General features: G+C 55.1%; 60 protein-coding genes and 2 tRNA genes (2 of these 62 cut by a window edge). 35 read left to right on the top strand and 27 right to left on the bottom strand.

What is annotated here, in order from left to right:
* On the top strand, positions 1-17 hold the final stretch of the coding sequence (locus tag BFG58_RS06300) for a DUF3574 domain-containing protein (RefSeq protein ID WP_045908303.1). The gene continues 403 nt to the left of window position 1, outside the view; only the last 17 of its 420 coding nucleotides appear in the window; its start codon lies off the left edge, out of view; its stop codon occupies positions 15-17.
* A 70-nt stretch (positions 18-87) separates the two neighbouring features.
* On the opposite strand, the gene BFG58_RS06295 is transcribed toward BFG58_RS06300, so the two are convergent.
* Complete coding sequence (locus BFG58_RS06295) at positions 88-1,272, bottom strand: NupC/NupG family nucleoside CNT transporter (RefSeq protein WP_048222484.1); 1,185 nt, start codon at positions 1,270-1,272, stop codon at positions 88-90.
* A gap of 251 nt (positions 1,273-1,523) precedes the next feature.
* Here BFG58_RS06295 and efeU point away from each other — a divergent pair, with 251 nt between their 5' ends.
* The 4 genes from efeU (at position 1,524) to phoH (ending at position 6,103) form a co-directional block, all read left to right on the top strand.
* A complete protein-coding gene (gene efeU, locus BFG58_RS06290; RefSeq protein ID WP_045908301.1) occupies positions 1,524-2,357 on the top strand; it encodes an iron uptake transporter permease EfeU in 834 nt (277 codons plus the stop codon).
* A gap of 40 nt (positions 2,358-2,397) precedes the next feature.
* Positions 2,398-3,525: an iron uptake system protein EfeO gene (efeO, locus tag BFG58_RS06285; protein ID WP_045908300.1), complete on the top strand. Its 1,128-nt coding sequence runs from the start codon at positions 2,398-2,400 to the stop codon at positions 3,523-3,525.
* 5 nt (positions 3,526-3,530) lie between these two features.
* On the top strand, positions 3,531-4,814 hold the full coding sequence (gene efeB / locus BFG58_RS06280) for an iron uptake transporter deferrochelatase/peroxidase subunit (protein ID WP_047747495.1): 1,284 nt from the start codon (positions 3,531-3,533) through the stop codon (positions 4,812-4,814).
* Between the two features lie 500 nt (positions 4,815-5,314).
* The gene (gene phoH / locus BFG58_RS06275; protein WP_008503509.1) at positions 5,315-6,103 is read left to right on the top strand and encodes a phosphate starvation-inducible protein PhoH; all 789 of its coding nucleotides are present in this window, start codon (positions 5,315-5,317) and stop codon (positions 6,101-6,103) included.
* Between the two features lie 221 nt (positions 6,104-6,324).
* On the opposite strand, the gene BFG58_RS06270 is transcribed toward phoH, so the two are convergent.
* The 3 genes from BFG58_RS06270 to BFG58_RS06260 form a co-directional block, all read right to left on the bottom strand.
* Positions 6,325-6,412: transfer RNA gene (locus BFG58_RS06270), tRNA-Ser, on the bottom strand.
* 147 nt (positions 6,413-6,559) lie between these two features.
* Positions 6,560-7,237, bottom strand: coding sequence for an isochorismatase family protein (locus BFG58_RS06265; protein ID WP_048027360.1), 678 nt, complete (start codon positions 7,235-7,237; stop codon positions 6,560-6,562).
* 20 nt (positions 7,238-7,257) lie between these two features.
* A complete protein-coding gene (locus tag BFG58_RS06260) occupies positions 7,258-8,118 on the bottom strand; it encodes a pirin family protein (protein ID WP_069719459.1) in 861 nt (286 codons plus the stop codon).
* 109 nt (positions 8,119-8,227) lie between these two features.
* Between BFG58_RS06260 and BFG58_RS06255 the strand changes: the two genes are divergently transcribed.
* Positions 8,228-9,133, top strand: a complete 906-nt coding sequence (locus tag BFG58_RS06255; RefSeq protein WP_032651284.1) for a LysR family transcriptional regulator — start codon at positions 8,228-8,230, stop codon at positions 9,131-9,133.
* 132 nt (positions 9,134-9,265) lie between these two features.
* On the opposite strand, the gene BFG58_RS06250 is transcribed toward BFG58_RS06255, so the two are convergent.
* Positions 9,266-9,353: transfer RNA gene (locus BFG58_RS06250), tRNA-Ser, on the bottom strand.
* Positions 9,354-9,585: 232 nt separating this feature from the next.
* On the opposite strand from BFG58_RS06250, the gene ghrA reads away from it, so the two are divergent.
* From ghrA to BFG58_RS06230, 4 genes are all read left to right on the top strand, one after another.
* Positions 9,586-10,524, top strand: a complete 939-nt coding sequence (ghrA, locus tag BFG58_RS06245; protein WP_069719458.1) for a glyoxylate/hydroxypyruvate reductase GhrA — start codon at positions 9,586-9,588, stop codon at positions 10,522-10,524.
* Positions 10,525-10,608: 84 nt separating this feature from the next.
* Positions 10,609-11,346 (top strand): phosphatase, encoded by a 738-nt coding sequence (locus BFG58_RS06240; protein WP_008500850.1) that lies wholly within the window; start codon positions 10,609-10,611, stop codon positions 11,344-11,346.
* 21 nt (positions 11,347-11,367) lie between these two features.
* The gene (locus tag BFG58_RS06235) at positions 11,368-11,922 is read left to right on the top strand and encodes a molecular chaperone (protein WP_069719457.1); all 555 of its coding nucleotides are present in this window, start codon (positions 11,368-11,370) and stop codon (positions 11,920-11,922) included.
* A 96-nt stretch (positions 11,923-12,018) separates the two neighbouring features.
* Positions 12,019-12,501, top strand: coding sequence for a DUF1097 domain-containing protein (locus tag BFG58_RS06230; RefSeq protein WP_139125294.1), 483 nt, complete (start codon positions 12,019-12,021; stop codon positions 12,499-12,501).
* Between the two features lie 43 nt (positions 12,502-12,544).
* On the opposite strand, the gene csgG is transcribed toward BFG58_RS06230, so the two are convergent.
* Genes csgG through csgD form a run of 4 tightly spaced genes read right to left on the bottom strand, consistent with a single transcriptional unit; the run spans position 12,545 to position 14,886 of the window.
* Positions 12,545-13,378 carry a curli production assembly/transport protein CsgG gene (csgG, locus tag BFG58_RS06225; protein WP_045357119.1) on the bottom strand — a complete coding sequence of 278 codons (834 nt, stop codon included), beginning with the start codon at positions 13,376-13,378 and terminating at the stop codon, positions 12,545-12,547.
* 26 nt (positions 13,379-13,404) lie between these two features.
* Positions 13,405-13,818 carry a curli production assembly/transport protein CsgF gene (gene csgF / locus BFG58_RS06220; RefSeq protein WP_023311106.1) on the bottom strand — a complete coding sequence of 138 codons (414 nt, stop codon included), beginning with the start codon at positions 13,816-13,818 and terminating at the stop codon, positions 13,405-13,407.
* A 23-nt stretch (positions 13,819-13,841) separates the two neighbouring features.
* The gene (gene csgE / locus BFG58_RS06215; RefSeq protein ID WP_008500845.1) at positions 13,842-14,231 is read right to left on the bottom strand and encodes a curli production assembly/transport protein CsgE; all 390 of its coding nucleotides are present in this window, start codon (positions 14,229-14,231) and stop codon (positions 13,842-13,844) included.
* Between the two features lie 4 nt (positions 14,232-14,235).
* Positions 14,236-14,886 carry a biofilm master transcriptional regulator CsgD gene (csgD, locus tag BFG58_RS06210; protein WP_021240790.1) on the bottom strand — a complete coding sequence of 217 codons (651 nt, stop codon included), beginning with the start codon at positions 14,884-14,886 and terminating at the stop codon, positions 14,236-14,238.
* A 764-nt stretch (positions 14,887-15,650) separates the two neighbouring features.
* Here csgD and csgB point away from each other — a divergent pair.
* From csgB to ymdB, 5 genes are all read left to right on the top strand, one after another.
* Complete coding sequence (gene csgB / locus BFG58_RS06205; RefSeq protein ID WP_063621359.1) at positions 15,651-16,106, top strand: curli minor subunit CsgB; 456 nt, start codon at positions 15,651-15,653, stop codon at positions 16,104-16,106.
* Between the two features lie 41 nt (positions 16,107-16,147).
* Positions 16,148-16,600, top strand: coding sequence for a curli major subunit CsgA (csgA, locus tag BFG58_RS06200; RefSeq protein WP_063621360.1), 453 nt, complete (start codon positions 16,148-16,150; stop codon positions 16,598-16,600).
* A 61-nt stretch (positions 16,601-16,661) separates the two neighbouring features.
* Positions 16,662-16,994: a curli assembly chaperone CsgC gene (csgC, locus tag BFG58_RS06195; RefSeq protein WP_048222497.1), complete on the top strand. Its 333-nt coding sequence runs from the start codon at positions 16,662-16,664 to the stop codon at positions 16,992-16,994.
* Positions 16,995-17,154: 160 nt separating this feature from the next.
* Positions 17,155-17,475, top strand: coding sequence for a type 1 fimbrial protein (locus tag BFG58_RS06190; protein WP_045908291.1), 321 nt, complete (start codon positions 17,155-17,157; stop codon positions 17,473-17,475).
* Between the two features lie 105 nt (positions 17,476-17,580).
* The gene (ymdB, locus tag BFG58_RS06185) at positions 17,581-18,123 is read left to right on the top strand and encodes an O-acetyl-ADP-ribose deacetylase (protein WP_069719456.1); all 543 of its coding nucleotides are present in this window, start codon (positions 17,581-17,583) and stop codon (positions 18,121-18,123) included.
* Positions 18,124-18,157: 34 nt separating this feature from the next.
* On the opposite strand, the gene mdoC is transcribed toward ymdB, so the two are convergent.
* Positions 18,158-19,297, bottom strand: coding sequence for a glucans biosynthesis protein MdoC (gene mdoC / locus BFG58_RS06180; RefSeq protein ID WP_045908289.1), 1,140 nt, complete (start codon positions 19,295-19,297; stop codon positions 18,158-18,160).
* A 254-nt stretch (positions 19,298-19,551) separates the two neighbouring features.
* Between mdoC and mdoG the strand changes: the two genes are divergently transcribed.
* The 3 genes from mdoG (at position 19,552) to BFG58_RS06165 (ending at position 23,938) form a co-directional block, all read left to right on the top strand.
* Positions 19,552-21,105, top strand: a complete 1,554-nt coding sequence (gene mdoG, locus BFG58_RS06175) for a glucans biosynthesis protein MdoG (protein WP_021240787.1) — start codon at positions 19,552-19,554, stop codon at positions 21,103-21,105.
* Positions 21,098-23,626, top strand: coding sequence for a glucans biosynthesis glucosyltransferase MdoH (gene mdoH, locus BFG58_RS06170; RefSeq protein ID WP_045908288.1), 2,529 nt, complete (start codon positions 21,098-21,100; stop codon positions 23,624-23,626). The genes mdoG and mdoH overlap by 8 nt, the downstream gene beginning before the upstream one ends.
* 84 nt (positions 23,627-23,710) lie before the next feature.
* Entirely contained in the window at positions 23,711-23,938 is a 228-nt protein-coding gene (locus BFG58_RS06165; RefSeq protein WP_008500835.1) for a YceK/YidQ family lipoprotein, read from the top strand.
* Positions 23,939-23,944: 6 nt separating this feature from the next.
* Here the strand turns inward: BFG58_RS06165 and BFG58_RS06160 are convergent, their stop codons facing one another.
* From BFG58_RS06160 to BFG58_RS06150, 3 genes are all read right to left on the bottom strand, one after another.
* On the bottom strand, positions 23,945-24,319 hold the full coding sequence (locus tag BFG58_RS06160; RefSeq protein WP_008500834.1) for a MysB family protein: 375 nt from the start codon (positions 24,317-24,319) through the stop codon (positions 23,945-23,947).
* 96 nt (positions 24,320-24,415) lie between these two features.
* Positions 24,416-25,633 (bottom strand): multidrug efflux MFS transporter MdtG, encoded by a 1,218-nt coding sequence (gene mdtG / locus BFG58_RS06155; RefSeq protein ID WP_069719455.1) that lies wholly within the window; start codon positions 25,631-25,633, stop codon positions 24,416-24,418.
* Between the two features lie 143 nt (positions 25,634-25,776).
* Positions 25,777-26,703, bottom strand: a complete 927-nt coding sequence (locus BFG58_RS06150) for a Kdo(2)-lipid IV(A) acyltransferase (RefSeq protein WP_045910183.1) — start codon at positions 26,701-26,703, stop codon at positions 25,777-25,779.
* A 221-nt stretch (positions 26,704-26,924) separates the two neighbouring features.
* Here BFG58_RS06150 and BFG58_RS06145 point away from each other — a divergent pair, with 221 nt between their 5' ends.
* Positions 26,925-27,974, top strand: coding sequence for a rhodanese-related sulfurtransferase (locus BFG58_RS06145; protein WP_008500831.1), 1,050 nt, complete (start codon positions 26,925-26,927; stop codon positions 27,972-27,974).
* A gap of 41 nt (positions 27,975-28,015) precedes the next feature.
* On the opposite strand, the gene BFG58_RS06140 is transcribed toward BFG58_RS06145, so the two are convergent.
* The 9 genes from BFG58_RS06140 to mdtH all read right to left on the bottom strand — a co-directional run bounded on the left by BFG58_RS06140 (position 28,016) and on the right by mdtH (position 34,691).
* A complete protein-coding gene (locus tag BFG58_RS06140; RefSeq protein ID WP_069719454.1) occupies positions 28,016-28,594 on the bottom strand; it encodes a YceI family protein in 579 nt (192 codons plus the stop codon).
* 1 nt (position 28,595) lies between these two features.
* Positions 28,596-29,162 (bottom strand): cytochrome b, encoded by a 567-nt coding sequence (locus BFG58_RS06135; protein WP_069719671.1) that lies wholly within the window; start codon positions 29,160-29,162, stop codon positions 28,596-28,598.
* A gap of 207 nt (positions 29,163-29,369) precedes the next feature.
* On the bottom strand, positions 29,370-29,483 hold the full coding sequence (locus BFG58_RS06125; RefSeq protein WP_032645429.1) for a DUF2770 family protein: 114 nt from the start codon (positions 29,481-29,483) through the stop codon (positions 29,370-29,372).
* A 60-nt stretch (positions 29,484-29,543) separates the two neighbouring features.
* Positions 29,544-30,662: an N-methyl-L-tryptophan oxidase gene (solA, locus tag BFG58_RS06120; protein ID WP_069719670.1), complete on the bottom strand. Its 1,119-nt coding sequence runs from the start codon at positions 30,660-30,662 to the stop codon at positions 29,544-29,546.
* A 116-nt stretch (positions 30,663-30,778) separates the two neighbouring features.
* Entirely contained in the window at positions 30,779-31,033 is a 255-nt protein-coding gene (bssS, locus tag BFG58_RS06115; protein ID WP_008500827.1) for a biofilm formation regulator BssS, read from the bottom strand.
* Between the two features lie 272 nt (positions 31,034-31,305).
* Complete coding sequence (gene dinI / locus BFG58_RS06110; protein WP_008500826.1) at positions 31,306-31,551, bottom strand: DNA damage-inducible protein I; 246 nt, start codon at positions 31,549-31,551, stop codon at positions 31,306-31,308.
* Between the two features lie 74 nt (positions 31,552-31,625).
* A complete protein-coding gene (gene pyrC / locus BFG58_RS06105; protein WP_045334677.1) occupies positions 31,626-32,672 on the bottom strand; it encodes a dihydroorotase in 1,047 nt (348 codons plus the stop codon).
* Between the two features lie 126 nt (positions 32,673-32,798).
* Entirely contained in the window at positions 32,799-33,359 is a 561-nt protein-coding gene (locus BFG58_RS06100) for a lipoprotein (RefSeq protein WP_045910186.1), read from the bottom strand.
* A 123-nt stretch (positions 33,360-33,482) separates the two neighbouring features.
* Positions 33,483-34,691: a multidrug efflux MFS transporter MdtH gene (mdtH, locus tag BFG58_RS06095; RefSeq protein WP_063621367.1), complete on the bottom strand. Its 1,209-nt coding sequence runs from the start codon at positions 34,689-34,691 to the stop codon at positions 33,483-33,485.
* A gap of 236 nt (positions 34,692-34,927) precedes the next feature.
* Here mdtH and rimJ point away from each other — a divergent pair, with 236 nt between their 5' ends.
* From rimJ to murJ, 4 genes are all read left to right on the top strand, one after another.
* Positions 34,928-35,512, top strand: coding sequence for a ribosomal protein S5-alanine N-acetyltransferase (gene rimJ / locus BFG58_RS06090; RefSeq protein ID WP_008500822.1), 585 nt, complete (start codon positions 34,928-34,930; stop codon positions 35,510-35,512).
* Positions 35,513-35,521: 9 nt separating this feature from the next.
* Positions 35,522-36,172, top strand: coding sequence for a YceH family protein (locus BFG58_RS06085; protein ID WP_069719453.1), 651 nt, complete (start codon positions 35,522-35,524; stop codon positions 36,170-36,172).
* A 2-nt stretch (positions 36,173-36,174) separates the two neighbouring features.
* Positions 36,175-37,098 (top strand): Gfo/Idh/MocA family protein, encoded by a 924-nt coding sequence (locus tag BFG58_RS06080; RefSeq protein WP_045910189.1) that lies wholly within the window; start codon positions 36,175-36,177, stop codon positions 37,096-37,098.
* A gap of 129 nt (positions 37,099-37,227) precedes the next feature.
* On the top strand, positions 37,228-38,763 hold the full coding sequence (gene murJ / locus BFG58_RS06075; protein ID WP_048975864.1) for a murein biosynthesis integral membrane protein MurJ: 1,536 nt from the start codon (positions 37,228-37,230) through the stop codon (positions 38,761-38,763).
* 59 nt (positions 38,764-38,822) lie between these two features.
* On the opposite strand, the gene flgN is transcribed toward murJ, so the two are convergent.
* The 3 genes from flgN to flgA form a co-directional block, all read right to left on the bottom strand.
* Complete coding sequence (gene flgN / locus BFG58_RS06070) at positions 38,823-39,248, bottom strand: flagella biosynthesis chaperone FlgN (protein ID WP_008500818.1); 426 nt, start codon at positions 39,246-39,248, stop codon at positions 38,823-38,825.
* A 4-nt stretch (positions 39,249-39,252) separates the two neighbouring features.
* Entirely contained in the window at positions 39,253-39,546 is a 294-nt protein-coding gene (gene flgM / locus BFG58_RS06065; protein ID WP_008500817.1) for a flagellar biosynthesis anti-sigma factor FlgM, read from the bottom strand.
* A 93-nt stretch (positions 39,547-39,639) separates the two neighbouring features.
* Positions 39,640-40,299: a flagellar basal body P-ring formation chaperone FlgA gene (gene flgA / locus BFG58_RS06060; protein ID WP_023327100.1), complete on the bottom strand. Its 660-nt coding sequence runs from the start codon at positions 40,297-40,299 to the stop codon at positions 39,640-39,642.
* 157 nt (positions 40,300-40,456) lie between these two features.
* On the opposite strand from flgA, the gene flgB reads away from it, so the two are divergent.
* The 11 genes from flgB to flgL all read left to right on the top strand — a co-directional run bounded on the left by flgB (position 40,457) and on the right by flgL (position 50,353).
* Positions 40,457-40,873 (top strand): flagellar basal body rod protein FlgB, encoded by a 417-nt coding sequence (gene flgB / locus BFG58_RS06055; RefSeq protein WP_008500815.1) that lies wholly within the window; start codon positions 40,457-40,459, stop codon positions 40,871-40,873.
* Positions 40,874-40,876: 3 nt separating this feature from the next.
* Positions 40,877-41,281: a flagellar basal body rod protein FlgC gene (gene flgC / locus BFG58_RS06050; protein ID WP_008500814.1), complete on the top strand. Its 405-nt coding sequence runs from the start codon at positions 40,877-40,879 to the stop codon at positions 41,279-41,281.
* 11 nt (positions 41,282-41,292) lie between these two features.
* Positions 41,293-42,003: a flagellar hook assembly protein FlgD gene (flgD, locus tag BFG58_RS06045; RefSeq protein ID WP_032650840.1), complete on the top strand. Its 711-nt coding sequence runs from the start codon at positions 41,293-41,295 to the stop codon at positions 42,001-42,003.
* Between the two features lie 26 nt (positions 42,004-42,029).
* Positions 42,030-43,280 (top strand): flagellar hook protein FlgE, encoded by a 1,251-nt coding sequence (gene flgE, locus BFG58_RS06040; RefSeq protein ID WP_032650841.1) that lies wholly within the window; start codon positions 42,030-42,032, stop codon positions 43,278-43,280.
* Positions 43,281-43,300: 20 nt separating this feature from the next.
* Positions 43,301-44,056: a flagellar basal body rod protein FlgF gene (locus BFG58_RS06035; RefSeq protein ID WP_008500811.1), complete on the top strand. Its 756-nt coding sequence runs from the start codon at positions 43,301-43,303 to the stop codon at positions 44,054-44,056.
* 11 nt (positions 44,057-44,067) lie between these two features.
* On the top strand, positions 44,068-44,850 hold the full coding sequence (gene flgG, locus BFG58_RS06030; RefSeq protein ID WP_008500810.1) for a flagellar basal-body rod protein FlgG: 783 nt from the start codon (positions 44,068-44,070) through the stop codon (positions 44,848-44,850).
* Positions 44,851-44,907: 57 nt separating this feature from the next.
* Positions 44,908-45,606 carry a flagellar basal body L-ring protein FlgH gene (gene flgH, locus BFG58_RS06025; protein ID WP_032666985.1) on the top strand — a complete coding sequence of 233 codons (699 nt, stop codon included), beginning with the start codon at positions 44,908-44,910 and terminating at the stop codon, positions 45,604-45,606.
* Between the two features lie 12 nt (positions 45,607-45,618).
* Positions 45,619-46,716, top strand: coding sequence for a flagellar basal body P-ring protein FlgI (locus tag BFG58_RS06020; RefSeq protein ID WP_029740346.1), 1,098 nt, complete (start codon positions 45,619-45,621; stop codon positions 46,714-46,716).
* A complete protein-coding gene (gene flgJ, locus BFG58_RS06015; RefSeq protein ID WP_021240767.1) occupies positions 46,716-47,669 on the top strand; it encodes a flagellar assembly peptidoglycan hydrolase FlgJ in 954 nt (317 codons plus the stop codon). Before BFG58_RS06020 ends, flgJ begins: the two co-directional genes overlap by 1 nt.
* Before the next feature lie 75 nt (positions 47,670-47,744).
* Entirely contained in the window at positions 47,745-49,385 is a 1,641-nt protein-coding gene (flgK, locus tag BFG58_RS06010; RefSeq protein WP_045910192.1) for a flagellar hook-associated protein FlgK, read from the top strand.
* 14 nt (positions 49,386-49,399) lie between these two features.
* Positions 49,400-50,353 (top strand): flagellar hook-associated protein FlgL, encoded by a 954-nt coding sequence (flgL, locus tag BFG58_RS06005; protein ID WP_069719452.1) that lies wholly within the window; start codon positions 49,400-49,402, stop codon positions 50,351-50,353.
* Positions 50,354-50,428: 75 nt separating this feature from the next.
* Here flgL and BFG58_RS06000 read toward each other — a convergent pair whose 3' ends face one another.
* Positions 50,429-51,643 (bottom strand): MFS transporter, encoded by a 1,215-nt coding sequence (locus BFG58_RS06000; protein ID WP_045910194.1) that lies wholly within the window; start codon positions 51,641-51,643, stop codon positions 50,429-50,431.
* 109 nt (positions 51,644-51,752) lie between these two features.
* Between BFG58_RS06000 and BFG58_RS05995 the strand changes: the two genes are divergently transcribed.
* Entirely contained in the window at positions 51,753-52,691 is a 939-nt protein-coding gene (locus tag BFG58_RS05995) for a LysR family transcriptional regulator (protein ID WP_048027425.1), read from the top strand.
* A gap of 48 nt (positions 52,692-52,739) precedes the next feature.
* Here the strand turns inward: BFG58_RS05995 and rne are convergent, their stop codons facing one another.
* On the bottom strand, positions 52,740-55,241 hold the 3' portion of the coding sequence (gene rne, locus BFG58_RS05990; RefSeq protein WP_069719451.1) for a ribonuclease E. It continues 618 nt past the right edge of the window; the window shows 2,502 of its 3,120 coding nt (coding positions 619-3,120); its start codon lies off the right edge, out of view — the gene reads right to left on this strand; it ends in the stop codon at positions 52,740-52,742.

Here is a 55,241-nt window from a genome sequence, read left to right as displayed (position 1 = left end):
TATGCGTACAGTTTTAATGAAAACGGCGGGAATTCCCGCCGTTATTGTTTTGCAGGCCGGGATCGCTGCGCGCCACCCGGCATTGCGTCAGAGCACCAACCCCGCAAAGCTCGCTGACAGCAAACTCACCAGCGTCGCGCCGTAGACCAGACGCAGCCCGAAACGCGATACCACGTTACCCTGTTGTTCGTTCAGGCCCTTAATCGCCCCGGCCACGATGCCGATGGAGGCGAAGTTCGCGAACGAGACGAGGAAGACGGATAAAATCCCCAGCCCGCGCGGGGACATCTGGTGCGCTATTTTCTGCAGCTCAATCATCGCCACAAATTCATTCGCCACCAGCTTGGTCGCCATAATGCTGCCCGCGTTTAAGGCATCGCTCAGCGGAATACCCACCAGCCATGCCAGGGGATAAAATACATAGCCCAGGATCTGCTGGAAGCTCATGCCAAATACGCTGGAGAAGAGGGCGTTAATGGCACTAATAAGGGCGATAAAGCCAATCAGCATCGCCAGAATAATCATCGCCACCTTAAAACCGGCCAGAATATACTCGCCGAGCATCTCGAAGAAGCTCTGCGATTCATGCAGCTTTTCAAGCTTGATATCCGGCTCCGCTTCCGGGCGCGCCGGGTTGATGACGGAGAGAATAATAAAGGTGCTGAACATGTTCAGAATCAGCGCCGCGACGACAAATTTGGCATCGAGCATGGTCATATACGCCCCGACAATCGACAGGGAGACCGTCGACATGGCCGTGGCCGCCATGGTGAACAGACGACGCGAGGAGAGATCGCCCAGCACGCCTTTGTAGGCAATAAAGTTTTCCGACTGGCCGAGGATCAGCGAGCTCACCGCATTAAAGGATTCCAGCTTGCCCATGCCGTTCAGTTTGGACAGCAGCGTACCGATCACCCGAATAAAAATCGGCAGGATCCGCCAGTGCTGAAGAATACCAATCAGCGCGGAAATAAAAATAATCGGGCAAAGTACGCCGAGGAAAATGAACGCCAGCCCTTTTTCTCCCATACCGCCAAAGACGAAATTAGTCCCTTCGCCAGCAAATTTGAGCAGTGACTCAAAAAATCCTGAGACGTATTTAATCAGGAATAACCCGCTTTCGGCGTGCAGGAAAAAGAACGCCAGCGCAATTTCAATAACAATCAGCTGTAAAACAAAACGAACCCGAATTTTCCGGCGGTCAAAACTCGTAAGCCAGGCCAGCGCAAGAATAATCACCAGCGCCAGCAGGAAATGGACAATTTTAAACATGGTTTATTTTCAGTTAGGTTGTGAGGCGGATATTTAGCCACAGCCCTGAATCAGCGTAAATGGGCATTTTCGTTATAACTTATAAACTTGACCGTTACGTATGTAACTATTATCAGGCTCTGCGTTTACAACTCGTCATCAAAACACCGCACATTTCGCTTGTGTTTCTTTCTGCCGTAATGATAATCACTATCACAAGAATTTACCTTTCTTTGCATCAGTTGACCGCGATAAACATTTAAGGTGTCGGCATGTTTGTTCCATTTCTCATTATGTTACGTGAAGGGCTCGAAGCCGCCCTTATCGTGAGCCTCATCGCCAGTTATCTGAAGCGAACCCAGCGCGGGCGCTGGATTGGCGTCATGTGGATCGGGGTCTTCCTTGCCGCGGCGCTCTGCCTGGGCTTAGGTGTCCTCATCAACGAAACCACCGGCGAGTTTCCGCAGAAAGAGCAGGAGCTGTTTGAAGGTATCGTCGCCGTGATTGCGGTGGTGATCCTCACCTGGATGGTGTTCTGGATGCGTAAAGTCTCCCGTAACGTGAAGGTGCAGCTGGAGCAGGCGGTGGATAACGCCCTACAGAAGGGGAACAACCACGGCTGGGCGCTCATTATGATGGTCTTTTTCGCCGTGGCGCGCGAAGGGCTGGAGTCTGTTTTCTTCCTGCTGGCGGCGTTTCAGCAGGATGTGGGGATTTGGCCGCCGCTGGGGGCCATGCTGGGCCTTGCCACGGCCGTGGTGCTCGGTTTCCTGCTCTACTGGGGCGGTATCCGCCTGAACCTGGGCGCCTTCTTCAAGTGGACCAGCCTGTTTATTCTGCTGGTAGCCGCGGGTCTGGCGGCAGGGGCGATTCGCGCCTTCCATGAAGCGGGCCTGTGGAACCATTTCCAGGACGTGGCGTTCGACCTCAGCAACGTTCTCTCCACGCACTCTCTGACCGGCACCCTGCTCGAAGGTATCTTCGGCTATCAGGAAACGCCGAGCGTCAGCGAAGTGGCGATGTACTTTATTTATCTGGTTCCGGCGCTGGTGCTGTTCGCAATGCCACCGCGTACCGGCACGCAGGCGTCGCGCGTTGCGCCGTAATCTTTGATTGAGTAACAACATACTTTTAAAGGGAAGAGTCATGGCAATTCAGTTCCGTCGTAGTGCGTTATGCGCAGGCATTGCCGCGCTGTTCGCTTCTGCATTCTCCGCCTGGGGCGCGGATGTTCCACAGGTTAAGGTCACCGTCAACGACAAGCAGTGTGAGCCGATGACCCTCACGGTGAACAGCGGAAAAACCCAGTTTATTATTCAGAACCACAGCCAGAAGGCGCTGGAGTGGGAGATCCTGAAAGGCGTTCTGGTGGTGGAAGAGCGTGAAAATATCGCCCCTGGCTTCAGCCAGAAGATGACCGCCAACCTGCAGCCGGGCGAGTATGAGATGACCTGCGGTCTGCTGACCAACCCGAAAGGGAAGCTTATCGTCAAAGGTGAAGCGACGGCCGATGCGGCGAAAGGCGCTGCGGTACTGAGCCTGGGCGATGCGATTACCGCGTATAAAGCGTACGTCACGAAAGAGACGGCGGATCTGGCAGCGGCAACCAAAGCCTTTACCGATGCGGTGAAGGCCGGTGATATCGAAAAAGCGAAATCCCTCTACGCGCCAACCCGTCAGCATTACGAGCGCATTGAGCCGATCGCCGAGCTGTTCTCTGACCTTGATGGCAGCATTGACGCTCGTGAAGATGATTTCGAGCAGAAAGCGGCCGATCCGAAATTCACCGGTTTCCACCGTCTGGAGAAAGCCCTGTTTGGCGATAATTCTGCCAAAGGGATGGAGAAGTATGCCGACCAGCTGAACAGCGACGTGCTGGAGCTGCAAAAGCGCATCAGCGAGCTGGCCTTCCCGCCATCAAAAGTGGTGGGCGGTGCGGCCGGGCTGATTGAAGAAGTGGCCGCGAGCAAAATCAGCGGCGAAGAAGATCGCTACAGCCATACCGACCTGTGGGACTTCCAGGCTAACGTCGACGGCGCGCAGAAAATTGTTAACCTGCTGCGTCCTCAGCTGCAGAAAGAGAACGGCGAGCTGCTGGCCAAAGTGGATGCCAACTTCAAAAAAGTCGACACCATCCTGGCGAAGTACCGCACCAAAGACGGGTTTGAGACCTACGACAAGCTGACCGATGCCGACCGTAATGCGCTGAAAGGCCCGATTACCGCCCTGGCGGAAGATCTCTCCCTGCTGCGTGGCGTACTGGGTCTGGACTAAGCACGATGAATAAGCATAACGAGAGCGACGTGGCTGAGCCTTCCCGTCGCCGGTTGTTAAAAGGGGTAGGGGCGCTGGGGGGCGCGCTTGCTCTGGCTGGCGGGTGTCCGGTGGCGCACGCGGCGAAACCGCAAAGCGCGCCCGGCACGCTGTCACCTAATGCCCGCATGGAGACGCAGCCGTTTTATGGCGAGCATCAGGCCGGTATCCTGACGCCGCAGCAGGCGTCGATGATGCTGGTGGCCTTTGATTCGCTGGCCAGTGATAAAGCCGATCTGGAACGTTTGTTCCGCCTGCTGACGACGCGCATCGCGTTTCTTACCGCCGGTGGACCGGCGCCCGATACGCCGAACCCGCGTCTGCCGCCAATGGACTCCGGCATTCTGGGGCCATTCATTGCCCCGGATAACCTGACCATAACCGTTTCGCTGGGAGAATCGCTGTTTGACGCGCGCTACGGGCTGGCAAAACAGAAGCCGAAAGCGCTGCAAAAAATGACGCGCTTCCCGAATGATTCCCTGGATGCCGCCCTTTGTCACGGCGACCTGCTCCTGCAGATCTGCGCCAACACCCAGGACACGGTGATCCACGCCCTGCGCGACATCATCAAGCACACGCCGGATCTGCTGAGCGTGCGCTGGAAGCGGGAAGGTTTTATCTCTGATCACGCCGCCCGCAGCAAGGGAAAAGAGACCCCGGTGAACCTGCTGGGCTTCAAGGACGGCACGGCCAACCCGGACAGCCACGATAGCGCGCTCATGAAGGAGGTGGTGTGGGTCACTGCCGACCAGAATGAACCGGCATGGGCGGTGGGCGGCAGCTATCAGGCGGTGCGGATTATTCAGTTCCACGTGGAGTTCTGGGACCGCACGCCGCTGAAAGAGCAGCAGACGATCTTCGGTCGTGACAAGCAAAGCGGGGCTCCGCTCGGCATGAAGAACGAGCATGATGTGCCCGACTACGCCAGCGATCCGAATGGCGATGTAATTGCGCTGGACAGCCATATTCGTCTGGCCAATCCGCGCACCAAAGAGACGCAGTCGAGCCTGATGATGCGTCGGGGATACAGCTACTCGCTCGGCGTCACCAATTCCGGTCAGCTCGATATGGGGCTGCTGTTCGTCTGCTATCAGCACGATCTGGAAAAAGGCTTCCTGACCGTGCAGAAGCGGCTCAACGGCGAAGCGCTGGAAGAGTACATTAAACCCATCGGCGGCGGTTATTTCTTTGCCCTGCCAGGCGTGCGCGACAGCAACGCGTATCTCGCTCAAGGTCTTATTGAAGCCTGATAATTGTCCCTGCGACGATTCGCAGGGACATTATTTTTTCATATGACTATCCTGCTGTTATATTTCTGTAATATTTCTATATGAGACTGATTTCAACTGTAGGGACAGTCTTAAAAGTTGCATTCAGGTAAAATAAATGTTGCATTTATGATAACTCCTGATGTACTTAAGATAAGACAGCGGTAGTTCCCGGCAGTGATGCTGAATCACTATGGAGATCGCGAATGGTTGCGTCCTGTACTGGACAAGGTAAACATAACAACCGCAGCACCCGGCGCGGAGGCTCAGACTCCGGCAGCGATTTCCTCACCACTAAATTTTCCCCCCTCCCTCAAGAATCTGATTCGACCGACGTGCAGAACGGTGCGCGTAGCTGTTCCGTATCGTCATCCGATAGTGCAAGCAATGGCTTACAAGGAAGCCAACCCTCTGATGTTCGTGCGCATAATCGTGCCGACGCTGGCGCGTGTGATGAATACCAACAACTCAAGGTGCTATCCATGGGAAGACAAAAAGCAGTGATCAAAGCTCGTCGCGAAGCAAAACGTGTGCTGAGACGGGATTCACGTAGCCATAAACAGCGTGAAGAAGAATCGGTCACCTCGCTTGTGCAGATGAGTGGCGTAGAAGCAATTGGCATGGCCCGTGACAGCCGTGATAATTCTCCAATTGTGGCGCGCAATGAGGCTCAGGCGCACTACCTGAATGCTATCGAGAGTAAACAGCTCATCTTTGCAACCGGTGAAGCCGGATGCGGGAAAACCTGGATCAGTGCAGCCAAAGCGGCGGAAGCGCTGATCCATAAGGACGTGGAGAGAATCATTGTTACCCGTCCGGTACTGCAGGCTGATGAAGATCTCGGCTTCTTGCCCGGTGATATTTCGGAGAAGTTTGCCCCGTACTTCAGGCCCGTCTATGACGTGCTGGTGAAGCGGCTGGGTGCATCCTTTATGCAGTACTGCCTGCGGCCAGAGATTGGCAAGGTGGAAATCGCGCCGTTCGCCTATATGCGCGGACGTACATTTGAAAATGCGGTCGTCATTCTTGACGAGGCTCAGAACGTGACCGCTGCGCAAATGAAGATGTTTTTAACGCGCCTCGGGGAGAACGTGACGGTTATCGTTAACGGCGATATTACCCAGTGTGACCTGCCGTCCGGCGTGAAATCCGGACTGAGCGACGCCATGTCACGTTTTGAGGAAGATGAGATGATTGGGGTGGTACGCTTCACCAAAGATGACTGCGTGCGCTCGGCGCTCTGCCAGCGCACGCTGCAAGCGTATTACTGAGTTTGCTGTTGCGTTCAAGGCCCGGGAAACCGGGCTTTGTTTTTTGTGCGGGCATGTCGTCGGGTGGCGCTGCGCTTACCCGACCTACAATACCCGTATGCCTGGTAAGCGCAGCGCCACCAGGCATAAAGAGCGCAGGGAGTTTCAAGGTTCGAATCCCCCCTTTCGGAGAAGATAAAAGAAAAAAGCCCGTACTTTCGTACGAGCTCTTATCTTGAAGATGGCGGTGAGGGGGGGATTCGAACCCCCGATACGTTGCCGTATACACACTTTCCAGGCGTGCTCCTTCAGCCACTCGGACACCTCACCATATTGTTTTGCTGCCTGACCGCTTGGGGGGCAACGGGGCGCTACTATAGGGAGTTGCGCTGACACGGTCAAGCAGATTTTCAGCTTTAGTGCCTGTTCGGTTAAGCAATAATCAGCTCCACGGTTTTTACGCCGTGGAGCAGGGGATTAACGCTGTGAATCGAGCACTTCGCTGTTTTTAACCACTTCCTGCGCTTTGCTGTAGCTTTCGATCAGAAGCTGATAAGCCGGGAAGATGTGTGTGTACACTTCCGCCCACTCCGCGGCATCTTCACGGTTCCATGTACGCTGGATCTCAGAGGCCACCGCCGCCGTATCCATCGGGACCACACCGGCCTGTACAACGCGCGCCAGCGTGATCTCCTGCGCCATTTTGCTGTAGGTGCCGGAGGCATCAATCACCGCAAACACTTTATACCCGTCCGCCACCGCGCTGATTGACGGGAAGGCCATGCAGACGCTGGTGATGGTGCCCGCAATGATCAACGTCTTACGCCCGGTGGCTTTTACCGCCGCCACGAACTCCGGGTTATCCCAGGCGTTGATTTCGCCTTTACGGGCAACATATTGCGCATGCGGCGCGTTGGCGTGGATCTCCGGGATAAGCGGTCCGTTTGGTCCTTGTGGGACGGACGCGGTGGTGATCACCGGGATTTTCGCCAGGGTTGCGATTTTTGCCAGCGCTGCCGCACGGGCACGCAGTTCCGGCATTGGCATATCCCCGACGGTCTGGAACAGACCGCTCTGGTGATCGATAAGCAACATCACCGCATCGTTTACATCGATGGCCGGACGGGTTCCGTTAAAATTCGCAGGTGTAGACATCTTCTTCTCCTTTATTACGTTCAGATCTGGCCGAAGCGGCCGGAATTGAAATCACGAATGGCTTCGTTGATTTCGGTTTTACTGTTCATCACAAACGGGCCATAGCCCACGATCGGTTCATTCAGCGGCTCACCGGCCATCAGCAGCACTTTTGCGTCGCTGTTCGCTTCCAGGTGCAGTTTGTCGCCTTCCTGACTTAACACGACCAGCTGGGCTTCACCCGCCTGAGCGGTACCGTTTACCGTGATGCTGCCTTCAAGCACGACCAGCGCGGTGCTCCAGCCTTCCGGCTGAGCGAGCGTCAGATGGCTTCCCTGGTTCAGCGCGATGTCCCAGACGTTGAGCGGCGAGAAGGTGTGCGCCGGGCCGGTCACCGTGTCATAGCGACCGGCAATAACCCGCAGCGTTCCACCATTGTCAGGCAGCGTCACCACCGGGATGTCGGCTTTCGTGATGCTCTGGTAGCCCGGTGCGGCCATCTTGTCTTTCGCCGGCAGGTTGACCCAAAGCTGCATCATTTTGAGTTCCCCGCCTTTCTGCGAGAACGCGCTGGAGTGGAACTCCTCGTGCAAAATGCCTGCGCCTGCGGTCATCCACTGCACGTCGCCGGGCCCAATCACACCGCCTTTCCCCGTGGAGTCGCGATGCTCCACTTCACCGGCATAGACGATAGTGACCGTCTCAAAACCCCGGTGAGGATGCTGGCCTACGCCGCGTTTCGCACCATCTGCCGGAAAGGTGTATGGACCCGCATAGTCCAACAGCAGGAACGGGCTGAGCGGCTCGCCGTGGGTTTGATAAGAGAACATTGAACGGACCGGGAAACCATCGCCAACCCAGTGCTGACGAGGAGCGGTATAAACGCCAGTGATGTTTTTCATGATTAACTCCTGATGTTCTGTTGATGTAATTAGCTTATATTCAGGGTTAATATCCCGGTAGATAGTGAAAATGGCATTCACTGTTCTGAAAATAGAACGATGAGGATTTATGCAGGATCTCAATGACTTCGTCTGGTTTGTGAAGGTTGTGGAGTACGGGGGGTTTGCGGCGGCGGGAAGGGCGCTTGATTTGCCGAAGTCCAGGCTAAGCCGCCGGATTGCGCAGCTGGAAGAGCGGCTTGGCGTACGGTTGATACAGCGCACGACGCGGCAGTTTACGGTGACGGAAGTGGGGCACACTTTCTATCAGCACTGTAAGGCAATGCTGATAGAAGCAGAAGCGGCAGAGGAGGCCGTTGCTGCGCTGCAGGCTGAGCCGCGCGGCGTCGTCAGGATCACCTGTCCCGTCACGTTACTGCACGTCCACGTGGGACCGATGCTGGCGCGGTTTATGGCGCGCTACCCCGGGATTAATCTCCAGCTTGAGGCCACCAATCGTCGGGTCGATCTTGTTGGCGAAGGTATTGATGTGGCTATCCGCGTGCGTCCGCGTCCGTTTGATGACAGCGACCTGGTGTTAAGGGTGCTGGCTGACCGGGGGCATTGCCTGGTGGCAAGTCCGCAGTTGATTGAACGTATGGGTAAACCGCGAATGCCTTCCGAACTCAGTGAATGGCCTGGATTAAGTATGGGGGCCGGTAAACAGGTGCATAAATGGGAGCTCAGTGGTCCAGAAGGGGCGAAAGCGGAGATCCACTACGCACCGCGCTTTATTACCACCGACATGCTGGCACTGCGGGAAGCAGCGATGGCGGGCGTGGGCGTTGTACAGTTGCCGATTTTGATGGTGAAGGATCAGCTTGCGTCAGGGGAACTGGTACGGGTGCTGGACGCGTGGGAACCCCGACGGGAAGTAATTCACGCGGTTTATCCTTCGCGGCGCGGCATGCTGCCGTCGGTCAGGACGCTGGTGGATTTTCTGACTGAAGAGTATGCGAAGATGGTGGAGGAGTAGCTTTTTGTAGGTCGGGTAAGCGCAGCGCCACCCGACATAAAGAGCGCAGGGAGTTTCAAGGTTCGAATCCCCCTTTTCGGAGAATATAAAAGAAAAAAGCCCGTACTTTCGTACGAGCTCTCATCTCAAATATGGCGGTGAGGGGGGGATTCGAACCCCCGATACGTTGCCGTATACACACTTTCCAGGCGTGCTCCTTCAGCCACTCGGACACCTCACCATATTGTCATCCCGTTGTTGACGGGACGGGCGCTAATGTAAGGAAAAGCCGAACTGCCGTCAACTCACTTTTTCAGTAATTTAGCGCGTTTAGACAAACTTCAGACAACATGATTCTTAAATGTGCTGAAAGCGTCTTTTTTATCAACAACACAGCCGTGCAATAAATTTGTTATGCTGACAACCTCGTTAAAAAACAAAATAAATCAGCGCAATAAAAGGCAGGAATGACTATGGATATACTTTTCTATCACCCTACGTTTGATACGGCCTACTGGATCGAGGCGCTCACGGCGGCACTACCCGGCGCACGCGTTCGCGAGTGGAAGCGTGGAGATAACGAACATGCTGACTATGCGCTGGTCTGGCATCCGCCGGTAGAAATGCTCCAGGGTCGTAAGCTAAAGGCCGTTTTTGCCCTTGGGGCGGGCGTGGATTCCATTCTGAGCAAGCTGAAGGCGCACCCTGACATGCTGCCGGAAGCGATTCCCCTGTTCCGCCTGGAAGATACCGGAATGGGGCAGCAGATGCAGGAATATGCGGTCAGCCAGGTGTTGCACTGGTTCCGCCGCTTTGATGACTATCAGGCATTTAAACAGCAGGCCCATTGGGAGCCGCTGCCGGATTACCGTCGTGAAGACTTTACCATCGGCATCCTCGGTGCGGGCGTGCTGGGCTCAAAGGTGGCTGAAGCCCTCGCACCGTGGGGCTTTCCGCTGCGCTGCTGGAGCCGCAGCCGCAAAGATTACCCGGGCATCGAGAGCTTTGCCGGCACGGATGAACTCCCGGCCTTTCTGAACGGCACGCGCGTGCTGATCAACCTGCTGCCCAATACGGCGGAAACGGTCGGTATCATCAATGAAGACTTGCTCAACCAGTTAGCCGATCAGAGCTACCTGATGAACCTGGCGCGCGGGGTGCATCTGGTCGAGACCGATCTGCTGAAGGCGCTGGACAGCGGAAAGCTAAAAGGCGCCATGCTGGATGTCTATAGCCGTGAGCCGCTGCCGGTGGAAAGCCCGCTGTGGGCACATCCGCGCGTGGCGATGACCCCGCACGTGGCCGCCGTGACGCGTCCGGCAGAAGCGGTGGCGTACATATCCCATACCATCAGCGAAATGGAGAAGGGTAACGCGGTCACCGGCCAGGTCGACAGACAGCGCGGCTACTGAGAGAAACCCGGCGTTCGCCGGGTTTTTGCTAATATTCGCCGCTGATAACTGCTATCCTTTGGAAAAACCGCAGAGGAGAGAGAGATGTATCCCGTTGACCTGCATATGCACACCGTCGCCAGTACCCACGCGTATAGCAACCTCCATGATTATATCGCCCAGGCGAAGCTTAAGGGGATTAAGCTGTTCGCGATCACCGATCATGGCCCGGACATGGCGGATGCGCCGCACTACTGGCATTTTGTGAATATGCGGATCTGGCCACGTCTGGTGGACGGCATTGGGATACTGCGCGGCATCGAGGCGAATATCAAAAATACCGACGGTGAGATCGACTGCACCGGCCCGATGCTGACGTCGCTGGACCTCATCCTCGCCGGTTTCCACGAGCCGGTTTTTGCACCTCAGGATAAAGAGACCAACACCGCGGCGATGATTGCCACCATTGCCAGCGGCAATGTGCACATTATCAGCCACCCCGGCAACCCGAAGTACCCGATTGATATTCAGGCTGTCGCGCAGGCGGCAGCGAAGCACCGCGTGGCGCTGGAGATTAACAACTCCTCCTTTGTTCACTCGCGTAAGGGCAGTGAAGCCAACTGCCGCGAAGTGGCGGCCGCCGTCCGCGATGCGGGCGGCATGGTGGCGCTGGGTTCGGATTCCCATACCGCCTTCACGCTGGGCGATTTCAGCGAGTGCCTGAAGGTGCTGAATGACGTTAACTTCCCGGAAGCGCAAATCCTGAACGTCACCCCGCGCCGCATGCTCGATTTCCTCGAATCGCGCGGCATGGAGCCGATTGCCGAATTTGCCGATCTTTAATTGTGTAATGGAATAATAAAAATGAACGAGTTTTCCATCCTTTGCCGCGTGCTGGGTACGCTCTATTATCGCCAGCCGCAAGACCCGCTGTTGGTTCCGCTTTTTACGTTAATTCGTGAAGGTAAACTGGCGGAGAACTGGCCGCTGGAACAGGATGATTTATTGGCGCGTCTGCAAAAAAGCTGCGACATGCAGCAGATTGCGACCGATTACAATGCGCTGTTCGTCGGTGAAGAGTGCCGCGTTTCGCCATACCGTTCTGCCTGGCAGGAAGGGGCGACGGAAGCGGAAGTCCGAGCTTTCCTCTCCACCCGCGGTATGCCGCTAAGCGATACGCCAGCCGATCATATCGGTACGCTGCTGCTTGCTGCCTCCTGGATCGAAGACAACGCCGGGGATGATGAGAACGAAGCCATCGAAACCTTGTTCGAAACGTACCTGCTGCCGTGGGTCGGCACATTCCTGGGTAAAGTCGAAGCCCATGCCACCTCGCCATTCTGGAGAACGCTGGCACCGCTGACCCGCGACGCGATCGCGGCGATGTGGGATGAGCTGCAAGAAGAGAATGTAGGGTGATTTAGATCACATAAATTCTGCAACTCCACATTTCAATTTGCACAAAATGTGCTTCTGATCGCATTTCTATGGTGCGCTTCTGCTAAGATGCGCGCCATGAACATATTACTTTGTATCGCAATAACGACGGGCATTCTCTCCGGACTTTGGGGATGGGTGGCCGTGTCTCTCGGATTGCTCAGCTGGGCCGGATTCCTTGGCTGTACGGCCTATTTCGCCTGTCCGCAGGGGGGCGTCAAAGGGCTCTTCATCTCAGGCTGCACGCTGATGAGCGGGGTTATCTGGGCGCTGGTGATCATGAAAGGCAGCGCGCTGGCACCGCATCTGGAGATACTGGGGTACGTCATGACGGGCGTGGTTGCCTTCCTGATGTGCGTTCAGGCTAAGCATCTGCTGCTTTCGTTTGTGCCGGGAACCTTCATGGGAGCGTGCGCGACCTTTGCAGGGCAGGGTGACTGGAAGCTGGTGGTGCCTTCCCTGGCGCTGGGGTTGCTGTTTGGCTATGCCATGAAAAACAGCGGTCTTTGGCTGGCGTCGCGGCGGGAAAAAGCGCAAAACATCACGGCGGTGAGCGAATAAAAAAAGGCGAGATAATCATCTCGCCTTTTTTATGCGCTTCCTGTCAGGATTCCGGAGGGACTGACATATCGCGGTATTTCACCAGTATCGGGTTCTGCACGTCTGCTTTGTTTTGCAGATCCCACAGCCCGCGGTCAATACCGTCGTTGATTAAGAAGATCACGCCGGTTTCAATGGCTGACATCAGACACATCATGACCGGCTCGTTAGAGGTGTAACCAATTTCACCCTCAAGCAAACGCTGGTAATCGATGAAGCGGAATACCCCTGCCTGAACTTCATAGGACAGTATGGTTTTGCTGGTGGTCACCGAAGAGAGCACTTCGCCTGTACTGACGTTGACCACACGCAGGTTAACGGCGATTTGGTCGAGCTGGTACTGGGTATCCGCACCGATACCGAAGTACCGCGCGCCCGCACCACCCGATTTAACGTTACTTTCGTAACCAATAATCGATCCTTCAATCATCACGTTTGCTGCCGCCAGAGATTCCAGAGGCGTGCGGTTATTGGCCGCGACGGTACCATTCTCCTGTGCGGCACGAATGATTTTCCGTTCATTCAACAGGTTCTGAAGACCCTGACGTTCCAGCGGAATAAACCAGTGCGAATCCTTGAGTGCGGTAACCAGCATCGCGGTGGCGCTTTGCGGCACGGCCGTGGAGAAGTTACTTGCCGGGTAAGGTTTGAATTGCCCGGTTTCGTCCTGAATGTTGTATACGGAGACAAATATTTTCCCCGTTGGAGCAGGTAAATGCGTTAAATCACGATAACTCTGGGCCCGAGGCATTAATGTTGGTTTTGCAGCTTCTTTAGGTGGAGCAGTTAAACAACCGCTCAATAAGCACACTGCAACAAATATCAGGAAGCGCTGCATGATCGTTGTCCTTATTTAGCTATTGTTTAAAAGTCAGTTGAATTACTTTGAAGACCGGAAACCTGAATGGTGGATATTCTTCCGGTTTTACGATCGGTCACGTTCAGCTGAAGCTGTCCATCAGTGTTGGCGATATCAACGATAAAGTCGTTGGTCACCATCCGGCCGGGTTTACCGGTATTAATGTTGGTCAATAACCCGCCTAAAATCTGCGACTGGATAGCCTGAGTGAAGTTGTCCAGGGCGGATGGGGTATCAATGCTAAAATCCTTTAAGCTTGGGTCCTTATAGGAGTTTTGCGCCTGAGCCTCATTCAGCAGAAACGCACCGTTGTTAGGGTTACCGCCAAAGTTAGGGTTACGGAACTGAAACGTCATGTTTCCGGCCCAGCTTATGGGGGTGATCAGCATTATCGAAACAACTGCATATGCAATACGCATGACAGCCTCCGCATATCGGTTCGCTAGAACTCGTCTTTTGCTAAATCGCTGGTGCTTAATAGGGCTTTATCTATTTGCAGGCGATTAATAGCGTCTTCTGATTGTGCCAGTGCTAAGGCTACGTTTTTATCGAAGTCCATTTTTGTGGGGAATAAAAACGTTTGATAAATAACGTACTGATTGGCCGTTATTGTTATCCAACTTCCCCATCGTGCACTGGGCCGCTCGTTGATTGTTATATTTCCGGTATAAGTACTGTCCCATTTGTCACTGAAGGCCCGGTAAAAACTGTGCCCGACCGATGAGACAGTGTGGTCTGTTAACAATCCGGGAACTTCGACCTCGACGGCCTTCAGATTCCCTGCAGCGAGCAGGAAACTCGCTGCGGCGATCCAACTCAACGTGCGTTTCATGTGATTAACGCCTGAGGTTATCGTTAGCCCACGAAACCGCCTGAGTTCGGTTTTTCACAGCTATCTTCTTGAAAAGATTATAAAGGTGCGTCTTTACCGTATTTTCGCTGATAAATAACGAACGGGCGATTTCAATATTTGAAGCACCAATGCGTAACTTATTCAGGATCTCTTTCTCACGGTGCGTGAGCAGTGCTGACTCTGAGCTGTTATAGCGATAATTTCCGGAGTGCGTAATGAGATAGCTTGCAAGCTTTTGCGAAAAATAACACTCGCCGCGCAATATACCTTGCAGGCCCTCAACCACCCGGTCTTCTTCTTCCGTGACGTAAAACACGCCATTGATATGCGGCCAGCTTTCAATATCTCTGAAGGGATATTCGTCAGGTGTATTCAACAATAGCACGCGGATATTATTGTTTTTCCTGCTTAAAATATCCTGCCAGTAATGGATAAGCTTTTTATCAGCTTCCATCATATCGAACAGAATGATGCTGCCAGGGGCAATATCATCAAAAGAACGTTGAATATTATGCAATTTCCCGTTCAGTGATAAAGATTGCTTTAAATGTTGTAATAACGCTGTCGCTTGCAAAGAAGGTTTTGTGATCAACAGTAATGTATGACCATGTAAACTATGGACTTCATTATACATGATGAAACCCCACTTTTTTTGGCACCTGGCAGCTGCCCTCCTGTTTATTAGAGGACACCAGAAGTACTGACAGATGTTGCACTGCTGTGTGTAGAATCAGACCATAACCTCCACAGGGAGGTAAATATAAAACCAATTTCGTACATCTAATTTCAATCTAGCTTTTACGAAGTTTAAAGCAAGTGTTAAACATGTAACTGAATGTAAAAATTAATATTAATTTGTGAAATTATCTTGTAATGAATGGCGAGAAATGATGAGAAAGTTGTACATATTAATAGAGGTGCACAGATTTTAAAAATCATACAAATATTTATAATTATTTGATTTATAGGGTTATTTGTTATTTTGATGAAACGATAATTAAGTATGAGTTACAGGTTGGTTCTAAGTCCAGGAATGAGCCGTGGTCTGGCTTAAGAAAAGAGGTGTCGTGTCACGCACTGAGAAAAAATGTTCTTCAGCCGTTACGTTTAAACACCCCGGGAGGACCCGTGGACAGCCTTCGCCTCGCTGTACAACCCTTTCGCAAAACACCTGTAATAAAAAATATAAGCTGGCCTGAATAAAGTGTTTTTTGATGTAAATTACGACTTTGTGGTGATCTGAAAAATAAAAATAAGCCGCGCGGGTGAGATATTTAAAATGTTTCAGCGGACATACTCTTCACCGTAACGACGCGTTAACACAATACGAATCGTTTTTACAATTAACACGGTTATACGGTTATGGCGTGATTCAATAACCAGGTCCAGGGTGACAACATGAAATACACATCGTTATTTATGGTGTTTACATTACTGGGTGCGCCTGGATTTGTAACCGCAGCGAATTCAGATTTAGCCAATCCTGAATATAACTTTGCGGTTAACGAATTAAGTCTTTCATCACTCAATCAGGCAGCCATTATTGGTCAACAGGGTGTTTTCAATGACGCTCAGGTTCGCCAGGAGGGTTCAAAACTCTTGTCCATTGTTTCCCAGGATGGGGCAGGTAACAGAGCGAGAGTTGATCAATCAGGGGGTTACAATATTGCCTGGATCGATCAGAGCGGTAACGCGAATGATGCAGGTATTACGCAAGATGGATACGGTAATAGCGCGAAAATTATCCAGAAAGGGTCGGGTAATAGAGCAAATATTACGCAGTACGGTACGCAGAAAACCGCAGTTGTAGTGCAGAAACAGTCGCAAATGGCGGTTAACGTTATTCAACATTAGCGCCTTCGCGACGACTTTAATCAATCCGATGGGGGTTTACCATGAAATTTCTCAAAGTGGCAGCGCTTGCAGCAATCGTAGTTTCTGGTAGTGCTATGGCGGGTTCTATTAATCAGGGCGGCTGGGGTCATGGACATGGTCATGGCGGATACAGTGGCCCAAATTCAACCCTGAATATTTATCAGGACGGTGGCGGTAACTCCGCGGTTGCTCTGCAGACAGACGCCAGAAATTCTGTGCTGAATATTACCCAGAAAGGTGGCGGTAACGGCGCTGACGTTGGTCAGGGTTCTGATGACAGTAAAATCAACCTGAGCCAGAAAGGATTTGGCAACAGTGCAACACTTGATCAGTGGAACAGTAAAAAATCTGTTATGAACGTTAGCCAGTCCGGCGGCTTTAACGGTGCCCTCGTAGACCAGACTGCTTCTAACTCTACTGTCAACGTTACCCAGATCGGCTTCGGTAACCACGCGACAGCTCATCAGTACTGATACTGAAATCTGTGCTACAAAAAAACAGGGCTGATGCCCTGTTTTTTTTCGGGAGTTCATCATGAATACCTTAATTCTCCTCGCCGCGCTTTCCAGCCAGATAACCTTCAAAACGTCGCAGCAGGAAAATATGACCACCATTATTCCCCAAGTCACTCTGGCGCAGCCGTGTGATTGTCAGGTTCAGATTGTTTCCGTTCGGGAAGGGCAGGGGGGACAAAGTTCGTCCCGACAGCAAAATACCCTTTTTATCCCCGCTAATCAGACGATTGATTTAATGCGCCTGAGTTTAAATATTAACGCAGGAGACACGGTAAAAATCGTTGTCACCGTCTCAGATGGAAAATCGCTTCATTTATCACAACAGTGGTCGCCAGCGGGAAGTGCGATCTAAACATTCATGGAATCAATGGCTTGTGAATGTGGCGGGTCTGTACCGTTGAGCTATGCTGATATCAGGGACCAGGTCATTATGTTCCTTAACGTGAGACTTCGTTTGTCATAATGAAGTGCGTTTACCCCTCAAGGACGATTTTCATTGAGGAGTACCTATAATGAACCACTCTTTCGCTCGACTCGTGACGGGTCTGGGCCTGATCGTTTCTGTTTTTAGCCTCCCGGTTTATTCCGCTACCATTGTGAACGGTGGCGTCATTCATTTTCGCGGTGCCATTGTTGCCGACCCCTGTGAAGTTTCGCCGCATCAGAGACAGTTTGCCTTGTCCTGCCCGGATAATAATCGTATGCAAACGCGCATGGTCAGCTATGAAGAGGCGCTTAATGGCCACGTGTCCGATTCGAACCTGGCATCGCTGCGCATGAAATACCTCAACCCTGAAAAAACGCTCGCGGTTGTCGAAATACAGTATCGATAACGCTCTCTCTTCCGCTTTGTGCGGAAGAGGATTTTTTCTGATAGTTTTTTCTCCCGGGCAGCCCTGCGATACACTTAAGAAAAAGGCGGGTTGCAGAGGGGCTTTATGAAACCGCAAATTGAAGTGATTCATGGCGATATTACGACCATGCATGTCGACGTCATCGTCAATGCGGCCAATCCCTCCCTGATGGGGGGAGGCGGTGTGGACGGGGCTATCCACCGGGCTGCCGGACTGCAGCTGCTGGAAGCCTGCAAAACCGTGCGGCAACAGCAGGGTGAATGTCCTCCCGGCCATGCGGTGATTACGCTTGCGGGGGATCTGCCTGCCAGAGCGGTCATTCACGCCGTAGGGCCTGTCTGGCACGGTGGCGATCGGCATGAGGCGAGTATTCTGGAAGAGGCGTACCGGAACTGTCTGCGGCTGGCTGCCGACAACGGCTATAAAACAATGGCGTTTCCGGCCATCAGTACCGGTGTGTATGGCTATCCTAAGGCGGCTGCCGCGACGATCGCCGTCGAAACCGTTTACCGCTACCTGTCGCTAAAACCGATGCCTGAGAAGGTTATTTTTGTCTGTTTCGACGAAGAAACTACCCACCTTTATCAACGGTTGCTGACCCAGCGCGGGCAGGAACTGGACACCTGAAGAAAGCGCGGCGCACTCAGTGCGCCGCGGTTGTTTATGAGGCTTTTACCTGTGGTTTTCCTGAAAAGAGGAAACGCAGGAGCGGGATCCGCAGATGGATTTCATAGAGCACGATCGCAATCCCCACGACAAACACCAGACCGGTAAAGAACCCCAGCGTGTTGGAGGCGATATGCGGGGTGATATAAGCCCCGAAGAAAAGCGTTAACGGGTGATGCACCAGATAAATAAACAGCGAAGCATTGACGAAGTAGGTCACACGGCTGGACTTAAAGTTCAGCAGGCGGTGGCCGAGCGCGAATACCACGTTCACCATCCACAAACCCAGCAGCATGGTGATCACACTTTCCGTTTCGTACATCCAGGCGTCGCCGCTGCCGTAGCGCTGATTCAGCAGATAGGCTGCGAACGCGAAGGCAGCACCTATCGCGCACCACGGTGACGGAGTGGTAAACAGTGCTTTCAGCTTCGGATAAATAAACGCCAGCGCGCCGATTAAAAAGAACGGAATGTAGAACAGCGACTGCATCACCACGAAATTAAAGAGCCCGTCGCTTAAAATCGGCGAATAGACGATAAGCAAGGTCCGTCGCACGGCAGCATAAGCGATCCCCAACAGCAAGAAGAGCACTGACAGTTTGCCCATCGTAACGTTGGCGAAAAAGGTGTCGGCTGTCGAACTCAGGTGGTGGCGCAGGCGGCTGAAAATGAACAGGCTCACCGTAGTGAGCACCACCAGGACCAGCAGGAACCACAGGTGAGACACCAGCTCCCAGACCAGCGTATTGTACTTTTCATACAGCGACAGATTCGGCCAGTTTTCCGCTTTGCCTTTGACGTACTGCAGCATAATGAACTGAGGCAGCGTCAGCAGCGGAATCGCGGTCAACATGGGGATCCCCACGCGCTCGACGCGCACTTTCCACCAGCGTTTAAGCGGGTATCGCAGAAACAGCATGTAAGAGAAATATCCGGAGATGACAAAAAACACCTGCATACGGAAGGCGTGAATAAAGTCATTAAACAGCGTCAGCCACCAGGACGGCATCTGGCTATTCACATGCCAGGTGTGGCTGGAGTAAATCAGTGATATGTGAAAAGGGATCCCCAATAGCATCAGCCATGCCCGGATCGAGTCGAGGAAATATTCACGTTCTGTTGGTGTTGTGCTCATATAACGTTGTGCATTCTCAGACTTTTCGTCTTATCCCTAAGACTCATAATGGTTACATTCGAAAGCAACCCTACACCAAGACCGACACCCTGTCTCCAGGATAAGCACGCAAAGTGAATAATGGGTTCTTTCATTTGCTTAATCCATGAGCCAGCAGCTGAACAAAGCAGTGATAATGTTGTCGGATTGCCTGAGTTTCCATTAAAATGGATCGGATCGATATAAGCACACAAAGGGGGAAGTGCTTACTTATTATGAAACATAAACCACAGATGATGAAAATGCGTTGGTTAGGTGCTGCAGTGGTGTTATCACTGTATACCTCATCGGCACTGGCCTTTAACATCGACGATGTCGCAAAACAGGCAAAATCGATGGCGGGCAAGAGCTACGAAGCGCCGAAAAGTAACTTGCCCTCCGTTTTCCGCGATATGAAATATGCGGACTATCAGCAGATCCAGTTCAATCACGACAAAGCCTACTGGAGCAACATCAAGACCCCGTTCAAGCTTGAGTTTTATCATCAGGGTATGTATTTCGACACGCCTGTTGCCATCAATGAAGTGACGGCCACAGCGGTACGTAAGATTAAATACAGCCCGGATTACTTCAATTTTGGCAATGTGCAACACGACAAAGATACGGTGAAAGACCTGGGCTTCGCTGGCTTTAAGGTGCTTTACCCGATCAACAGCAAAGATAAAAACGACGAAATCGTCAGCATGCTTGGTGCCAGCTATTTCCGCGTGATTGGCGCGGGGCAGGTATACGGGCTTTCTGCGCGCGGACTGGCTATTGATACCGCGCTGCCATCAGGTGAAGAATTCCCACGTTTCCGTGAGTTCTGGATTGAACGTCCAAAACCAACGGACAAACGTCTGACTATCTATGCGCTGCTGGATTCTCCGCGTGCGACCGGTGCCTATCGCTTTGTGATCATGCCGGGTCGTGACACGGTGGTTGACGTGCAGTCTAAGGTTTACCTGCGTGATAAAGTGGGCAAGCTGGGCGTTGCGCCGCTGACCAGTATGTTCCTGTTTGGGCCGAACCAGCCGTCACCAGCAACCAACTTCCGCCCGGAACTGCACGACTCCAACGGTCTCTCTATTCACGCCGGTAACGGCGAGTGGATCTGGCGTCCGCTGAACAACCCGAAACATCTGGCGGTGAGCAGCTTCGCAATGGAAAACCCACAAGGTTTTGGCCTGCTGCAGCGTGGTCGTCAGTTCTCCCGCTTTGAAGATCTGGACGACCGCTATGACCAGCGCCCAAGCGCCTGGGTCACGCCAAACGGTGACTGGGGTAAAGGTAAGGTCGAGCTGGTAGAAATTCCAACCAACGACGAAACCAACGATAACATCGTGGCTTACTGGACGCCGGATCAACTGCCGGAAGCCGGTAAAGAGATGAACTTCAAGTACACCATCACCTTCAGCCGCGACGAAGATAAGCTGCATGCGCCGGATAACGCGTATGTTATGCAGACTCGCCGCTCAACGGGTGATGTGAAGCAGTCTAATCTTATCCGTCAGCCTGACGGTACCGTGGCCTTTGTCGTGGACTTCACAGGCCAGGATATGAAGAAACTGTCACCGGACACTGCCGTTGCCGCTCAGGCCAGCATCGGTGATAACGGTGAAATCGTTGAGAATACCGTGCGTTACAACCCGGTAACCAAAGGCTGGCGTCTGACCCTGCGCGTGAAAGTGAAAGATCCGAAACAGACCACTGAAATGCGTGCAGCGCTGGTCAGTAACGATCAGCCACTGAGTGAAACCTGGAGCTATCAGCTACCTGCCAATGAATAATACATCTGAATATATTGATGCCATGCCGCTGACGGATATCGAAAAAGCGGCACTGCCTAAGAGCGACATCCGCGCGGTTCACACCGCGCTGGATGGTGAACATCGTCAGTTTTCCCGTGATGATGATACGCCGCTGGGGTCAGTAAAGGCACGTCTGGAGCAGGCCTGGCCGGACTCGCTGGCAGAAGGGCAGTTGATTAAAGACGACGAAGGGCGCGATCAGCTTCAGGCGATGCCGAAGGCCACGCGTTCCTCAATGTTCCCCGACCCATGGCGCACCAACCCGGTGGGCCGCTTCTGGGATCGCCTGCGCGGGCGTGATGTGACGCCCCGCTATCTGTCACGCCTGACGAAAGAAGAGCAGGCTTCCGAACAGAAATGGCGTACCGTGGGGACCATCCGTCGCTACATCCTGCTGCTGCTGACGCTGGCGCAGACGGTCGTCGCGACCTGGTATATGAAAACCATCCTGCCTTATCAGGGCTGGGCGTTTATCAATCCGACGGACATGATGGGCCAGGATCTCTGGGTCTCCTTCATGCAGCTGCTGCCGTACATCCTGCAGAGCGGCATCCTTCTGCTGTTCGCGGTTCTCTTCTGCTGGGTCTCGGCTGGTTTCTGGACCGCGCTGATGGGCTTCCTGCAGCTGCTGATGGGGCGTGACAAATACAGCATTTCGGCGTCAACGGTCGGGGATGAACCCCTCAATCCTGAGCACCGTACCGCGCTGATTATGCCTATCTGCAACGAAGACGTTGACCGCGTGTTTGCGGGTCTGCGTGCCACCTGGGAGTCCGTAAAGGCGACTGGCAACGCGGAGCATTTCGACGTTTACATCCTGAGCGATAGTTACAATCCGGATATCTGCGTGGCGGAACAAAAAGCGTGGATGGAGCTGATTGCGGAAGTGCAGGGCGAAGGGCAGATCTTCTACCGTCGCCGCCGCCGTCGTGTGAAGCGTAAAAGCGGTAACATCGATGACTTCTGCCGTCGCTGGGGTAATCAGTACAGCTATATGGTCGTGCTGGATGCGGACTCCGTCATGAGCGGTGACTGCCTGAGCGGTCTGGTGCGTCTGATGGAAGCCAACCCGAACGCGGGTATCATTCAGTCTTCGCCAAAAGCCTCCGGTATGGACACGCTCTATGCGCGCTGCCAGCAGTTCGCCACCCGTGTTTACGGGCCGCTGTTTACGGCGGGTCTGCACTTCTGGCAACTGGGTGAATCGCACTACTGGGGTCACAACGCGATTATCCGCGTGAAGCCGTTCATTGAACACTGTGCGCTGGCGCCGCTGCCGGGCGAGGGTTCGTTTGCCGGTTCTATTCTGTCGCATGACTTCGTGGAAGCGGCGCTGATGCGTCGTGCTGGCTGGGGCGTCTGGATTGCCTACGACCTGCCGGGATCGTACGAAGAGCTGCCGCCGAACCTGCTGGACGAACTCAAGCGTGACCGCCGCTGGTGTCACGGTAACCTGATGAACTTCCGCCTGTTCCTGGTGAAAGGGATGCACCCGGTTCACCGTGCAGTGTTCCTGACGGGCGTGATGTCTTATCTCTCCGCACCGCTGTGGTTTATGTTCCTTGCGCTCTCTACTGCGCTGCAGGTCGTGCATGCCCTGACGGAGCCGCAATACTTCCTGCAACCGCGGCAGCTGTTCCCGGTGTGGCCACAGTGGCGCCCGGAACTGGCGATTGCGCTGTTTGCCTCCACCATGGTGCTGCTGTTCCTGCCTAAGCTGCTCAGCATCATCCTGATCTGGTGCAAAGGCTCGAAAGAGTACGGCGGTTTCTTCCGCGTGACCCTTTCACTGCTGCTGGAAGTGCTGTTCTCCGTGCTGCTGGCACCGGTGCGTATGCTGTTCCACACCGTGTTCGTGGTCAGTGCGTTCCTGGGCTGGGAAGTGGTCTGGAACTCACCGCAGCGTGATGACGACTCCACGCCGTGGAGCGAAGCCTTTATGCGCCACGGTTCTCAGCTGCTGCTGGGTCTGGTGTGGGCGGCCGGGATGGCGTGGCTGGATCTGCGCTTCCTGTTCTGGCTGGCGCCGATTGTCTTCTCGCTGATCCTGTCGCCGTTTGTCTCCGTGATCTCCAGCCGTTCGACGGTGGGGCTGCGGACCAAACGCTGGAAGCTGTTCCTGATCCCGGAAGAGTATTCCCCGCCACAGGTGCTGGTGGACACCGATCGTTATCTCGAGCAGAACCGCAATCGCACGCTGGATGACGGCTTTATGCACGCCGTGTTTAACCCGTCATTCAACGCCCTGGCAACGGCGATGGCCACTGCGCGCCACCGTGCCAGCCAGGTGCTGGAGATTGCCCGCGATCGTCACGTTGAGCAGGCGCTGAACGAGACCCCGGAAAAACTCAACCGTGACCGTCGTCTGGTCCTGTTGAGCGACCCGGTCACGATGGCGCGTCTTCACTACCGCGTGTGGTCCGCTCCGGAGAGATACTCTTCGTGGGTAAACTACTATAAAGAACTGAAGCTGAACCCGCTGGCGTTGAAGGCGAAGTAAGTGGTTAAGTAGGGCGGGTAAGCGAAGCGCCACCCGCCAGATAAAATACCGGCTTAATCGCCGGTATTTTTTTAGAGGTTACTCATGAGAATAATCATCGTCGTTCTGATGGCATGCCTGCTCAGCGGCTGCGGCAGCATCATCAGCCGCACCATTCCAGGGCAAGGCCACGGGAATCAGTATTACCCGGGCGTGAAATGGGATCTCCGTGACTCCGCATGGCGCTACCTCACCGTGCTGGATCTGCCATTCTCGCTAATTTTCGACACGCTGCTGCTGCCGATCGATGCCAGCCACGGCCCTTACGAGTAGCGTAAATTAACGCTCGTCCCACTCATCGGCTGCGGTTTGACCTTCTTCCGTATCGAGTGGTGGCTCGAGCTGAAATTCGCCCTCATCCCACTCGTGCAGGGTGTTTTCTTCCAGCCATTCCTGACGCAGTTCGATTTCATCATAGTCACCGTCAAAGACGGCCTGCGCACCTTCACCGCTCAGGACCGGCAGGCATTCCCCTTCTTCACCCTCATCGGCAAAGAATTCGGCCTGCCACATAATATCCCCATCCTGCAGAACGTATTTTTGGATATTAAGTTGTTGCACGTCAGCATCTTCTTCTTCAACGCCGGGGTTATCGGCGAGGAACTCTTCACGAGCGGCATCAATAGCTTCTTCCAGCGTGGCGTACATGGTCATTGGTGTCTCCCTGTTTTCCAGAAGGTTTCAGGGAAAGAATAGCTGAATATCTGATTCTGCAAGTATGAATACGAAAATAAGCTTCAGGCGTTCGTCTTATTCCGCCACCGGCCGTAACGCGCGGGATAAACTGAACCACGAATAGATCGCATTAAACAGCACTACGCCTGCCGTCACGATAAAGACGGCGCGAAAACCGAAGCTGGCGGAAATGCCAGCCCCGAGGAGCGGCCCGGTGACATTACCGATGTCGCGAAACGACTGGTTATAGCTGAAAATACGCCCGGCAATCTGGTTTGTGGAGTTGTAGACCAGCAGGGTCTGAACGGCGGGCAGTAACGCGCCGTCGGCGGCGCCCAGTAAAAAGCGCAGAACACCAAGCTGCCAGGGCGAGTGCACCATCGACATGGGGATCAGCAGCAGCACAGAGATCACCAGCGCACAGATCAGAATTTTTTCCGGGCCGACGCGGTCTCCCAGTTTCCCCAGCCTCGGGGCGCTGAGCAATGCCGCCACGCCGGGCACGGAGGCGATCAGCCCGCTAATAAATGCAATATTGCTGACGTTGCCCGCCAGATCGCGAACGTACAGCGTGAGGATAGGAGCAATCGATCCGGTTGCAACCTGAATAATCAGGGTCGTCACGAACAGACTGAGTACCAGTCTGGGATTTTTGAGCGAGGTCAGCACCTCCCTGGCGTGGAGCATCTCTTTCTTCGCAACGGGCGTGAAGTTTTCCCGAATACAGAGCAGGGTGACGATAAAGCACAGGAACAGCACGCTGGCGGTGATGAAGAACACCGGGCGCAGGCCATAGCTGTCGGCCAGGAGTCCGCCGGCCAGTGGCCCCAGCAGGGCACCGCTCACGCCGCCGGTTGAGAGCGTGCCCAGCGCCCAGCCGCTCTTATGGCGAGGAATTTGTGTGGCAATCAGGGCATTGGCATTGGGAATAAAGCCTCCCAGTAGGCCCAGCAACGCGCGCAAAATCAGGAACTGCCAGACGTTTTGCGCCACGCCCATCAGCGCCATGATAATGGCCATCCCCAGCGCCGAGCGGAGCAGCATGATTTTTCGCCCCTTGCGGTCGGCAAGGCCACCCCAGAAGGGCGAGGCCATCGCGGAAAACAGGAACGTGATGCTGAATACCAGGCCGGACCACATATTGAGCGCGCTGTGGCCCGTCACGCCCAGCTGTTCGACGTAAAGCGGCAGGAAAGGCATGACCAGGCTAAACGCTGCACCGGTGAGAAAACAGCCAAGCCACGCAACCGTGAGGTTACGCTTCCAGCTTATGGGGGCATCTGAGGGTGACATAACAATCCGCATAATGAGGTGCTTAGCACCTGAAGCATGAAGTAATAAGCCTGCTAATTATGCGCCTGGGTTATGATTGCCGCAATGAGGGGGAGCTTTTAAAGCTAAAACAGCATGCGGCCCTGAGGGCCGCACGTTGAAAATCAATAGCGGGACGGCGTGCCTTTTGGCCGGGTTTTAAAGCGACGGTGCAGCCACATATACTGCTCCGGGGCGAGCATGATGCACTTCTCCACCACGCTGTTCATCCAGCGTGCGGTGGTTTCTGCATCGTCAAGCGGCGGTGCGAGTTCCGGCTCCAGCATCATCAGCTCGTAGCCCGAACCGTCTGGCTTACGGCGGGGAACAAAAGGCACGATGGCGGCTTTGGACATCCGCGCCAGCATCCAGGTACCGGTGGTTGTCGCGGCCTCTTCAACGGCGAAGAAGGGGACAAAAACGCTGGCCTGTGGGCCATAGTCGTGGTCGGGGGCATACCAGACCACTTCACCGGATTTCAGCGCGCGGATCATTCCCTTCAGATCTTTACGGTCGATCATGCTTTTGTTAGAGCGCATGCGGCCGTTGGTCTGGATTAAATCGATGACCGGGTTATCGTTAGGGCGATAAACGCCAATGCCGGGCGCCTGCATGCCGAACATACGCGCCCCGATTTCCAGCGTCAGAAAATGGACGCCGATCAGCAGAACGCCCGTCTGGTTGGCCTGAAGCGTATGCACCGGATCCATGCCGGTTCCCGTCACCTCACTCCAGCGAGCCATGCGTTTGTCCGGCCAGAACCACGCCATGCCGGTTTCCATAAGCCCCATCCCGACGGATTCAAAATTCTTCGCGACCATGTCGTGACGCTCTGATTCGCTCATCTGCGGAAAACACAGCTCAAGGTTGCGGTACGCGATTCTAGCGCGACGCTTCATAAACAGCTGTGCGAAACGGCCCAGAAATTTACCCAACCGAAAAATAACAGGGTAGGGAAGCTGTACCAGAAGCCATAAAAAGCCGATGCCAAGCCAGGTCAACCAATAACGGGGATGCAAAAGGGCGGCAGTAAATGTTGGTAACTGGGTCATGTCTTTCCTGTGTTCAAACGTCCTGTTTTGCTAGTGTCTCATTTTTTGAGGCGTAGCCAAAATATCTGCTTTCGAAGCGTGCACGAATACAGCAATTGTTAAGCCTGATTAATCAGGGTGTGTGAAATGTAGCGTAAATTGTGTGGATGTAAATTGGTTTTGTTTGCTATATGATGCCGACCGAATTTTCATTCTCTCTAACGATTCCAGGACTGTACACCATGCCAGTGTTACACAACCGCGTGTCGAATGAGATGTTAAAAGCGCGTATGTTGGCTGAAACCGAACCGCGCACCACCATCTCATTCTATAAATACTTCACGATCGACGATCCGCAGGCGACCCGTGATGCGCTTTATCAGGCGTTCACAGCGCTGAACGTTTTCGGCCGCGTCTACCTTGCCCGTGAAGGCATTAACGCGCAGATTAGCGTACCGGAAAGCAAAGTCAGCGCCTTCCGTGACGTACTTTATCAGTTTGACCCGGCCCTTAACGGCTTACGCCTGAACATTGCCCTGGATGATGACGGGAAATCCTTCTGGGTGCTGCGCATGAAGGTGCGTGAACGCATCGTGGCGGACGGTATCGACGATCCTGAGTTTAACCCGGCGGACGTCGGTGAATACCTGAAGGCGGCGGAAGTGAATGCGATGCTGGACGATCCGGATGCCGTGTTTATTGATATGCGTAACCACTATGAGTATGAGGTGGGGCATTTCGAGAACGCGATGGAAATCCCGGCCGATACCTTCCGCGAGCAGCTGCCGAAAGCGGTTGAGATGATGCAGGAGCATAAAGATAAAAAGATCGTTATGTACTGCACCGGCGGTATCCGCTGTGAGAAAGCCAGCGCGTGGATGAAGCACAACGGCTTTAATAAGGTCTGGCACATTGAAGGCGGCATTATCGAGTACGCACGTCGCGCCCGTGAGCAGGGGCTGCCGGTACGCTTTATCGGGAAAAACTTTGTCTTTGACGAGCGTATGGGCGAACGTATTTCGGACGACGTCATTGCCCAGTGCCACCAGTGCGGCGCGCCGTGCGATACCCACACCAACTGCAAAAATGACGGTTGCCATCTGCTGTTCATTCAGTGCCCGGCCTGTGCCGAGAAGTTTAACGGCTGCTGTAGCGAGCTGTGCAGCGAAGAGAGCATCCTGCCGGAAGAAGAGCAGCGTCGCCGTCGCGCAGGACGTGAAAACGGCAACAAGATTTTCAATAAATCACGCGGTCGTCTGAATACCAAACTGGGTATCCCTGACCCGGAATGATAATAACGCCCGGCACGGTGAAAGCCTGCCGGGCGACGTTATTACGATTTCTGCTGTACACCTTCAACGGAAATAATCAGCTCCACGTCCTGAGACGCCGGGCCTAAATCTGTTGTGATATTAAAATCTTTCAGGTGAATTTTCCCTGCCGCTTCAAAACCTGCGCGTTTACCTCCCCACGGGTCATCACCCTGACCCAGTAATTTCGCATCAAGCGTGACCGGTTTGGTTACGCCGTTAAGCGTCAGGTTGCCGGTAATATTCAGCTTATCGCCGTCTTTCTTCACCTCAGTAGAAGTGAAGGTCGCCTGCGGGAATTTCGCGACGTTGAGGAACTCCCCACTGCGCAGGTGTTTATCGCGCTCTGCGTGGTTTGTGTCGACGCTGTTCGTATTAATCGTCACATTGACTTTATCGGCCGCGGGATTTTTTTCGTCAAAGGTGAACGTGCCGTCAAAATCCTTAAAGGTACCGTACAGCCAGCTATATCCCAGGTGCTGAATACGGAAATTGACGAAAGCGTGCTGGCCCTCTTTATCAATTTTATAATCCGCCGCCACGGCGGAACCGGCGGTGAATAACAGAGAACCCAGTACGATACCCAGCAGGTGTTTTTTCATTTTATGCTCCAGAGTCAACTGACGAGCGGCCAAGCATGCGCTTTAGCGTATCGTCTTTATCAATAAAATGGTGTTTGAGGGCGGCAAGCCCGTGAAGTACGGACAGGATCACCACGCTCCAGGCAAGCCAGAGGTGAATGACCCCCGCCGTGTCGGCCTGCGCCCCGGCATCGCTCAGTGTTGCCGGAACGTCGAACAGGCCAAAGACGTTAATCGGCTTACCGTCAGCCGTCGAAATGAGATAGCCGCTAATCAGGATGCCAAACAGCAGTGCATAGAGGGCAATATGCGCGGCGACGGCACTGAGGCGGGTAAATTTACTTTGGGTCTTTGGCGCAGCGGGCGGCGGGGAAATATGTCGCCAGATCACGCGGAAAATCAGCCCCAGCATCAGCAGGACACCAATGCTTTTATGCAACTCCGGCGCCTGGTGATACCAGCCATCGTAATAGCTGAGCGTGACCATCCAGAGCCCAAGTCCAAACATACCGTAGACGGCAAGAGCAAATATCCAGTGCAAACCTATGGATATTATTCCGTAGCGCCGGGAGGAGTTACGCAATTGCATCAGAATGTCCATTTTCAAATTAACCGGAAAGTAAAAATGAACGGGAAGGCGGGATATTGCAACTGAAATAATTGTCTATTGATTTTTATTTTATTTATTTCAGCAATTTTGAAAAGGATCGCTAGCGCTAATTCAATCTCTTCGTGCAAGCGAAATGGTGAGTTTCAATAAAGATAAATTAACGTCAATTATTGTCAGTAAGGCTTTTCAGTAAAATACAATGTAAACAAAATCAATAATGGCCAACAGCGCCCACAATAAGAGATAGAGCATAAAATGCTCGCGAATATTATTCATCAGAAAGCTAACGATCCTGCGCATAACGCCCCGTAATGCAGTGTGAATGAAACGGGCCCCGGGATGTCCGGCGCCCGTGGCGAATTATCTGTTAAAACGCGAGAGGGAGAAGGGCGTCAGATCAAACTGCGGTGCAATACCCTGGGCAAACTGCGCGGCGATTTCACCCAGCACGGAAGCAAACTTAAAGCCGTGGCCGCTCAGTCCGGTGATGAGCAGCGTGTTGTCATGCCCCGGCAGCGTATCAATGATAAAGTCTTCATCCGGCGTGTTGTCGTAGGTACAGGCCGCGCCATACAGCAAGCCGCCGACGCCCGGAAGAATAGTGCGCAGGAACGAGAAGGCTTCCGAACCATCCTGAGGAAAGGCGCCGAAAGGCTTACGCTCTTCAGGGGAGGTGATAGCCTGGCCCCCGTTGTGTTTACCGATTTTCAGCGCGTCTTTTTCTGACGGGAAGCCGTAAAACTGGTCGCCGTTGGGTAATTCGCCGGTGAAGGCCGGGAATTTATTCTGGACGCTGTAACGACCATCCGACTGGAACCAGGAGAAGACCTTGCGCACCGGCTGGATCGGCAGATCGGGCAGCAGGCGGGTAACCCAGGTTCCCGCGCTGACCAGCAGGCGATCCGCGGAATATTCACCGTCAAGGGTCGTTACCGTGACGCCATTATCGTCATGGGTGATGGCGTCCACCGGACAGTTGAACAGCTGCGCGCAGCCTGCCTTCTCTGCCAGCTCGATCCAGGTCTTGATCGCCGTTTCACAATGCAGCACACCAGAGTGGGCTTCAAAGAGGCCAATATAATCGTCCGGGACGCTAATTTCGGGCCAGCGCGTGCTAATGCCCGTCGCGTCCAGTTTCTCAACGTCCAGATTAAACGCTTTCGCGCTGCGTTCGACGCCGGCGAGAAATGCAGAATGGGCCGGGCCCAGGTTGATAACGCCGGTACGTTCGAAAATGCGGTCTTCAGTCTGTTTCGCCAGTTCGTCCCACAGCGTCTGGGCGCGAAGCACCAGCGGAACATAGCGCTCGCCTTCGCCATACGCATGGCGGATGAGGCGGGTATCGCCATGATGGCTGCCCTCCGCATGAGGCGGAAGATGGCTATCGATCATCAGGACCTTCAGGCCCGCCTGCGTCGCGTAATAACCGGCGGCAGAACCCACGGATCCGCTGCCAATAATGATTAAGTCGTATCTCATATGCATCTCGTAAACTGATGTTTTGTTAGCAGAGTAATTAACAACGCGGGGTTAGACAAGGGAGAAATAAATAAGGCACCGCGAGGGTGCCTGTTGAGTGAAAAGTGGGCATAAGCTTAGTGCCGTTTATACTCATTTTCCTGATAGTCGCCAGATTCTATTTTTGCAATACCTGCCTCTAAAATAGAAATAAACTGACGGGCGACGTCTGTTGTTAGCCACAGCGTCTGTCCAACTTCCGCTTCTTCACGGTTGAGTTGATTTGGGGTCTGGTAGTGCAAACGCAGCATCAGCGCATCGTAGCTATCTACGGTACTGATATCCCAGCCAACGAGTGGATGGGTCTGGATGACTTCACTATTCTTTTCCATTATAACCCCCTTAATGCGTGTTAGAAGACAACGGCTTTGAGGTTCAATGCATGTTTTTCTGAAAGCAACTTCAGTATACCAAGTAATAAGGGTTCCGAAGGGAAAAATAAACAGGTGGCAACACATTTTTCTGCTTTTTAGGATTGTTCGAACAATAAAACACCATCTCGTTCACGATTTTTAAAGAAGATGCCGAATTAATTTGAACTTACGGGATTTTAGGCAAAAAAAAGCCGGGGCGACCCGGCAAAAAACACAATGAGGGAGCAGTGTTAATCCGTGATGAACCAGTCGTCAGCGCTTTCCCACGTTTCCTGCAGGATTTCGCTGATGCGATCTTTATCTTCTTTTGCGGCACCAATAACGGAAAGGTTGTTTGCCGCGGCGTAACGCACCGTGACGGCACCGGCGTTGTCAGGAAAGGTATTGTTAATACGACGGGATAATTCGCCTGCCAGTGCATCAAGCGCGCCGGCAGGCAGAACGGTAGTTTTGGCTATGGTGACTTCAATACGCATAAATGCCCCCTGTGTAATATACTGTTTATTTATACAGGTATATTATCAGTTTGACAACAAGGGGCATTGATTTTTTAACGTTTTACCGTCCAGCTTACGGTTTCACCCGCCAGGAATGGGATCAGCGTGTCATCCGTCAGGGCAATGGACTCCTCAACGTGGCTCGCTTTACGCTCCAGTTCGATGAAGGTGTCATTGACTGGCAGGCCGTAGAAGCGTGGGCCGTTAAGAGAGCAGAATGCTTCGAAATGTTCCAGCGCGTTCATCTCTTCAAATACAGTTGCGTAACTGGCAAGCGCCGTTGGGGCGTTGAAGCAGCCTGCACAGCCGCAGCTTGCCTCTTTACGATGGCGGGCGTGAGGCGCGGAATCGGTACCGAGGAACGCTCGGGAGAACCCGCTGGCGACCAGCTCACGCAGCGCCTGCTGGTGGATGTTGCGCTTGAGGATAGGCAGACAGTAGAGGTGAGGGCGCACCCCGCCCACCAGCATGTGGTTACGGTTAAACATCAGGTGTTGTGGCGTAATGGTGGCGGCGATGAGATCGTTGCCGTCACGCACGTACTCTGCCGCGTCTTTGGTGGTGATATGCTCAAAGACTACCTTCAGCGCGGGCAGGCGCTGGCGCAGAGGCTCCATCACGGTCTCGATAAAACGGGCTTCACGGTCGAAGATGTCAATGTCAGCATGCGTCACTTCACCGTGAACCAGCAGCGGCATACCCAGTTTCTGCATGCGTTCCAGAACCGGCATAATGGCATCAATGCTGGTGACGCCGTGGCTGGAGTTGGTGGTGGCATTCGCCGGGTAGAGTTTCGCTGCCGTAAACACGCCTTCGTTAAAGCCGCGCTCCACTTCGTTCGGATCCAGTGAATCGGTCAGGTAGCAGGTCATCAACGGGGTAAAATCGTGTCCCGCAGGGACGGCGTCGAGGATGCGCTGGCGATAGGCTATCGCGGCATCGACGGTGGTGACTGGTGGCACCAGGTTAGGCATGACAATCGCGCGGCCATAAATTTCGCTGGTATAAGGCACGACGGTTTTCAGCATATCACCATCACGCAGATGAATATGCCAGTCGTCAGGGCGGCGGATTTTAAGAACCTGGGGTTGTGCAGTCATGGAAGCTCCGGCTTGTCAGGAATCAGTCATTAGGATGGCTGTTTTTGCCGGACACAAATCATAAGCGGAAACGTTTTCGTTTGCACACTTTTCCGTAAAAAAAAGGGCGCCGCAGCGCCCTTCAGATTAATCGGTGAAAGGAATGATAATTTCACCCGGCTTAACCTCTATCCCTTTTGCGTATTTTTTCGCCAGGGCTTCACCCTTGCTTTTGTCTTCACTTAAGACGTACGCGGGCTGCTGGTTAAAGTAATTCCGCAGCGACTGATTCAGATAGGGCATCAGGGTTTGCAGAACCGGCGCCATTTTGTCCGGAGACACCTGCGCATCGACGACTTCCATCTCCTGGAGGAAAATTGCCCCTTTCTCTTTATTGAAAACAGGGAGTGCCTTCAGCTTGAGCTTGATGTTGGCTTTCTGGTTACCAAAGAGGGAGGACATATCGAGGTCCGCATCACCGGCCAGGGTGACTTTGTTTGGCTCTTCACGTCCGATCTGGCTGGTGAGATTTGTGAGCACGATATGCGCATCGGCAAGACCCGGTACGCCAATGTCTTTCGAGAAATTGTTATGTTTTTCCAGCGCCTGATTAATTTCCTGTTCACTGACGGTATATTGTGTGAGCTGGTTACAGCCAACCAGCAGACCGCTGACAACCAATGCCGCGGCTAAAACAATTTTCTTCATAGTGTTCCTCAACGAAAAATCGGCGCTTCTGTCCTGTTACGCCAGTATGTCAGCGTGAATGGGTAGAAACCAGCAGAAAAAACTGAGAAGTGGGGCGGGAGCGGTGCCCGCCCGAGGGAAAAGTTATGCGCCTGGCTCGAGCATGCCGCTCGCGCTGCGTTTCTGGCTGAACTGCCACCACAGGGCGAGTAGCGTCATAAAGCCCACCGCGCCAAGCATCATCCACGGGAGTTCAGGTTGATTTAACGCTTTGCCGGCATCAAACAACCAGCCGCCCCCGGCGTAACCTAATGCCCCGCCGAGTGCCAGCCCCAGGCGGCTGAACCCCATATAGCTGCCGCGCGCACGCGCATCCGCAAGCGAGGCGCTCAGCGTTTCGCGGGCAGGCTCGGCGATGATCGAGCCAATATAGAATGTGCAAATCAGCGTAAACAGCTGCTGGAGCGTGTTCACCAGGCCGATCGGCATCATGCTCAGCGTCATCAGGAACAGTCCGGCCATCAGACGATGTTCCAGACGAAAACGTCGCTCGCTCCAGCGGGCAATCGGATAGAGCAGCGTTAACGACAGGCAGGCTTCGATGGCGTACATCCATTTCACCGCCGCAGGGGTACCTGCAATGTCGTTAACCATGATCGGCAGCATCAGCATGACCTGCACGGCCAGCATGTAATATCCCGTCAGGGTCAACACATAGGTGACAAAGCGCTTGTCATGCAGGACGCGACCAAGCCCTTCCCGGACCGGCGCTTTCACCGTCGACAGTTTCCACGCCGGCAGGAACAGGCCATTAAACAGCGCGCACAGAATAAAGAGTACCGCGCCAGCCGCACAGACCAGACGGAAGTCATACTGCAGCAGCCAGCTTCCCAGCAGGGCGCCGACAACCGCCCCGGCACTGTCCTGCATCATGAGAATCGAGAAGAAGCGGCCGCGGTGCTGCGGGCGAATTAGCTTTACCACCAGCGCGGTGCGGGGCGGATCGAACAGCGTGCCCCCGATACCGGAGAGGAAACAGGAGAACCAGAGCAGCCACGGCTCCTGAGCGACCGCCATCGTGGCAAAGCCTGCCGCGCGAAGCAGCATACCGGTTACGATCATCGGTTTAGCACCAAAGCGGTCGGCGATGGCCCCGCCAAAGACGCCCAGGCCCTGCTGGACAAACTGGCGTAGCCCCAGGGCAATGCCGACCATTAATGCCGCCCAGCCCATCTGATCGACAAAGCGGATCGAAATAAGCGGAAAAACGACAAAAAAGCCGAGCACGACCAGCATGTTATCGACGAGCAGGAAATATTTACCCAGGCTCCTGGCCTGTGATACGCGGGACATTTTCCCTCCAGGGAAAATAAGATGGTGAGCACGCTAACATTCTGCGGTGTCGCCGCGTTTTTTCCCACCCCTGAACGCGACAATATTTTTTTATCAAAAGGGTGCTTTGATAGAGAGTTCTCATCGAAAAGTGTGAAAAGAGGTGAAAATGGTATGTCACTGTTTTCACAGACGGCGCAGGCGCAGGTATAGTAAAGCTAATGGGTAAGCTGAAGTGACGGGAAGGAGTGGTATCGATGTTTGGCTATCGCAGTAATGTGCCAAAAGTGCGTCTGACAACGGACAGGCTGGTCGTTCGTCTGGTGCATGAGCGTGATGCCTGGCGTCTGGCGGATTATTACGCCGAGAATCGCCAGTTTTTAAAGCCCTGGGAACCCGTTCGTGATGAGAGCCATTGTTACCCTTCCGGCTGGCAGGCGCGCCTCAGCATGATTACGGAATTTCACAAGCAGGGCAGCGCGTTTTACTTCGCGCTGCTGGATCCTGAAGAGAAAGAGATTATCGGGATCGCCAATTTTTCAAACGTGGTGCGGGGATCGTTTCACGCCTGCTACCTTGGCTACTCCATCGGTCAGAAATGGCAGGGGCAGGGGCTGATGTACGAGGCGCTGACGGTAGCGATCCGCTATATGCAACGCACACAGCACATCCATCGCATTATGGCGAACTATATGCCGCATAACCAGCGCAGCGGAAATCTGCTGGCGCGTTTAGGGTTCGAGAAAGAGGGTTACGCCAAAGACTATCTGCTGATAGACGGAGAGTGGCGCGACCACGTTCTGACGGCATTAACCACCCGGGACTGGACTGCAGGTCGTTAAGGAGAAAAGATGAAGTATCAGCTAAACGGTACAGAAGCGCGCGTGATTGGGTGCTTACTCGAAAAACAGGTCACCACGCCGGAGCAGTATCCGCTCTCCGTCAACGCCGTGACCATGGCCTGCAACCAGAAAACCAACCGCGAGCCGGTGATGAACCTCAGCGAACATGACGTTCAGGACGTCCTGGACGCCCTGGTAAAACGCCACTATCTGCGCACCGTCAGCGGATTCGGCAACCGCGTGACCAAATATGAACAGCGCTTTTGTAACTCCGAATTTGGCGACCTGAAGCTGAGCAGTGCGGAAGTGGCGGTCATCACCACGCTGTTGCTGCGTGGGGCACAGACGCCGGGGGAACTGCGCATCCGCGCTTCCCGCATGCATGAGTTCAGCGATATGCAGGAGGTCGAGCAAACTCTGGAAGGGCTGGCCGCGCGTGAAGACGGCCCGTACGTGGTGCGTCTCGCGCGCGAGCCGGGCAAGCGTGAAAGCCGCTATATGCATCTGTTCAGCGGTGACGTTGATACTTCAGTGAAATCCAGCGCAACCGATATGAATGCTGGAGATGACGATTTGGTTGCCCGCGTAGAGGCGCTGGAAGACGAGGTCGCCGGGCTGAAACAGCGTCTGGATGCCTTGCTGGCACATTTGGGAGACTGACGGTGAAAAAATTACGCGTAGGCGTGGTGGGGCTGGGCGGTATTGCACAAAAAGCCTGGCTGCCTGTTTTAGGTGCGGCGACGGACTGGACCCTGCAAGGGGCATGGTCACCCACCCGAGAAAAGGCAGAACGTATCTGCGAAACCTGGCGCATGCCGTATGCTGCCTCATTGCAGGATCTGGCCCGCGAGTGCGATGCGGTCTTTGTCCATACCTCAACGGCAACCCATTATCAGGTGGTGAGCGAACTGCTCAATTTGGGGGTTCACGTCTGCGTGGACAAACCGCTGGCTGAAAATGTTCAGGATGCCGAGCGGCTGATTGAACTGGCCGCGCGTAAAAAACTGACGCTGATGGTGGGCTTCAACCGCCGTTTCGCACCGCTTTATCAGCAGCTTAAGGCGCAGTCGGGCACGCTTTCCTCGCTGCGGATGGATAAACACCGCACAGACAGCATCGGGCCGAACGATCTGCGCTTCACGCTGCTGGATGACTATCTGCACGTTGTGGATACGGCGCTGTGGCTCGCCAGCGGCAATGCGCAGTTGCAAAGTGGCACGCTACTGACGAACGAGCAGGGTGAAATGGTCTACGCCGAACATCATTTCTCGATTGATCATCTGCAGGTAACCACCAGTATGCATCGTCGTGCGGGCAGCCAGCGAGAATGCGTCCAGGCCGTCACCGACGGCGCGTTGTACGACATTACCGACATGCGTGAATGGCGTGAGGAGAAGGGCAGCGGCGTGGTGACGCTACCTGCCCCTGGCTGGCAGAGCACGCTTGAACAGCGCGGTTTTGCCGGTTGTGCCCGTCACTTTATCTCCTGCGTGCAAAATCAGACGGTTCCTGAAACGTCCGGCGAGCAGGCCATCATGGCGCAGCGCGTTGTGGAAAGGCTCTGGCGCGAGGCCATGAGTGAATAACTCGCTGTAACATCTGCGGATAGTAATTCGTTGAAATCCGGGTAGACTAAGCGCCGCTTGTAGGCTTTGCCGGGTGGCGCTTACGCTTGCCCGTCCTGGAAATCCGTATGGTTCTGGAAATTCACGTTAATGAACTTATTAAAATCGCTGGCGGCCGTCAGCTCGATGACCATGTTTTCCCGCGTGCTGGGTTTTGCGCGCGACGCCATTGTGGCAAGGGTATTTGGTGCAGGGATGGCCACGGACGCCTTTTTCGTCGCGTTCAAATTACCGAACCTGCTGCGTCGTATTTTTGCGGAAGGGGCGTTTTCTCAGGCATTCGTCCCCATCCTGGCGGAATATAAAAGCAAGCAGGGCGAGGACGCAACGCGCGTCTTTGTGTCTTATGTCTCCGGCCTGCTGACGCTGGCGCTGGCGGTGGTGACCGTCCTCGGGATGCTGGCTGCGCCCTGGGTGATTATGGTGACCGCGCCCGGCTTTGCCGATACGGCCGACAAGTTTGCCCTGACCTCGCAGCTTTTGCGCATCACCTTCCCTTATATTCTGCTGATCTCGCTGGCCTCGCTGGTGGGGGCGATCCTCAACACCTGGAACCGCTTCTCAGTTCCCGCGTTTGCGCCGACGTTCCTTAACGTCAGCATGATCGGCTTTGCCCTGTTCGCCGCGCCGCACTTCAACCCGCCGGTACTGGCGCTGGCCTGGGCGGTCACCGTGGGCGGCGTGCTGCAGCTGGCGTATCAGCTGCCGCATCTCAAAAAAATCGGCATGCTGGTGCTGCCGCGCATCAACCTCAAAGATGCCGGGGCGATGCGCGTCATCAAACAGATGGGACCCGCCATTCTCGGCGTCTCCGTCAGCCAGATCTCGCTGATTATCAACACCATCTTTGCCTCGTTCCTGGTGTCCGGCTCGGTTTCCTGGATGTACTATGCCGACCGCCTGATGGAGTTCCCATCCGGGGTGCTGGGCGTGGCGCTGGGGACCATCCTGCTGCCGTCGCTGTCGAAAAGCTTTGCCAGCGGTAATCATGATGAGTATTGCCGCCTGATGGACTGGGGCCTGCGTCTCTGCTTCCTGCTGGCCCTGCCAAGCGCGGTGGCGCTGGGTATTCTGGCCAAACCGCTGACGGTGTCGCTCTTCCAGTATGGGAAATTCACCGCCTTCGATGCCGCCATGACCCAGCGCGCGCTGATTGCCTACTCGGTGGGACTGATGGGGCTGATCGTGGTGAAAGTGCTGGCGCCGGGCTTTTATTCGCGTCAGGACATCAAAACGCCGGTAAAAATTGCCATCGTGACGCTGATTATGACGCAGCTGATGAACCTGGCGTTTATTGGTCCGCTGAAGCATGCAGGCCTGTCATTATCGATTGGTCTGGCGGCCTGTCTGAATGCCGGGCTGCTGTACTGGCAGCTGCGCAAGCAGGATATTTTCACGCCGCAGCCGGGCTGGGGGAGTTTCCTGGCGCGTCTGATCGTTGCGGTACTGGTGATGTCTGCTGCGCTGCTTGGCATGATGTACGTGATGCCGGAATGGTCCCTGGGTACCATGCCTTATCGTCTGATGCGGCTGATGGCCGTAGTGGGCGTCGGGGTGGTGGCGTACTTTGCCACGCTCGCGGTGCTGGGTTTCAAAGTCAAAGAGTTTGCCCGCCGGACGGCATAAACGCCAAAAGGGGAGTTCACCTTAGGGTGCTCCCCACTGCATAATTTGTCGCTTAAGCGTCAAATTGAAATCTTTTTCACACCCGCAATACGTGCAGTCGCTGTCTGACCATCCGCACCGTACAGTCCGGTTTCCTTATGCGGTTTCAACACCTCAAGCGCCTGCTGATTACGCTCAATCTGACCTTCCAGTAGCCAGCCGTTATGCTGGTTAAGATCGCGCAGGTGCTGGGTTTTTTCGGTAATGGTCTGCCAGCGCTCAATAATATCGTCATTGGCGCTGCGCTTAGGATCCTGCTCAGCGCGTCGCTGCTGCTCCAGATAATCCAGCGTTGCCAGAAGCGAACTTTTGTCTTCAGTAATACGCTGCAGCGCGCTGCCGTTGATGTGACCGGAAGAGAGATGCTGCTGTTCAGCGTCCATTACCGTTTTCAGGTCGTTCAGGACAACCGTCATTTGATCCAGTATTTCTGACAGTCGACTCATACGGTTAGTTACTCTGTAAGAAACTCTGTGCTTCCTGAATCAGGGCGTCAGCGATTTTGCTGGTGTCCATTTTCAGCTCACCGTTACGAATAGCTGTTTTCAGCGCTTCAACACGTTCCATATTGATATCGTTGCTGCCCGGCTGCATCAGTTTTGCCTGCGCGTCGCTCAGGGTCACGCTGGTGCTGTTGGACGTTGACGGTTTTTCCAGACGCGTTTTCTGCGCCGTAGCGTCATTCGTTTCGCGAGGTTGTACAGCGCTTACCGGCTTCAGGGCTGATGTACGATCAATGCTCATAGTGTTGTCCTCATCGAGGGTTCGCGGCGTTTGCGCCTGACATCATCATTAGTGGAATATTTATCGGCACGCGCCGCGAAATCTTTAAAAAGATTATAGGTTAATCAGAATATTCCCATCAGCATCGACGGTTCCGCTCACCACCTGGCCTGAGGACATTCTGACGCGGGCGTTTTGCGCCACCGCGGCATTGTTCAACGCTTTCCCTTCACTGTTGATGCTAAAGCCATCTCCGTTGGCGACCACCATCACCTGCTGGCCTGCTTTTACCCGCCATGCCTGACGCAGCATGGAGATCTGTATCGGCTGGCCTGGCGCGACGTCGCGCAGGCTGACGGCGTCCTGTGCCTGGTTAATATCCAGCATGGTGCGTGGCGGCAGCTGATCCAGACGGCCGCGCTTCAGCGTCACGCTGTTTGTCTGCAGCACGCTGCCGCGCGCAATGGGCACGGCAGCGACAACATAATTGCCCGTCGCCTGAACGGCAACCTGTAAATAGCGTTTTTCGTTGGCGCAGCGTGCCAGCACGTTCACATTCCCCCAAAGCTTTGTGAACCCCACCACGCTGAAGGACGGCTGATCACACGTCGGGTACAGATTCGGTGGCGTGCGCACGGTAACGGTCACGTCATCGCTAAAGCCTGCCAGTTTTTCAGCAAAAAAAGCCGTTAGCCGATCCTGTAACCCTTCAGCCTGCGCCAGAGGGCTTAACAGCAAGAGAGCCGCCACCAGACCACGTTTTAACGTTTGCATCGCAAGTTCCACCGTTTCCAGAGTTGAACGAATTCTACCTGCAGTGGTTTTGCATCAACGGAATAAATAGCGACGCATTTTGCGCTTATTCCGTCGATAGGGGAGACCGGGTGAGATTTAAGCTGTGAACTGAAATTTTGCCATCAGCGGAGGAGACATGCTCGATAAACTCGACGCCGCGTTACGTTTTCAGCAGGAAGCGCTCAACTTACGCGCCCAGCGGCAGGAGATTTTAGCCGCCAATATCGCTAACGCCGATACCCCGGGGTATCAGGCGCGCGATATTGATTTTTCCAGTGAACTCAAAAAGGTGATGGAGCGTGGACGTGCCGAAGGAACGGGTGTTGCACTTGCCATGACATCCTCTCGCCATATTCCTGCTCAGGCGATGACCGCGCCAGCGACTGATTTACTTTATCGCATTCCCGATCAGCCCTCACTCGACGGTAACACCGTGGATATGGACCGGGAGCGTACCCAGTTTGCCGACAACAGCCTGAAATACCAGACGGGCCTGACCGTACTCGGCGGACAAATCAAAGGCATGATGAACGTCCTGCAGGGGGGGAATTGATAGATGGCCTTGCTGAATATTTTTGATATCGCCGGTTCGGCGTTAACCGCACAGTCCAAACGCCTGAACGTGGCCGCCAGTAACCTGGCGAACGCCGACAGCGTCACCGGACCCGACGGCCAGCCCTATCGTGCCAAACAGGTTGTCTTTCAGGTCGATGCTGCGCCAGGCGCGGCGACGGGCGGCGTGAAGGTCTCTGATGTGGTAGAGAGCCAGGCGCCGGACAGGCTGGTGTATGAGCCGGGTAACCCGCTTGCGGATGCCAGCGGATACGTGAAGATGCCAAACGTGGATGTGGTGGGTGAGATGGTGAACTCCATGTCGGCTTCCCGTAGCTACCAGGCCAACGTCGAAGTGCTTAATACCGTGAAGAGCATGATGCTCAAAACACTCACTCTCGGCCAGTAAAGGAGACATGCATGTCCATCGCCGTAAATGTGAATGATCCTACGAACTCGGGTGTTAACAACACAAAGAGTACGACAGGTTCTAACTCCCTGACGGGGAGTAACGCCGCCGACCTTCAGGGCAGCTTTCTGACGCTGCTGGTGGCGCAGCTTAAGAACCAGGATCCCACCAACCCAATGCAGAACAACGAACTGACCACGCAGCTTGCGCAGATCAGTACCGTGAGCGGCATTGAGAAACTGAACACCACCCTCGGTTCCGTCTCTGGGCAGATTAACAGCGCCCAGTCTCTGCAGGCGGCAAGCCTGATTGGCCACGGGGTGATGATCCCGGGAACCACGATTCTGGCAGGCACCAGCACCACCGACGGTAATACCACCACGACGACCACGCCGTTTGGCGTTGAGCTCCAGCAGCCGGCTGAGAAGGTGACGGCAACGATCACGGATGCCAATAACGTGGTGGTTCGCACCATTGATATCGGCGAGCTGAAGGCGGGCGTTCACACCTTTACCTGGGATGGCAGCCTGACCGACGGCACCAAAGCACCAAACGGATCCTACAAAGTGGCAATCAGCGCCAGCAACGGGACGACCCAGCTGGTAGCGCAGCCGCTGCAGTTCGCGCTGGTCCAGGGCGTGATTAAAGGAAGCGACGGCAACAAACTGGATTTGGGAACCTCTGGTTCCACCACACTCGACGAAGTTCGGCAGATTATCTAAGCCTTAACACTTATCAGGAGTAAGTCATGGCCTTTTCTCAAGCGGTCAGCGGCCTGAATGCTGCGGCCACCAACCTGGACGTCATTGGCAACAACATCGCCAACTCCGCGACCTATGGTTTTAAATCCGGTTCTGCTTCCTTTGCAGACATGTTTGCCGGTTCCAAAGTCGGCCTGGGCGTGAAAGTTGCGGGCATCACTCAGGACTTTAGCGACGGCACCACCACCAACACCGGTCGTGGTCTGGACGTTGCCATCAGCCAGAACGGTTTCTTCCGTATGGTCGATTCCAACGGCTCTGTGTTCTACAGCCGTAACGGCCAGTTCAAGCTGGATGAAAACCGTACGCTGGTTAACATGCAGGGCATGCAGCTGACGGGCTACCCGGTAGCGGGAACGCCGCCTACCGTTCAGACCGGTGCGAACCCTCAGGCAATTACCATCCCGAATACCCTGATGGCGGCGAAATCGACCACCACCGCGACGCAGCAGATCAACCTGAACTCAACCGATCCTGTTCAAACCGCTCCCTTCGATGCGACTAACCCGGATACCTACAACAAAAAAGGGACCGTGACCGTATTCGACAGCCAGGGTAACGCCCATAACATGTACGTCTACTACGTTAAGACGGCTGACAATAAATGGGACCTTTACACTCAGGACGGCAGCGTAGCGGGTTCTGCTGCGACGAAAGCGGCGCAGATGAACTTTGATGCGAACGGTAACCTGGCGGGTGTGTATAACTACGACGCGGCGGGTGTGCTGAGCGCAGCGCCAAACGCCACGCCGGCCATTAACATCACCACGGGCTCCGTCAGCGGTGCGACGGCGGCGACTTTCTCCCTGAGCTTCCAGAACTCCATGCAGCAGAACACCGGCGCGAACAGCGTGGTGGCTACCAATCAGAACGGCTACAAGCCAGGCGATCTAGTGAGCTACCAGATCAACGACGATGGCACCGTGGTGGGAAGCTACTCTAACGAACAGTCTCAGGTTCTGGGTCAGATCGTGCTGGCAAACTTCGCCAACAACGAAGGTCTGAAATCAGAAGGCGATAACGTCTGGTCTGCCACCCAGTCCTCTGGCGTGGCGCTGCTGGGTACCGCAGGCACCGGTAACTTTGGCAAGCTGACCAACGGCGCGCTGGAAGCTTCCAACGTGGATATGAGTAAAGAACTGGTGAACATGATCGTCGCGCAGCGTAACTATCAGTCGAACGCGCAGACCATCAAAACCCAGGACCAGATCCTCAACACGCTGGTTAACCTGCGTTAAGCGGCTAACAGGAAAGCGCAATGGATCACGCAATATATACCGCGATGGGCGCGGCAAGTCAGACGCTCAATCAGCAGGCCGTTACCGCCAGCAACCTGGCAAACGCCTCAACGCCGGGTTTTCGCGCGCAGCTTAATGCGCTGCGCGCGGTGCCGGTAGAAGGGCTTTCCCTGCCGACCCGAACGCTGGTGACCGCATCGACCCCAGGCGCCGATATGACGCCAGGGCAGATGGATTACACCTCACGCCCGCTGGACGTGGCTCTGCAGCAGGACGGCTGGCTGGCGGTGCAAACGGCGGACGGCAGTGAAGGCTATACCCGTAACGGGAACATCCAGGTGAGCGCGACGGGCCAGCTGACGATTCAGGGGCATCCGGTGATGGGGGAAGCGGGTCCGCTGACCGTACCGGAAGGCTCTGAGCTGACTATCGCTGCGGACGGCACCATTTCGGCGCTCAACCCGGGCGACCCGGCCAATACCGTTGCGCCCGTCGGTCGTCTGAAGCTGGTCAAAGCGGAAGGCAAAGAGGTGCAGCGTGGCGACGATGGCATGTTCCGTCTGACCCAGGCGGCGCAGGCGACGCGGGGTGCCACCTTACAGGCCGACCCGAGCATCCGCGTGATGTCCGGCGTCCTGGAAGGCAGTAACGTCAAGCCGGTCGAAGCCATGACCGACATGATCGCCAGCGCCCGCCGCTTTGAAATGCAGATGAAGATCATCAGCAGCGTGGATGAAAACGCGGGCAAGGCTAACCAACTTCTGGCTATGAGTTAACAGGATTCCTTATGATCAGTTCTTTATGGATCGCGAAAACTGGCCTGGACGCCCAGCAAACCAATATGGACGTGATTGCCAACAACCTGGCAAACGTAAGCACCAATGGTTTCAAGCGTCAGCGCGCCGTTTTCGAAGATTTGCTTTATCAAACCATCCGCCAGCCGGGGGCGCAGTCTTCTGAACAGACGACGCTGCCATCGGGTCTGCAGATCGGTACCGGTGTTCGTCCGGTGGCCACCGAGCGTCTGCACAGTCAGGGCAACCTGTCTCAGACCAACAACAGCAAAGACGTGGCGATCAAAGGCCAGGGCTTCTTCCAGGTGCAGCTGCCTGACGGTACCTCTGCCTACACCCGCGACGGCTCGTTCCAGGTCGATCAGAACGGCCAGCTGGTGACGGCGGGCGGTTTCCAGGTCCAGCCTGCGATTACCATCCCGGCGAACGCACTGAGCATCACCATCGGACGTGACGGTGTGGTCAGCGTAACCCAGCAGGGGCAGGCCGCGCCGGTTCAGGTTGGGCAGCTCAACCTGACCACCTTCATGAACGATACCGGTCTGGAAAGCATTGGTGAGAACCTCTACACCGAGACGCAATCCTCCGGTACGCCAAATGAAAGTACGCCAGGCCTGAACGGCGCGGGTCTGCTGTATCAGGGCTATGTTGAAACCTCTAACGTGAACGTGGCGGAAGAGCTGGTGAATATGATCCAGGTCCAGCGCGCGTATGAAATTAACAGTAAAGCAGTGTCGACGACCGACCAGATGCTGCAGAAACTGACGCAACTCTAAGGTGTAGCCCGGTGCGGTAAACGCCGCGCCGGCTCCCTGTTTTCGAAGATGAAGGCAATGCAAAAAAACGCGGCGTTTCGTTATCCGATACTGACTGTTCTGGCCGTCACCCTCAGCGGGTGTGCCTGGATCCCGTCTAAACCTTTGGTCCAGGGTGCGACGACTGCCCAACCCGTTCCTGGCCCTGCGCCAGTGGTAAACGGCTCCATTTTCCAGACCGCGCAGCCGATTAATTACGGCTATCAGCCGCTGTTTGAAGATCGCCGCCCACGTAACGTCGGCGATACATTGACCATTGTGTTGCAGGAAAACGTCAGCGCGAGCAAGAGCTCGTCGGCGAACGCCAGCCGCGATGGCAAAACGAATTTTGGCTTCGACACTGTGCCACGCTATCTCGAAGGGCTGTTCGGCAACGCGCGTGCTGATGTGAACGCGTCCGGCGGCAATACCTTTAACGGTAAAGGCGGCGCGAATGCCAGCAACACCTTCAGCGGTACGCTGACGGTGACGGTTGACCAGGTACTGGTTAACGGCAACCTACACGTTGTGGGTGAAAAACAGATCGCCATCAACCAGGGCACTGAATTCATTCGCTTCTCGGGCGTGGTTAACCCTCGCACCATCAGCGGCACCAACACCGTTCCGTCCACTCAGGTGGCGGATGCGCGCATTGAGTACGTCGGGAACGGCTATATCAATGAAGCGCAAAATATGGGTTGGCTGCAGCGCTTCTTCCTTAATTTATCGCCGATGTAAGCGAGGTGACCCATGTTTAAATCGATCTTCGCCGTGGCGCTCGCGCTGGTGGCTACCTTTGCCCAGGCTGACCGTATTCGCGATCTCACCAGCGTCCAGGGCGTGCGTGAAAACTCGCTGATTGGCTACGGCCTGGTGGTGGGGCTGGACGGTACCGGTGACCAGACGACCCAGACCCCCTTTACCACCCAAAGCCTGAACAACATGCTTTCCCAGCTCGGCATTACCGTGCCAGCGGGAACTAATATGCAGCTGAAAAACGTGGCGGCAGTAATGGTCACCGCGTCCTACCCGGCGTTTGCGCGCCAGGGACAAACCATTGACGTGGTGGTCTCCTCAATGGGTAACGCCAAAAGCCTGCGCGGCGGTACGCTGCTGATGACCCCGCTGAAAGGCGTCGACAGCCAGGTTTATGCGCTGGCGCAGGGGAACATTCTGGTCGGCGGTGCGGGAGCATCCGCAGGCGGAAGCAGCGTACAGGTGAACCAGCTCAACGGCGGACGGATTACCAACGGGGCGATCATTGAGCGTGAACTGCCGACCCAGTTTGGCGCGGGAAACACCATCAACCTGCAGCTCAATAATGAAGACTTCACGATGGCGCAGCAGATTGCCGATACCATCAACCGCAGCCGCGGCTATGGTAATGCAACGGCACTCGATGCGCGCACCGTGCAGATCCGTACCTCCACCGGCAGCAGCAACCAGGTGCGCATGCTGGCCGATATCCAGAATATGGAAGTGAACGTTCCGGTTCAGGATGCGAAGGTGATCATCAACTCCCGTACCGGCTCGGTGGTCATGAACCGGGAAGTGTCGCTCGACAGCTGCGCCGTGGCGCAGGGGAACCTCTCCGTGACGGTAAACCGCTCCGCGAACGTGAGCCAGCCGAATACGCCATTTGGTGGCGGTCAGACGGTGGTGACGCCGCAAACGCAGATTGATATGCGCCAGAGCGGCGGGTCACTGCAAAGCGTGCGCTCCAGCGCCAACCTGAACAGCGTGGTGCGTGCCCTGAATGCCCTGGGGGCAACGCCGATGGATCTGATGTCCATCCTGCAATCGATGCAAAGCGCGGGCTGCCTGCGCGCCAAACTGGAAATCATCTAATGCTGACCGATAGCAAACTGTTGACCAGTGCAGCCTGGGATGCCCAGTCGCTCAACGAACTGAAAACCAAAGCAGGAAAAGACCCGGCGGCGAATATCCGCCCGGTCGCCCGCCAGGTGGAAGGGATGTTTGTACAGATGATGCTGAAAAGCATGCGCGAAACCCTGCCGAAAGACGGGATGTTCAGCAGTGATTCAACGCGTCTCTACACCAGCATGTATGACCAGCAGATTGCGCAGCAGATGACCGCCGGGAAAGGCCTCGGTCTGGCTGACATGATTGTCAAGCAGACCGAAGCCGCGCAGGGCATTCAGCCTCAGGATCAGCCGCAGCAGGTACCGATGAAATTCGACCTGGAAACGGTGACCAGCTATCAGAACCAGGCTCTGACGCAAATGGTGCGTAAAGCCATGCCGAAAGCCACGGGCAGCGGCGATGAGCCGCTCTCCGGTGACAGCAAAGACTTCCTGGCGCAGCTTTCTCTACCTGCGCGTCTTGCCAGCGAACAGAGCGGCGTGCCGCATCACCTGATTCTGGCGCAGGCCGCGCTGGAGTCGGGCTGGGGTCAGCGCCAGATCCGCAAGGAAAACGGCGAGCCGAGCTTCAACATCTTCGGCGTGAAGGCTACCTCCAGCTGGAAGGGGCCAACCACGGAGATCACGACCACGGAATACGAGAACGGTGCGGCGGTGAAGGTGAAAGCCAAATTCCGCGTCTACAGCTCGTATCTGGAAGCCTTGTCCGATTATGTTGGCCTGCTGAGCCGAAATCCGCGCTATACCGCTGTGACGCAGGCGGCGACGGCGGAGCAGGGCGCTCAGGCGCTGCAAAACGCGGGCTACGCGACCGACCCGAACTATGCGCGTAAGCTCACCAGCATGATCCAGCAGCTGAAATCAATGGGCGAGAAGGTCAGCAAAGCCTATAGCACAGATATTGAAAATCTGTTCTGAAAGTTCTCAAGTCCCGGTGGAGGTTGCCGATAACCTTCATCAGGACTCGTGTCTGAACGTATAAAAGGAACCCCCATGTCCAGTTTGATTAACAGCGCCATGAGTGGCCTCAGTGCTGCGCAGTCGGCACTCAATACCGTCAGTAATAATATTTCAAGCTATAACGTGGCAGGCTATACCCGCCAGACCACGGTGCTGGGCGCATCTAACAGCACGCTGACCGGCGGTGGCTGGGTGGGTAACGGGGTGTATGTCTCCGGTGTCCAGCGTGAGTATGACGCCTTCATCACCAACCAGCTGCGCGCCGCGCAGACGCAGAGCAGCGGCCTGACGACGCGCTACCAGCAGATGTCAAAAATCGACGACGTGCTCTCCGATACCACCAACTCGCTCTCCACCACGCTGCAGGACTTCTTCAAGAGTCTGCAAACGCTGGTGAGCAACGCGGAAGACCCGGCGGCACGTCAGACGGTGCTGGGTAAAGCGGGCGGTCTGGTCAATCAGTTTAAAACCAACGATCAGTATCTTCGCGACCAGGATACGCAGGTCAATACCGCGATTAGCACCAGCGTTTCTCAGATCAACAACTATGCCAAACAGATTGCCAATCTGAACGATCAGATTTCCCGTCTGACCGGCGTCGGCGCGGGCGCATCGCCTAACGATCTGCTTGATCAGCGCGATCAGCTCGTCAATGAGCTGAACAAAATCGTCGGCGTGGAAGTCTCTGTCCAGGATAGCGGCACGTTTAACATCTCTTTCGGCAATGGTTACAGCCTGGTACAGGGCAGCAAAGCCAACCAGCTGGCTGCCGTGAAGTCGAGTGCCGATCCGGCCCGTACTACCGTGGCCTATGTCGATGACGTGGCCGGGAACGTCGAGATCCCGGAAAAAATGATCACCACCGGTTCATTAGGCGGTTTACTGACTTTCCGTACGGAAGATCTGGATAAAGCCCGTAATACCCTGAACCAGATGGCGCTGGCCTTTGCCGATTCGATGAACACGCAGCATGAAGCCGGTTTTGACGCTAACGGTGATGCGGGCGGTAAGCTGTTCAACTTTGGTTCTCCGGCGGTACTGTCCAACAGCAAGAACGGCGGATCGGCGGTTGTTACGGCCTCTGTGACGGACAGCAAACAGGTCCAGGCGACAGACTATAAGCTGCAGTTCAACGGTACTGACTGGACGATCACCCGTACATCAGACAAAACCAGCTTTACGATGAGCCCGGATGCCAGCGGCAATCTGTCGTTTGATGGTCTTAACGTCAACGTGAGCGGCACGGCAAATACCAAAGACAGCTTTACCGTGAAGCCGGTTTCCGACGTCATCATGAACATGGATCTGGCGATCAGCGACGAGTCCAAGCTGGCGATGGCGTCAGTGCAGAACGGCGGCGAAAGTGATAACCGTAACGGCCAGAAACTGCTCGATCTGCAAAACGCGAAAGTCGTGGGGGGCAACAAAACCTTCAACGATGCGTATGCCTCTCTCGTCAGTACCGTGGGTAGCTCAACGGCGTCACTGAAGGTGAGCAGCCAGACGAAAGCCAACGTGGAGACGCAGTTAATCAAGCAGCAGCAGACCATCTCTGGGGTAAACCTCGACGAAGAGTATGGCAATTTGCAGCGTTATCAGCAGTATTACCTGGCGAACGCCCAGGTTCTCCAGACTGCCAGTACGCTCTTCGATGCAATTATCAACATTCGTTAAGGTTGAGGTGAACAATGCGTATTAGCACCCAGATGATGTATGAGCAGAACATGCGTGGGATCACCGATTCCCAGAGCAGATGGCTGAGCTACGGTGAACAGATGTCCACCGGCAAGCGCGTCAACCGTCCGTCGGACGATCCTATCGCCGCGTCGCAGGCCATCGTTCTGTCACAATCGCAGTCGCAAAACAGCCAGTTCGCGCTTGCGCGTACCTTCGCCACGCAAAAAGTCTCGCTGGAAGATAACGTGTTAACTCAGGTGAACACCGCGATCTCAAGCGTGCGCGAGAAGCTCGTTTACGCCTCGAACGGCACATTAAGCGATGACGACCGTCTTTCTCTGGCGACCGATATTCAGGGGATCCGCGATCAGCTTATGAACCTGGCCAACACAACGGATGGTAATGGTCGCTTTATCTTTGCGGGATACAAAACCGAGAGCGCACCGTTTGATGCTGCGACCGGGGATTATAACGGCGGCACTGAGGCCATCACGCAGCAGGTTGATACGGCGCGTAATATGGCCATTAGCCATACCGGGCAGCAAATTTTCGAAAGCATTACCAGTAATGCGGAACAGCTGCCGGGCGGTGGATATGGCGAGACGAACATGTTCAAAATCCTGGATTCTGCGATTGCGTCGCTGAAGACGCCGATTGAGAACGATCCGGCTGCCGCAACGGCGCAAAGCCAGGTGATTGCCAATGCGCAAATCGGCATTAAAAACGCCCAGAACAATATTCTGACGGTCGTTGCGGATGTGGGCACCAAGATGAACGAGCTGGAAAAACTCGATACGCTGGGCGATGACCGCGCGCTGGGTCAGACCAAGCAGATGAGCGACCTGGTTGATGTCGACTGGAACGAAGCGATTTCCTCTTACACCATGCAGCAGGCGGCCTTGCAGGCGTCTTATAAAGCGTTTAGCGATATGCAGGGCATGTCTCTGTTCCAGCTGAACAAATAACATCTTGACCTCTTGGAACATGTCTTGAAACTGGGCATGTTTTACTGCCCAATCCGTCTGGATTGGGCATTTTTTTTATGCGGCTTCCGCCGGTACGGAGGCGACACGCGCGCTTTCTATCAGACGGATGGCCAGCGCAATGACGCCACAGACGGTGGCCAGTGCGACTACGCCCGTCCAGCCAGCCAGCGAGTAGATATTGCTGCCTAACGCGGACCCCAGCGCCATCCCGATAAAGACCACCGTAAAGAGCAGGGCGTTGAGACGACCACGCGCCTGCGGTTCTAGGCTGTACACCAGGTTCTGGTGGGCGACCAGGCTGGACTGCAGGCCCAGGTCGAACCCGACGGCAGAGATGGCGATCAGCATCAGCTGTCCATGAACGCCCAATGCGGGCATCAGGAACATCAGGGCGAAAGAGACGGTCACAAGAACGGCACCAAGCTGCGTGACTTTTCCTGCCCCCAGTTTGTCCGCCAGCCCCCCCGCCAGCGGGGCGGCTAACGCACCCGCGGCACCGGCAATACCAAAACCACCTGCGACGGCACTACCCAGGTGATAGCGTTCCAGCAGCATGACCGCCAGCGTTGACCAGAAGGCGCTAAAGGCAATCGACAGGAAGCCCTGAGCCAGCGCCGCGCGGCGCAGTGCCGGATAACGACGCCACAGGTGCTCCATCGAGCGCATCAGCGCGGGGTAGCTTAGCGTGGAGTGAATAGCAAAACGGGGAAGTACAAACCACATCATCACCCCGATGAACGCGATGCTCGCCGCCGCCAGCTGGTACATGACGCGCCAGCCAAACGCCTCGCCCACCACGCCGCTTACGGTTCTGGATAATAAGATACCCATCAGCAGGCCGGTCATTACCGTGCCCACGGTTTTCCCCTGTTTACCTTCCGGTGCGAGAATGGCCGCGGCGGGGACGATATCCTGCGCCATGGTGGCGGCCATGCCGATGAGCAGGCTTGCCAGCAGAAGAGAATGGATCTGCCCGGTCAGGCTACAGCCGAGAAGAAACAGCGCCAGCGCCGCGCTTTTGATCAGAATTAACGTCCTGCGGTCGTGGCGATCGCCCAGAGGAAGCAGGAACAGGATGCCGAGCGCGTAGCCTGCCTGCGTTAATGTTGGCACCAGGCCCATACCTTCAATGCTCAGATGCAGGTCAGCACCCATCAGCGGCAGCAGGGGCTGCGCGTAATAGATTGATGCCACGCTGAAGCCAGCCCCCAGAGCCAGCATAAAAATCACCCAGCGGCTTACAGCATGGGGAGTTGTTGTTGTGTTCATAAGTTGTTCCTCATTCGTCGTGTGCGGTTATTTTTTATCAGTACGCCTTGCGACGGTAGCGGGCCCGGTGGTAAAACGCTTATACGTTAAACGTATAACTGAAAATGCGATGAAAAGAGCTGAGCGTATAGACAGGGTAGAGCTAATGCGAACGTTTGTCCGCATTGTCGAGGCGGGTTCGCTCTCTGCGGCGGCACGGCAGCTGGCAACAACCCAGGCCACGGTAAGCCGACGGCTGCAGTCGCTTGAAACCATGCTGGGCGTGCGCCTGATGTTGCGTACCACCCACACGACGCGGCTAACGGATGACGGCGAGCGCTGCTATCAGCACGCCCGTCGGGTGATCGACAGCTGGCTGGCGCTGGAAGATGAGGTGGGGCAGACGGAAGATGAGCCGGTAGGCGTGCTGCGGGTGCGCGCTCCCCACGCGTTTGGTCAGGACCAGCTTCTGAAACCCGTAACCGAATTTTTGCAACGCTATCCCCAGCTTTCGATTGAGTGGATGCTCAACGACCGGTCGGCAGATTTTCTCGGCGACAACCTTGACTGCGCTATTCGGGTGGGTGTGGAGGTCGATCCGGCGACCGTATCCGTGCTGCTGGCGGAAGTGCCTCGCTCGGTGGTGGCCGCGCCAGCGCTGCTGGCCCGCTTCCCGGCGGTGAATACGCCGGAGGATTTGCAGCAGTTTCCCTGGATAGCCATCAGCTCTTTCTACCAGCGCCACGTGGAGCTATTTCACGATGCTTCGCCCGCCACCGCGCGGATTGCTATTACGCCACGCCTCAGCACCGACAGCCTGTATGTTGCACGCAATACGGCACTGACCGGGCTCGGTGTGGCGGTCGTATCAAGCTGGACGGTACAGGATGATATTCGGGAAGGGCGGCTGGTGCATTTGCTGCCGGAGTGGCAGCCAGCGGCGCTACCGGTGCATCTGGTCTATCCCTGGTCCCGTTATTATCCGGCACGCTTGCGGCGTTTTCTTGAGCTGATGCGACAGGTCATGCCGGAGGTGACCGGGATGAGGAAGCCTGTGCAGCAGCCATAAAAAAAGCCGACCTTAAGGTCGGCTTTTTGCTTTCAGCGTTGTTTGTCGTTATTCAACAGACTGTGGACGCGTCGCGGGTGCAGTCGCCTGATGCGTTGCACTGTGACCACCGGCTGCGCCTTTACCTTCGAAGCTGAAGGCCGGGCGAACCCAGTCGCTGTGACGCGGTGCTTCTGGCACGTAATCCGGCGCCGGAGCGCGGGTCATCGGTGCTGTCGCCACGTGTGCAGCGGCTGGCGCAGAGACAACCGGCTCAGGTTTCACTTCAGGCGCTTTCGGTTCTTCAACAACCGGTTCAACCTCAATCTCAACGTCCTGAACGATTTCTTCAGTGGTCGTTTCGACGATGGCTTCAGCGGTGTCTTCCACGGCGGCTACAGGTGCAGCTTCTTCAGCGATTTCCTCAGCCACCACGACATCTTCTTCAGCAATAAGCTGCGGTGCGGCATCAACCGGCGCGGCAATCACTTCCGGATGCGTGGTTTCGACCTCAGCTGCCTGAGGTGCTTCCGCTTCAACAACCTGAGGTTCAACCACGGTTGCCGCTTCAGTCACAACGTCTTCTACCGCTGCCGCAGGTGCAATGATCTCTTCCGCAACTGGCTGTTCTTCAACAACCTGCTCCTGACGTGCTACCGGGTAGCGGATCCAGACTTTGCCGGAAGCCATTTCTGGCGAAGCACAGGCAATGGTCAGCGGCATTGGCGACTTAGTCGGGTAACGCTCGTCACGATAGCGGCGACGGCGCTGACCGCTGACGCGCAGATGACGTGGGGAACGACGTGAACGGCGCGGCATGCCGGCGTTATCACGGTTTTCACCGTTTTCATCCTGCTCAACGTTGTTATCAACGACCGCTGGCAGGTCAACTTTTGCCAGCTGCGTGCCGGTTGCGCTCTCGCGGCTTTCAACCGCGACGATTGCTGACTCTTCGGTTGCTTCGGAGGCGAAGCGGACTTTCTGAGCAAGCTGGCGCTGCTTACGACGCGGCATGACCTGAGTACGTTCTTCCTGCTCGCCGTCCTGCTGTTCAACAGGCTCTTCGCGGTTCAGGTTTTTGACTTCCTGCTGTGCCTGACGCTTCTCGTCGTTACGGCGACGGTTGCGTTCACGGCGCGGCTGCTGGTCGTCACGCTGTTTGCTCTTCTCAGACTCATCGCCCGCCTGCTGGCGAATTTCACGATCTTCAACATTCTGCTGCTGTTTCTCGCGACGGTTGCGACGGTTGTCTTCGCGTTGCTCACGGCCTTCGTTGTTCTCAGAGCGGTTGTCACGGTTGTCACGACGCTCGCTGCGGTCATTACGATCGCTACGGTCATTACGGTCGCGGCGGTTGTTCTGACGCTTACGGCGGTCCTGCTGACGTTCAGGCTTGGCCGCTTTTGGCTCTTCTTTCGGCTGCTCTGGCTGAACTTCCTCACCGGCAAACATCTTCTTCAGCGCACCGAAGAAGCGGCTCAGCAGACCCGGCTGTGCCGGCTGGGCTTTCGCTGCCGTTGCTTCTGGTTTCTGCGCCGCAGGTTTGGCCGCTGGTTTTTCCAGGGCTGCTTCCGGTGGGGCTTCTGGCATGATGAAGGTGGCTAACGCAGGCTGCTCTGGCAGTTTACGCTCTGCTGGCTCTTCATCTGAAGGCAGGGCCATCTCTTCTTCGTGCAGCTTCGGCAGCAGGTAGCTGAGCGTTGACGTCTCTTCGCCTTTACGGACACGCAGCACGTGATAGTGCGGGGTTTCCATCTGATCGTTTGGCACGATGATGCAGCGAACGCCACCCTGACGCGCTTCAATCGCACTGACCGCAGCACGTTTTTCGTTCAGCAGGTAAGAGGCAATTGGCACAGGGACAATCGCGTGCACCTCTTTGGTATTCTCTTTCAGCGCTTCTTCTTCAATCAGACGCAGAATCGAGAGGGACAGCGATTCGTTATCACGCACGGTACCGGTGCCGGAACAGCGCGGACAAACGTGATGGCTGGACTCACCCAGCGACGGGCTCAGACGCTGGCGGGACATCTCCAGCAGGCCAAAGCGTGAGATATGGCTAATCTGGATACGCGCACGATCCTGACGCACCGCTTCGCGCAGACGGTTTTCTACTGCACGCTGGTGGCGAACAGGGGTCATGTCGATGAAGTCGATAACAATCAGACCGCCCAGGTCGCGCAGGCGGAGCTGGCGGGCGATTTCATCAGCGGCTTCAAGGTTGGTGTTGAAGGCGGTCTCTTCGATATCGCCACCGCGCGTTGCGCGAGCGGAGTTGATGTCGATAGCGGTCAGTGCTTCAGTGGTATCGATAACGATAGAACCGCCGGACGGCAGGCGCACTTCACGCTGGAAGGCGGATTCAATCTGGGATTCGATCTGATAGTGGCTGAACAGCGGGATTTCACCGGTGTACAGTTTAATTTTGCTGGTGAAATCCGGACGACCCAGCGCGGCGATGTGCTGGCGCGCCAGCTCAAGCACTTTCGGGTTATCGATCAGAATCTCACCGATGTCCTGACGCAGGTAGTCACGGAAGGCACGCACGATCACGTTGCTTTCCTGGTGGAT

Source organism: Enterobacter sp. ku-bf2, from assembly GCF_001742765.1.
Lineage (GTDB): Bacteria > Pseudomonadota > Gammaproteobacteria > Enterobacterales > Enterobacteriaceae > Enterobacter > Enterobacter quasiroggenkampii.
The sequence above is the reverse complement of the archived record's forward strand: the minus strand, read 5'-3'. Positions and strand labels throughout refer to the sequence as shown.

What these genes read in the sequence shown, in the direction of transcription:
- BFG58_RS06295 (WP_048222484.1), bottom strand. Translation starts at nt 1,272, where the DNA reads ATGTTTAAAATTGTCCATTTCCTGCTGGCGCTGGTGATTATTCTTGCG.
- efeU (WP_045908301.1), top strand. Translation starts at nt 1,524, where the DNA reads ATGTTTGTTCCATTTCTCATTATGTTACGTGAAGGGCTCGAAGCCGCC.
- efeO (WP_045908300.1), top strand. Translation starts at nt 2,398, where the DNA reads ATGGCAATTCAGTTCCGTCGTAGTGCGTTATGCGCAGGCATTGCCGCG.
- efeB (WP_047747495.1), top strand. Translation starts at nt 3,531, where the DNA reads ATGAATAAGCATAACGAGAGCGACGTGGCTGAGCCTTCCCGTCGCCGG.
- phoH (WP_008503509.1), top strand. Translation starts at nt 5,315, where the DNA reads ATGGGAAGACAAAAAGCAGTGATCAAAGCTCGTCGCGAAGCAAAACGT.
- BFG58_RS06265 (WP_048027360.1), bottom strand. Translation starts at nt 7,237, where the DNA reads ATGTCTACACCTGCGAATTTTAACGGAACCCGTCCGGCCATCGATGTA.
- BFG58_RS06260 (WP_069719459.1), bottom strand. Translation starts at nt 8,118, where the DNA reads ATGAAAAACATCACTGGCGTTTATACCGCTCCTCGTCAGCACTGGGTT.
- BFG58_RS06255 (WP_032651284.1), top strand. Translation starts at nt 8,228, where the DNA reads ATGCAGGATCTCAATGACTTCGTCTGGTTTGTGAAGGTTGTGGAGTAC.
- ghrA (WP_069719458.1), top strand. Translation starts at nt 9,586, where the DNA reads ATGGATATACTTTTCTATCACCCTACGTTTGATACGGCCTACTGGATC.
- BFG58_RS06240 (WP_008500850.1), top strand. Translation starts at nt 10,609, where the DNA reads ATGTATCCCGTTGACCTGCATATGCACACCGTCGCCAGTACCCACGCG.
- BFG58_RS06235 (WP_069719457.1), top strand. Translation starts at nt 11,368, where the DNA reads ATGAACGAGTTTTCCATCCTTTGCCGCGTGCTGGGTACGCTCTATTAT.
- BFG58_RS06230 (WP_139125294.1), top strand. Translation starts at nt 12,019, where the DNA reads ATGAACATATTACTTTGTATCGCAATAACGACGGGCATTCTCTCCGGA.
- csgG (WP_045357119.1), bottom strand. Translation starts at nt 13,378, where the DNA reads ATGCAGCGCTTCCTGATATTTGTTGCAGTGTGCTTATTGAGCGGTTGT.
- csgF (WP_023311106.1), bottom strand. Translation starts at nt 13,818, where the DNA reads ATGCGTATTGCATATGCAGTTGTTTCGATAATGCTGATCACCCCCATA.
- csgE (WP_008500845.1), bottom strand. Translation starts at nt 14,231, where the DNA reads ATGAAACGCACGTTGAGTTGGATCGCCGCAGCGAGTTTCCTGCTCGCT.
- csgD (WP_021240790.1), bottom strand. Translation starts at nt 14,886, where the DNA reads ATGTATAATGAAGTCCATAGTTTACATGGTCATACATTACTGTTGATC.
- csgB (WP_063621359.1), top strand. Translation starts at nt 15,651, where the DNA reads ATGAAATACACATCGTTATTTATGGTGTTTACATTACTGGGTGCGCCT.
- csgA (WP_063621360.1), top strand. Translation starts at nt 16,148, where the DNA reads ATGAAATTTCTCAAAGTGGCAGCGCTTGCAGCAATCGTAGTTTCTGGT.
- csgC (WP_048222497.1), top strand. Translation starts at nt 16,662, where the DNA reads ATGAATACCTTAATTCTCCTCGCCGCGCTTTCCAGCCAGATAACCTTC.
- BFG58_RS06190 (WP_045908291.1), top strand. Translation starts at nt 17,155, where the DNA reads ATGAACCACTCTTTCGCTCGACTCGTGACGGGTCTGGGCCTGATCGTT.
- ymdB (WP_069719456.1), top strand. Translation starts at nt 17,581, where the DNA reads ATGAAACCGCAAATTGAAGTGATTCATGGCGATATTACGACCATGCAT.
- mdoC (WP_045908289.1), bottom strand. Translation starts at nt 19,297, where the DNA reads ATGAGCACAACACCAACAGAACGTGAATATTTCCTCGACTCGATCCGG.
- mdoG (WP_021240787.1), top strand. Translation starts at nt 19,552, where the DNA reads ATGAAACATAAACCACAGATGATGAAAATGCGTTGGTTAGGTGCTGCA.
- mdoH (WP_045908288.1), top strand. Translation starts at nt 21,098, where the DNA reads ATGAATAATACATCTGAATATATTGATGCCATGCCGCTGACGGATATC.
- BFG58_RS06165 (WP_008500835.1), top strand. Translation starts at nt 23,711, where the DNA reads ATGAGAATAATCATCGTCGTTCTGATGGCATGCCTGCTCAGCGGCTGC.
- BFG58_RS06160 (WP_008500834.1), bottom strand. Translation starts at nt 24,319, where the DNA reads ATGACCATGTACGCCACGCTGGAAGAAGCTATTGATGCCGCTCGTGAA.
- mdtG (WP_069719455.1), bottom strand. Translation starts at nt 25,633, where the DNA reads ATGTCACCCTCAGATGCCCCCATAAGCTGGAAGCGTAACCTCACGGTT.
- BFG58_RS06150 (WP_045910183.1), bottom strand. Translation starts at nt 26,703, where the DNA reads ATGACCCAGTTACCAACATTTACTGCCGCCCTTTTGCATCCCCGTTAT.
- BFG58_RS06145 (WP_008500831.1), top strand. Translation starts at nt 26,925, where the DNA reads ATGCCAGTGTTACACAACCGCGTGTCGAATGAGATGTTAAAAGCGCGT.
- BFG58_RS06140 (WP_069719454.1), bottom strand. Translation starts at nt 28,594, where the DNA reads ATGAAAAAACACCTGCTGGGTATCGTACTGGGTTCTCTGTTATTCACC.
- BFG58_RS06135 (WP_069719671.1), bottom strand. Translation starts at nt 29,162, where the DNA reads ATGCAATTGCGTAACTCCTCCCGGCGCTACGGAATAATATCCATAGGT.
- BFG58_RS06125 (WP_032645429.1), bottom strand. Translation starts at nt 29,483, where the DNA reads ATGCGCAGGATCGTTAGCTTTCTGATGAATAATATTCGCGAGCATTTT.
- solA (WP_069719670.1), bottom strand. Translation starts at nt 30,662, where the DNA reads ATGAGATACGACTTAATCATTATTGGCAGCGGATCCGTGGGTTCTGCC.
- bssS (WP_008500827.1), bottom strand. Translation starts at nt 31,033, where the DNA reads ATGGAAAAGAATAGTGAAGTCATCCAGACCCATCCACTCGTTGGCTGG.
- dinI (WP_008500826.1), bottom strand. Translation starts at nt 31,551, where the DNA reads ATGCGTATTGAAGTCACCATAGCCAAAACTACCGTTCTGCCTGCCGGC.
- pyrC (WP_045334677.1), bottom strand. Translation starts at nt 32,672, where the DNA reads ATGACTGCACAACCCCAGGTTCTTAAAATCCGCCGCCCTGACGACTGG.
- BFG58_RS06100 (WP_045910186.1), bottom strand. Translation starts at nt 33,359, where the DNA reads ATGAAGAAAATTGTTTTAGCCGCGGCATTGGTTGTCAGCGGTCTGCTG.
- mdtH (WP_063621367.1), bottom strand. Translation starts at nt 34,691, where the DNA reads ATGTCCCGCGTATCACAGGCCAGGAGCCTGGGTAAATATTTCCTGCTC.
- rimJ (WP_008500822.1), top strand. Translation starts at nt 34,928, where the DNA reads ATGTTTGGCTATCGCAGTAATGTGCCAAAAGTGCGTCTGACAACGGAC.
- BFG58_RS06085 (WP_069719453.1), top strand. Translation starts at nt 35,522, where the DNA reads ATGAAGTATCAGCTAAACGGTACAGAAGCGCGCGTGATTGGGTGCTTA.
- murJ (WP_048975864.1), top strand. Translation starts at nt 37,228, where the DNA reads ATGAACTTATTAAAATCGCTGGCGGCCGTCAGCTCGATGACCATGTTT.
- flgN (WP_008500818.1), bottom strand. Translation starts at nt 39,248, where the DNA reads ATGAGTCGACTGTCAGAAATACTGGATCAAATGACGGTTGTCCTGAAC.
- flgM (WP_008500817.1), bottom strand. Translation starts at nt 39,546, where the DNA reads ATGAGCATTGATCGTACATCAGCCCTGAAGCCGGTAAGCGCTGTACAA.
- flgA (WP_023327100.1), bottom strand. Translation starts at nt 40,299, where the DNA reads ATGCAAACGTTAAAACGTGGTCTGGTGGCGGCTCTCTTGCTGTTAAGC.
- flgB (WP_008500815.1), top strand. Translation starts at nt 40,457, where the DNA reads ATGCTCGATAAACTCGACGCCGCGTTACGTTTTCAGCAGGAAGCGCTC.
- flgC (WP_008500814.1), top strand. Translation starts at nt 40,877, where the DNA reads ATGGCCTTGCTGAATATTTTTGATATCGCCGGTTCGGCGTTAACCGCA.
- flgD (WP_032650840.1), top strand. Translation starts at nt 41,293, where the DNA reads ATGTCCATCGCCGTAAATGTGAATGATCCTACGAACTCGGGTGTTAAC.
- flgE (WP_032650841.1), top strand. Translation starts at nt 42,030, where the DNA reads ATGGCCTTTTCTCAAGCGGTCAGCGGCCTGAATGCTGCGGCCACCAAC.
- BFG58_RS06035 (WP_008500811.1), top strand. Translation starts at nt 43,301, where the DNA reads ATGGATCACGCAATATATACCGCGATGGGCGCGGCAAGTCAGACGCTC.
- flgG (WP_008500810.1), top strand. Translation starts at nt 44,068, where the DNA reads ATGATCAGTTCTTTATGGATCGCGAAAACTGGCCTGGACGCCCAGCAA.
- flgH (WP_032666985.1), top strand. Translation starts at nt 44,908, where the DNA reads ATGCAAAAAAACGCGGCGTTTCGTTATCCGATACTGACTGTTCTGGCC.
- BFG58_RS06020 (WP_029740346.1), top strand. Translation starts at nt 45,619, where the DNA reads ATGTTTAAATCGATCTTCGCCGTGGCGCTCGCGCTGGTGGCTACCTTT.
- flgJ (WP_021240767.1), top strand. Translation starts at nt 46,716, where the DNA reads ATGCTGACCGATAGCAAACTGTTGACCAGTGCAGCCTGGGATGCCCAG.
- flgK (WP_045910192.1), top strand. Translation starts at nt 47,745, where the DNA reads ATGTCCAGTTTGATTAACAGCGCCATGAGTGGCCTCAGTGCTGCGCAG.
- flgL (WP_069719452.1), top strand. Translation starts at nt 49,400, where the DNA reads ATGCGTATTAGCACCCAGATGATGTATGAGCAGAACATGCGTGGGATC.
- BFG58_RS06000 (WP_045910194.1), bottom strand. Translation starts at nt 51,643, where the DNA reads ATGAACACAACAACAACTCCCCATGCTGTAAGCCGCTGGGTGATTTTT.
- BFG58_RS05995 (WP_048027425.1), top strand. Translation starts at nt 51,753, where the DNA reads ATGAAAAGAGCTGAGCGTATAGACAGGGTAGAGCTAATGCGAACGTTT.